Consider the following 55,649-nt stretch of genomic DNA (forward strand, 5'->3'; position numbering starts at 1 on the left):
GGTCAGTTCCAGGGGAAGACGTCCCGTCGCGCCCGACGCGGAGGAAGCCGCCGACCGAGGTCGGCCGGACACGGGTTGTGCGTCGACGCTTGCCGATCCTGGGCTGGCGTGCAGGGCCATCTCGTCGACCGGAAAGCCATGATCGAGTTGGAGTCGTCGCAGTTCGTCCCCGAAGTCGGCGGCGGTAGCCGGGCGCTGATCCGGGGTTCGGGACATTGCCCGTGCGATCACCGCGGACACGTCGTCGGGGATCCCGTGCTCACGCAGATCGGGCACCTCGTGCGTCGTGATGCGCAGGAACTGCGCGACGACCTGCTCACCGCTGCGACGTTCGAACGCGGCATGGCCGGTGAGAGCACTGAACAGGGTGGCACCGAGTCCGTAGACGTCGGCGGGAGGAGTCGGTGCGTCACCTCCGAGCACCTCCGGCGCGGTGTAGGCCGGCGAACCCGGCACGGTCCCGGTGGCGGTCTCGAAGCCGCCGCTGACGTGCGCGATGCCGAAATCGGTCAACGCCGGTTCTCCGTAGTCGGTGAGCAGGATGTTCGCGGGTTTCACGTCGCGATGCAGGATGCCGAGCCGGTGCGCCGACTCCACCGCGCCCGCGATCTTCACCCCGAGGCGCAGCGCTTTCTCCACTGACAGCGGACCGCGGCGGCGGATCCGCACGTCGAGCGAACCCAGCGAGTGGTAGGGCATCACGATGTACGGAAGTCCGCTGTCGGTGGCACCGACCTGAAGGACGCCCACGATGTTCGGGTGCCCGGTGAGCCGCCCCATCGCCCGCTGCTCCCGGAAGAACCGTGCCCGATTCTCCTCGTCGAGTTCGACGGTCAGTACCTTCACCGCCACTGTGCGATCGAGCGCTGCCTGTGTGCAGCGGTAGACCACGCCGAACCCGCCGCGCCCGATCTCATGGGCGTCATCGAAACCGGCCTCGCTCAGCTCCGACGCCACGGCGGGGACGACGTACCGCTGCGTGTCACGCGGATCTCCTTCACCCATCGAACGGTCTACTCACTCCGTCGGCTCGTGGTTCCTGCGCACTGGTCCCGACGGCACGACCAGCGCAAAAACAACCGTGAACTCGCCTCTCGATAGCGTGCACTCAAGGATATAGCCGCACAACCTGCGTACGGCAGCGTGCGAGGCTCCCCGATTCTTCCGAAGGAGGCCGCCCCGATCGGCGATCCGACCGGATAGCGCCCGACCCACAACTGGCCGTTTTGCGAATAGTGATGTACAGCAATATGTTCCGCGAGTTGAGTTCGAGCCTGTCCGGGTTCGTGCTGCATCGTGTCAACCCCGACTGAAACCAGACGGTTCTCCTCAGCTCACAGTCCGTCGACAACCGACTCGACAACGGTGGCACACATCTCTGGCCGCCCACCCGATTTCGCGAGCACGCTGAGACCGATCACCGTGGCGAGCAGTTGACGAGCTGCACCGTCGGCAGACTTGCCCCCGTCGAACTCCCCGGACTCCTGCCCCTGCACGATTGCGTGCCGGAAGATCGTTTCGATCCCGGTGAACAACTCGTCCGCGATGCGGTTCACCTCGTCGTCGACGGTACCGAGCTCTGCCGCAGCATTGACCATGACGCAACCTCGCCGGTGCTCGCCGACCCCGGCGAGGACAGCCATCGCCATCGCGAGGCGGGGCCGTGACGGGCCGGGCGCGGCGAAGAGATCGGTGAGGTACTCGAGTCGCATCTCGCTGTATCGCCGAAGCGCTCGCAGGAACAAGGCGTGCTTGCTCCCGAACGTGTTGTACAGGCTTCCTTTGCCGATCCCCATCTCGCCGGCGAGTTCCTGGGGGGTTGTCGCGGCGTATCCCTGGAGCCAGAACAGGTCCATCGCCTTGTCGACGGCCACGTCCGCCCTGAAGCCCATCGGCCTACCCACCGGAGTAGGGTAACCCACGATCATTCTTGACTTCAAGGTCAATAACTTGGTCGAATCACACCACCCGCAGATCTCCGCCCAGCCAGGAAGGCATTTCATTGTCTGCTCACACACAGAGCGTTACCGGGTCACGCGCACGCTCCCATCTCCCGCTGAACACCCTCGCGATCCCCTTGGGCCTCGCCGGACTGGCCCAGGCCTGGTCGGTCGCCACGACCGCGCTCGGCACCCCGTTCGCGCTTGCCCAGGCGTTCTGGCTGATCGCAGCGCTGGCCTGGATCTCGACAGCCACAGCGCACGTGCATCGCGCCAGGCGCGCCACCCACGGGATCTCGCAACAGTTCACTCATTTCGCCCACGGTCCGCTTGCGGCGTTACTTCCGATCTCCGCGATGCTGCTGGGAGCGAATCTGCACCGCACCATTCCACTTGCCGGAACAGTGCTGACCCTGTTCGCCATCATGGCCGCAGCCGGATTCGGCGCGTGGATGATGAGCTTCTGGATGAGCGGAGAGATGGCGCTCGAATCCGTGCACGGTGGCTACTACCTGCCCATCAGCGCAGCCGGTCTCGTGGGGGCGCTCGCCGCAGCCCAATCCGGTCTCGACTGGCTCGCTGCCGGATGCTTCGCGGTCGGCCTGTTCTTCTGGGTGGTGATCACCATGTTCCTCTTTCTCAGGCTCGCACTGCGCCCCACGATGCCAGCACCCCTGGTCCCGACGCTCGCAATCATGATCGCTCCGCCCGCAGTCGGCGCCGCAGCATGGCTGACCATCTCGGACGGGCATCCCGACGTCCTCTTCGAGGCGCTCACAGCAATCACGGCATTCATGGTCATGGTCCAGGTGCCCCTACTGACGCGCTACCGTGCCCTGCCGTTCTCGCACGGTTTCTGGTCATTCACCTTCCCCGTCGCGAGTGTCGTTGCTCTCACCATCACCTGGCTTCACCTCCTACAGCCGCTTGCCTGGCGAGCCATCACAATCGGACTGCTCGGCGCAGTGACGATCCTCGTGCTGCTGATTGCGACGAAATCCATCCTGGCTGTCCGCACAACCTCACGTCACTCCATGCAACGACGTCTCGACGCTTGACAGGCTTCGAACCAGATCACTATCGTTCGGTTCCATATATTGCATCGCGTTCATTATCATGAACCACTCGATACGCTGAACACTCGCCGCGAAGGACGAAAATTGATTCTCCTGGGGTACCGCGATCACAACGTCCACGAATTGCTGTGCCACGAGATCGCCGCACGAGCGGGGTACTACGACCGTCTGGGCATCGACGTGAAAGCCGTCGCCGGACCGGACCACCCCGAGGCGGCGCTATCCGCTGGGCTCGGCGGCTCGCTGATCGAAACACTGCGCGGACAACGCCGATGGAAAGTCGCACTCGTCCACACCCTTCACCCGCTGTTCTGGGTCTGGACAAAGATGCGGAAGCAGTCGGCAGGGCCAACCGTCCTGGCCGGCCATCCCGAAGGATCGATCGTCTGTGCACTCACCCAGAGGGTGATCAATACCCACTGGACACGAGACGAAGGCCCGACGCTCCTGCACTTCCCTGCAGGAAGCGCCGGCGATCATCAACGATTGGAGGCACTGAGATCCGGAGCAGCCGACGCCGCCGTCCTGGGCTCCACCTTCGCCCCCACCGCCCTGTCACGGCACGGGCTCACCGATTCGTTGTTCTTCGGCACCGCCCTGAAGTTCCCCACCGCAGGCATCGCAGTGGACGTGGAAAGAATCAGCCTCGACCACCCGTCGATACAGAAGATCGTTGCCGCACACACGGCAGCAATCACCCATATCAAGAGCCGAGACCCCGTCGCACTCGACGCCGTCGCATCACTGCTACACGACAGCACCCGCACAGACGCACAGCTCCTCCTGACGAACTACCTGTCGCCCCAGTACGGCCCCGACCCACACGATGTCCACACCACCGGCGCGGATGCGCTCGAATGGTTGACGGGCGCACTTCGCACCGGCGGACACACCAGCACAGACTTCTACGAGGCGGTCCGGTGACGCCATCTCGACGCGAACAACTGGTCATATACGCACGGCCCGGCACCCACGGCACAACCGTCATCGCACGCAGACACGAATTGACCATCGACGAAGCCCCCCGCTACGGCGGCCACGACTCCGGCGCCAACCCGGTCGAACATCTCCTCGCCGGCATCGCCGCCGCCTCGCTGGTAGTACTCCGACTACTCGGCGAGGACGCGATAGCCGAGTCAGCCGCACTCACCGTGTCCGCCAGATTGAACGTCGACCGCGTCATGGGAACCGACGACAGCGCCACCATCGAACTGATCGATCTCGACTGGGAAGTCGCGAACACCACACACGCCGAACGCTTACGCGCCGCACTCCCCCACCTCGCGAATCGCCGACCCGGACAAGCACTCATCGATGCCGCCTCCGCACACACCGAAAAGGTGTCCATCCGCGAATCCGCGCCTGCGGACGAGTAGCTGCAACCCTGAGGCAGCTACACGTAGCGCCCTCCGACGGCTTGGCCGAACACTCACCAGATGTCCGGTTGAAATAGTTGGAGATTAACACTTTTCGTCGCCGCCGGATCCTGCCAGGACACTGCCAGGTTCGTGCCAGCGGAGAGCCAGGATGCGGGCCTGCACTGGAGGTGCGCCCCATACGGGATCGCCGGCTCTCCGCTCGCAGGAGGCTGCGGGTGAAGGGATCGACCATGACCGAACAGTGCACACCGATTCGTCACACTCGACAGTTCTTGACGAAGATCGATGTCACTTGGGCGAGGGCCCGATGAGACCTGCACTCCAACATGATTCGCTCGACAGTCTCGCCACAGCGGTGGCAAGCGGAAACAAGACTGCAGTGGTCAGGCTGTCCGCGGCTGTGCGGCCGATGGTGGTACGACGGTGCCGCGCCGAGCTTGTTCCCGGAGTCGCGGACATGGTCGCAGAGGTTGCGTGCACGTCGGTCCTGAGGGCACTCCCGGACCGCACCGAGCCGGGCGAGCCGTTCCTGCACTTCCTGTACACGACGACCACGCACCTGATTGCACGGATTCCCATTGCGGACCGCCACGGTCCGGCATCCACACGCCTTGCTGCACTACCTGCACCCGAACGTGACGTTCTGACCCTGCGGTTGATCGTCGGACTCGACACCGAAGACACTGCGACCTCACTCGGTCGCACACCCGGTGAAGTACTTCACGACCAGCACCGGGCACTGCAGACATTGCGCGGGTCCCTCGCCGGGCAGCGGGCAGGATCGCTCGCCCCAGAAGGAGAAACCGTACGTTCCCAGCGGGAGTCCGTAGACACTGTTCGGCGTCAGATCCGGTGGTGCACCACGCCGTGATGGCCGCCTCCATGGATGATGACCGCGACGGCGACGAGGGCGTAGAGGATTCCGAACAGGATCAGGAGGGCGCCGAAGATCCACAGCGACAGTTGACCGAGTCTGCGGACCCGGTCCGACGCGTCCTGCGCGCGCCCTCGACGTCGCCGCTTGCCCACAGCGGATACACGTTGAACGCGTGAGTGAATGCGGAGAAGGCCAGCGGCCAGAAGAACAGTAGGGACGCCACTGCCCATCCGGCGTTGGCGGCCGGCCGTGGAAGTGACCTGGCCGGCGCATCCGGAGTGCTGGTGGCGTTGGTGGGTGGTGTCGGGTCCGAGGGAATCGGATCGGTGGCGGAGGACGACATTGCAGCGCTCCTGGGAATGATTCGATGCCGGAAATTCACACGCCACCGACCGATCCGGGGGAACAATCATTCAGTGAGTCCCCTGAGACGGATCGGCCGAGCGCTCCTCGCGTTCGCGCTGGTTGTCGTCATCGGAACGGTCGGCTACGTCATCCTCGGCTTCGGGCTTCTGGACGCGCTCTATCAGACCGTCACCACGATCACGACCGTGGGATTCCGCGAAGTACACGCGCTCACCGGCGTCGGACAGATGTTCACCATAATCCTGATCCTGGCGGGGGTCGGCACCGCGCTCTACATGTTCGGCGTCCTCCTCGAGGCGCTCATCGAAGGCCATCTGCGCCACCTCATGGAAAGACGGCGAATGGATCGACGCATCAGCCGGATGACCGGCCACATCATCATCTGCGGGTGGGGGCGGGTGGGCACTGCGAGCGCGCAGTACCTCACCTCCCTCGGCCGTGAGATCGTCGTCATCGACCGCGATCCGGAGCGACTCCGGGAAGTTGCGCATCCCACCGTCATCGGAGACGTCACCGACGACCGCACCCTCGAAGCCGCCGGTATCGAGCACGCGCACGCGTTGATCTCCGCACTCGACACCGATGCCGACAATGTCTACGTCACGCTGTCGAGCCGGGCGCTACGTCCTGATCTCGTCATCATCGCCCGCGCCCGTAACGAGGGGTCGATGTCCAAACTGGTGCGCGCAGGGGCGAACAGGGTGGTCAACCCGCAGCTGATCGGCGGCCGCAGGATGGGATCGTTTGCACTGCAACCTCACGTGGCCGAGTTCTTCGACGTGGTGATGCACGACGAGAGTCTGGACTACCGGATGGAGGAGATCACGGTCGCGCCCACATCACGCTGGGTGGGGTGCACACTCGCGCAGATGCGACTCCAGGAGACGAGTGGTGCGTTGCTTCTCGCCCTGCGTGTTACTTCTGGACAGTTCGTCGCGAATCCCGCACCCACTCTGACCCTCGAGTCCGGAACGATCCTGATAGCTCTCGGCACACCTGACGAACTCGAGGCGGTACGGCACCATGTCAACCAGTAATGCCCCGAACTGAGCGGCGTGCCGACAACACTTTTGCCAAATATTGACCGATTGCTTGGCATTCCTTTGCGATTGGTGAAGCACATCGCGCAGACGACCGATGAGTTTCGCTCCGGCGCGTGGTCAACCTATTCAAGAGATCTTCCAGAGGAAGGATGACCATGGGCGAGATGACCAAGCCCGACATCATCGACGTGGCGACGATCGGCGTACCCGTGACTGACCAGGACCGAGCGATCGCGTTCTACGTTCACCAGCTGGGCTTCGAGAAACGCCTGGATGTGCCCCTCGAGCAACTCGGCGGCCGGTGGATCGTCGTCGCACCGCCCGGCGCCACGACGACGATCGCACTCATCCCCGCGAGCGATGCCATCCCCGCGGGTGTCGAGACCGGCATCCGTCTGACGACGCGTGATGCCGCCGCCCTCCAGACGGAATTGGGTGCGCGCGGTGTCGATGTCGGTGAACTACTCCTCTGGGACGGCGTCCCACCGATGTTCACCTTCCGCGATCAGGACGGCAACGGCTTCGAGGCCGTCGAATAGGCATCCACCCGGCCATCGCACTGGAAGGACACAACAATGCCGCACACTTCGTCTGCCCGCACACCGTCTGCCGGCACACCGGGCCCGTTGGACAGATCGTTCACCGCCACGTTGATCCAAGGCTCCCAGAAGGGGGCTTGGACGTACGTGGTGATGCCGGACTCCGCCGCCTACTTCGGAACCCGCGGCCTGGTCAAGATCCGCGGAACGATCGACGGCCACCCGTTCCGAAGTTCGTTCATGGCCCTCGGCGACGGCACCCACAAGCTTGCCGTCAAGGCCGACACCCGCAAGGCCATCGGAAAGGGCCCCGGTGACACCGTCACCATCCACCTCACCGAACGCATCGAATGACCCGTCCAATCCGTTCTTCCACCCCGGTCCTGCGGTCCGTCGTAGCGTGGGACTGTCACCGACCTTCCAGCCACTGACGCGAGGACCGAAGATGATCGATCTCGAACCCGCCACCGACGTGATGGCCGCCCTCGTCGCCGGTGTGAGCGACGAGCAACTCAGCGCACCGACCCCGTGCCCGGAGCTCACCGTCGGCGATCTTCTCGACCACGTCGACGGACTGTCGGTGGCATTCGCCGCTGCTGCAACGAAGGCACCGCTGGACGGGGGCAGCCAGCCTCCGTCCGCCGACGCCGCCCGCCTGGGCACCGACTGGCGAATACGAATCCCGCACCGACTGGCAGAGTTGGCCGGTGCCTGGCGTGAGGACACGGCATGGCATGGGATGACCCAGGCCGGTGGGCTCGACATGCCCGCAGATGTCGCAGGCGTCGTCGCCGTCGACGAGATCGTCGTGCACGGCTGGGACCTCGCCGTCGCCACCGGACAGAACTTCAGTTGCGCGCCGGAACTGCTCACGGCCGCGTACGAGTTCGTGAAAGCGTCCGCCGACGAGAACCCCCACGGCACACCGGGCCTGTTCGGACCGCCGGTGGCGGTTCCGGAGTCCGCGCCACTGGTCGAGCGACTGATCGGCCTGAGCGGCCGCGATCCCCGATGGGTTCCGACCGCGGGATAACTACTGCACCAACATGTCCCCGAATGAATGGCGTATTCCCCGCGCTGCTCCGGCCACGACAGTCAGGTCCTGAGTTCACGTGGACGAGCGAACACATCCACCAGGGCACCGTTGCGCCACACCGTGATCTCGATCTGCCGGTCGATCGCGTCCTCGACCATCAACCGCTGAACCGCGGTCGTCGTCACGATCGGCTCGCCGTCGAGTTCGACCATGATGTCGCCCCGCTGCAGTCCCGCCTCGGCGGCCGGGCTGCCCCGGGAGATGCCGGCCACCTGCAACCCGGTCTTCGACCCGATCCGCGCCCGCAGCTTCGGAGGCAACGGGACCTGCATCCCCGCGATCCCCAACCAGGCCCGACGCACCCGCCCGGTCGATATCAACGCGGCGATGATCTGCCTGGTCGTCGAGTTGATCGGTACCGCCAGACCCACCCCGATCCCGGCGACAGCGGTGTTCACCCCAACCAGCCGACCCGCGCTGTCGGCCAACGCGCCACCGCTGTTCCCCGGATTCAGCGCTGCATCGGTCTGGATCACCTCATCGATCACCCGTCCCGACTCCGTCGGCAACGAACGCCCCAACGCAGACACGATGCCCGCCGTCACGCTGCCCGCCAGACCGAGCGGAGTCCCCAGCGCAACGACCAGCTGTCCCACCCGCAGCAACGCGGCATCACCGAGTTCCACCGGAGTCGGAACATCGCCTCGGGCGCGCAGGACGGCCAGATCGGACAACGGGTCGCGCCCCACCACGTCGGTGCGAACCGTGGTCCCATCCGTGAACGCCGCCTCCGCCTCACTCGCACCGGCAACAACGTGCGCACTCGTCAACAGGAGCCGGTCCTCGGTGATCACCGTCGCACTTCCCGATCCGCTCCCCCGCGACGTGCGCACAACGAGGCTGGCCACGCTCGGCAACACGGCATCGGCGACCGAAATCACCGTCCTCGAGTACCCGTCCAACTCATCCAGCTCACCCATACCCACTACAGCGCCGACCGACCACCATCTATGCCGCTGTTCGCTCCCAGCTGACGATCCGCCGGTGTCGGCCCGAAACGCTCCGCACGTTTCGTCCACGAGGGCTAACATCCCCGATCGTGACAACACTGCGCGGCGTGCCGATGACATTTTTGCGTATTAATTACCAATTACTGCGTATCCCTTTGCAATTGGTGGAGCACATCGCGATCACGCAACTCGATGAGCAGGCACCGACGCGCCTCGCCTACGAGCGATTGCTGATTCAGTGTGATCGAGCAGCCGCCTACCTTCTGGGCGACGAGAACGCCGACGGCCGTGCGGCGGAACTGCACCGACATACGGCCGCCGTCCGGGTCGAAATCGCCCGTCGACAACAGCGCGTGGATGCCACGAACGCGACGCTCCTCGATCTCCAGCGTGCACGATTTCACCAGCGCCGCCAAGCCCGAAGAGGCACCGACCCGGCATGAACGTCCTCGAGTGACGGGGACAGGCTGACCGCTGCTTTACCGGTGCCCGAAAGGCAAGGTGGGGCGTTGAGCCTGTTCAGCCGCAAGCAGAGGTCGATCCGTGGCATTGTAAATACGGGCTGCTATCCAACCGTGAGTGTGGCGATGTTCGGCGCCGGCTCTACTCGGCTGGGCGACGTCCCGAAGTTCGTTGCAGAAGGCATGATCCGCAATCACTCGACGGGAGTTCAGCACATGGCAACGCACACCCACCTCGGGCACATCTTCCACATCGCCGGCGCGCCGAAAGTGACCGAAGCCGCGGCCGCACTGGTATCGATCCCCGACGGCGCCCTCGTGCTCGACGACAGCGGGCGAATCGCGTTCTGCGGTGACCGAACCGAGATCCCGTCGGAATACGAGTCCGGCACTGTGCACGACCACCGGCCCGGTTTCCTGCTGCCGGGGTTCGTCGACACCCACATCCACTTCCCACAGACCTACGCCGGCGATTCGTACGGCGGCGGCCAGCTGCTGGAGTGGCTGACCCTCTGCATGTTCCCGTCGGAGACGAAGTTCGCCGACCCGGAGTTCGCGCAGCAGGCCGCCGTCGAGTTCACCAACCGGCGCATCGCGGCGGGCACCACGGCCGCCATGGTGTTCGGGTCGGCGTTCCCGCATGCACAGGACGCGTTGTTCACGGAGACGAAGAAGGCCGGTCTGCGGATCGTCAGCGGTCGTGGAATTCAGACCGTCGGTGGCGAGACCGCTGAGCCGCTGATGACGTCCGAAGAAGACGCCATCCGGCTCACCCGCGAAGAGATCGAGAAATGGCACGGCGCCGACACCGGCGATGTCGACACCGCATTGCTGCACGTCGCGATCATTCCGCGGTTCTCGTTGTCGGTGACGCCCGAGACTCTGAAGAACCTCGGGGAACTCTACGAGGAGGTGCGGGACCGCGGGGTCTACGTGCACTCCCACCTCAACGAGAACAATCGCCCTGGCACCGGCGAGGTCGACTCCACCAAACAGACCTATCAGGTGAACTCCTACCTGGACACCTACGACGGGAAGTTCCTGCCCGGCTCGGAAGTCGGCGGCAAGAGCCTGCTGGGCCGACGCACCATCCTCGCGCACTGCGTGCACTGTCAGGATGTCGAGCTCGAACGGATGGCCGAGACCGGTACGTCCGTCTCGCACTGCCCGATCTCGCAGCTGTTCCTGGGATCCGGAACGATGCCGTGGAAGCGCACCGTCGCCTCGGGCGTCAACATCTCGGTGGGAACCGATTTCGGCGGCGGCGACGAGTGGTTGATCCCACGAGTGCTCGGCGACGCGTTCAAGGTGCACATCACCGAATCCGGTGACGACGGGGTGTCGATGCATCCAGCCGAGATGCTGTTCGTCGGTACCCTCGGCGGCGCCAGGGCCCTCGACATGGAGAACCGGTTCGGCAATTTCGACGTCGGTAAGGAAGCCGACTTCGTCGTCGTCGATCCGTCCGGCACGCCGGCGCTTGCCGGACTGCTGCCCAACGCCGTTCGTGCCGCCGATCCCGACCTGGCGCGCGATCAGACTCTGTTCGCGCTGCTGATGGGGATACGCGATACGTCGATTGCCGAGGTTTACGTCGCGGGTCGCCGAGCCGAGGCGTCCTAGACGACGGCCACGGCGGTCCGGCACAGGTCTTCGAGACCTGTTGCCCGGCGCCGTGGCCGACTCGCAAACAACTGCGCGTCAGCCCTGGGGGTTCACCGACGAATGATGGTTGGCGATGAGCCAATTTCCATTTTCATACCGATAGACCCACGTTACCCGGGCCTCCACGTCCTGACCGTTGGCATTGATGACCCAGCGGCCCACGTTGTATGCGAGGTTGCACTCCGAATACTTGAAGCTTTCCTCCATCCGGCTCGTGGGATTCGTCTTGATCAGGTTGACGAAATACTCCGTTATCTCCTCCGGAGTGTCGGCGATCGGTACCGAAAGAGTCGGCAGCAGAACGGCGTCCGACCGGTACAGAGCGGCTACCTTGCTCGCGTCCCCGGATTGCAGCGCATCATCCCATTTCGTAAAGAGCGCATCCAGCTCGCTGTCGGTCGCGCGGACGCAATTGTCGTCATCTGCCGCGGAATTGGCAGACGAACACGAGACCGCGGAAACTGCCAACGCGATAATCGCAAAACCCAAGCCGAACGGTTTGGCATTCATACCAACCTCCGCTGAGAAAGGTGCGTAAGGGACTGGCCCCACGAGCCAATAAAGCGTAACCCCGGGACCATGCGTTCCGGACTGAATCTCTCGGGAAGGCGAGGAGCAGGCCGATCACCTGGAATTGCGTGCATGACAGCGTATTACCGAATCCGCCGTGTACCGGCCTCGTTCACACACCCTGACAGGACTGGGATTTGTCATCACCCCAGTTCACAGCCCCGGCATACACCCCACGATCCGGTAACCCGGCCCGTATTCTCTTAGTCTGGAAGTGACAAATGCGCAGGAGGTCTCCCCCGTGGGTGGACGAGAAGTGCGCTGGGGAAACCCGGATATCAAGGAGCGAAACCATGCCGATGGCACCGTTCGACCCCATTACCGCGATCTACACTCCCGCACACGCCTGGATGTACGAGACCATCGTGGCACCGGCGGTCTACCACTCGCGCCACGTCATCGACGAGCATTTTCTGCCGCATCTCCCACCGAACTCCCACGTTCTGGACGTCGGATCGGGCGGAGCATTGTTCACGAAGTACATCGCTGACCAGCGTCCCGACGTGCACATCATCGGTCTCGATCTTTCGCAGCCCCAGATCAAGCGCGCGATCAAACGTATGCGTAACTACGGTGACCGTGTCCGCTTCGAAGTGGGCGACGCCACGGAACTCGACTTCGCAGACCAGACCTTCGACGGCGTGATCAGCTATGGCTCCATCAAACACTGGTCGTCGCGTGAGGCGGGACTCGCCGAGTGTATGCGCGTCCTCAAGCCGGGTGGCCCGCTGCTGATCACCGACGCGGACCGAAGCACGAGTTTCGAGGACGCCGAGAAGTTCGTCGAGAACTACAAGGTGCCGCGCTGCCTCGGAAGCATCAACCTCGCGATCTTCCACACCTGGATCGCCGGTCGCTCCATCGATCTCTCGGAGGCGCGGGATCTCGCGAGCCGACTCGATCTCGTCGACGAGAACGTGTCCCGCATTGCCGAGATGCCGCTCGTCATGATCTCTGGACGGCGGCCTGCGTGAACGGGGATCGTCCATTTGCGATCATCGACGTGGCGAACTCGAGGACCTCGACTGGCACGTCGTCGATCGAAGGTCAGCGCACGTCGATCCAGGCGCTCGATGCGATCGATGCCGTGATGGCGTCGAGGGTTTCGGCCGCGGCCACGGCGTCGGCGATCGTTGCGCCCTGGGGCTTTCCGTTGACGATCGAGGTGATGAAGTTGTTGCCCTCGATCACCTTGAGGTCGTCGTAGCTCATCGATGACGCGGAACCCGGCTGGAAGCGGGCGTACGCTCCGGCATCGGGGCCCACCCACACCGTCGTGATCGACTGGTCCTGGTATTTGCTCCCGAGGCTCGTGCCGAGTTCGTTCATCCGGCGGAAGTCCCAGTACACGGCGCCCTTGGTGCCGTGGATCTCGAATCCGTAATTGTTCTGCTCGCCGACGGCCACGCGGCTGGCGTCCAGCGTTACCCGCCCGCCCGAGGACAGGCGGACCAGTGCGCTGACGAAGTCGTCGTTCTCCACCGCGCCGTACTTACCGCCGGTGGCGCGGGCATGTCCGCTGGTGGCACCCGTCGGGATGGCACGCTGCGGGATGAAGATGGCCGTGTCGGCGACCACGGCGTCGATGTCTCCGAGCAGGTATCGGACCAGGTCGACGCCGTGCGAGGCAAGATCGCCGAGAACTCCCGACCCACCGCGTGCGTTCTCGTAACGCCAGCTCAGCGCACCGTCGGGATGCGCGGCGTAGTCGCTGAGGAACCGGAACCGCGAATGTGTGATGGTGCCCAGTTCGCCCGACGCGATGAGATCCCGCGCCATCGCGACGGCGGGTGCGTGGCGGTAGTTGAAACCGACGGTTGACTGGACGCCGGCCTTCTCGACTGCAGCAGCAACGGCTTTGGCGTCGTCGGACGACAGGCCGACCGGCTTCTCGATCCAGATGTGCTTTCCCGCCTCGGCCATCGCGACGCCGATCTCGCGGTGCAGGAAGTTGGGTGCGGTGATGCTGACCGCATCGATGTTCTCGTCGGCGGCGATGTCGCGCCAGTTCGTCAGCGCTGCGCCGAATCCGAACTGGGCCGCGGCTTCCTCGGCGCGTCCGGGTACCTCGTCGGCGACAGCGGCAAGCCGGATGGACGGCACTTCGGGGAAGTGCTGACGCTGACGCAGATACGCGTTCGTGTGCACTCGGCCCATCCAGCCGAATCCGGCGACCGATACTGCGATTTCGGTGGGGTTGACGTTGGTCAAGATCGACTCCGGAACTGATCGGCGCGGCAGGTGTCTTCACGACAGTGCTGCGCGCCGAGTGAGAAGTCAACCATTTGTGCTGACAAAGTATCTCTCGAGGTGATTTTGATGGCTTTCTGGTCCTTTCGGCTTCTCGACTCCCGGGCGTCGACGAGGTCGGGGAACGTGTCGGCGCCGTCGTGCCGATGCCGATCTACGTCTGGAACGACGCGAACGGGCATCGCTGTCGGGACGCCGTCTCCAGCCGTTCAGTGTCGACCCTCGAGCGGCAAGGGAGTGTGGGTAGGCAGCACGGACGTCTGTGCCGTCATCACAGATGAATCGTCCGGTTCACTGTGGATCGATCCTGCGTGCGACGACGATGCCGGGATCCATTGCCGTCGAGTGAGCGGTCGGCACGAACCGGCTTCGCCCTTGCGACATCGTCAAATGCCCTGCCGTCGGCGGAGGGTAGTGCGAGCCCAGGATCGTGGTACCGGCATCGGCATGCTCGGCGAGCAGCCGCCGCCTCGTTGCAGTCGACTGAACCGCATCGACGTCCGAGTCCTGCGCCCAGCCGGGCTCAGCCCACTGCACAGGATGCGAGGCACAATCACCGGTGATGAGTGCTCGCTGACCTTGCGAGCCGATGTGCACCGACACGTGGCCCCTCGTATGGCCCGGAGTCGACTCCAGCCACACGCTTTCACAGACGCGGTGGTCCAGCGGAACCGGATCGACCACGCCCGCCTCGATGAGGGTGTGCATCGACTCCCGCGAACACAGAGTGGGAATCTCGGCAGCGCGTTGCTCCTTCCAGGCGGCGAGCGCCGGTTCGGCGAACAGGTACCGCGCATTGGGGAAGGTCGGGATGACACTGCCTCCGTCCCGCATCGTGTTCCAGCCGACGTGATCGAAGTGCAGGTGCGTGCACACAACGACATCGACCGACTCACGTTCGAAGCCGACGGCGGCCAGACTATCGAGGAACTCCCGACCCGGCACAGCCATCGATGCCCACGCTTCCGGCGGCTCCCGCCCCGTGCAGGTGTCCACGACGATCCTCTTGCCGTCCGCTTCCACGAGGAACGATTGCACAGCCACGAGTAAGTTGCCTGACTCGTCCATGAAGTCGGGGTAGAGCCAGTCTCGGTGCCGTTCCAACTCCTGTGCACTGGGCACGGCGAGCAGGACATCGGCGGGGAAAGCGAATATCATCTCGACGATCGAGATGACCGCGACCTCACCGAACGTCCACCCTGACGAGTTCATGCCCTACCTTCCGCCTCCCCGTCGCCACCCATTTCGAACACGGGCATTCGTGGAAGACCCTGCCCCGAGCCGTCCCCCGAGGGGGAAGACTCGGGGCGGATTCGCTTGCGACTCTTCCCTCAGACCGCAAGCAACCGCTGGAAGAACTCGCGGTAGCGCTTCAGTGCGAGACGAAGATCCTCGGTGGAGCCCTCTTCGCCGCGGGCCCACTGCTCCTCGAGCCGCGAACGTGCCTCCGAGAAGCCGGTCGTCAGCCGGTCTACGACGTCCGACACGAGGCCGTCGGCCTTCTGGACACACTCTCGGGGATCATCGACGAAGCTCGACTGAACCTCGTCCCAGCGCAAGCGGAGAACCAAAAGCTCGTCCTCAGCGAAAAGAGACTGTCCAGCAGACGATTCGGCTTTCTCGGCCGGCGGTCGAGTCCCCTCAGCGGCAGGGACGGGGAGCTCGTCCGAGGGCCTCGTCGGCTCGGTCGAACCGGCGGTCTCGGTCGTACCCGTGGTCCCGGTCGAACCCGTGGTCCCGGTCGAACCCGTGGTCCCGGTCGAACCCGTGGTCCCGGTCGGTTCCAGCGTCGGGCTGGTGTTCTCGGGTTGCTGGTCCTGGGTTGTCATGCGCGCGTCTCCTTCGGCTTGTCTGTGTTCTCATCCGTCTCGAGCAATTTCTCGAAGAGCGCGCGGTAATGCACGAACGCCTCGCGCTGGTCCTCCGTGCCGACGTCGCCCCGCTCCTGCGACAGAAAGATGCTGTGCGCCGTCCGGTAGTTCTCGACAACCTTCGGGTGGTCTACCGAGATGTCAGCCGCCCGCTGATCGAAGTCGTCGATCGGGTAGCCGCGCTCACGCATCACGTGGATCACGAGCCGGTCCGCAGCGCCGACGGCGCTCGACGGATTGTCGACGAACTCGATCTGCACCGTCCGCCAGGAATCGGCAAACTTCGCCTGCGCTTCGGGCGACAACGGGACGATGTCGAGCTTCTCCCGCTTTCGTTCGCGCGCGGCGAGCTCGTCCTCCGCGGCGCTTTGTTCGCCGACCTGTCCGACCGTCCGGTCGTACTCGGGACCGAACCGTCCCTTCAGCCGTTCGGTCCTCTTTCGACTGCTCACCGAGCGGGCAACGATGACCGCCAGCACGGCGATCACCACGACCGCCGCGATCAAGATCCATCCCCAAACAGGCATCCTTCAGACCTCCTCGTCCCTCGATGGGATACCCCGATTGGCTCCTGCGGAAAACGGCAATTGCGCCGACGAGGACAGCGGAGGCACATTCGGTGGTACGCCCGGCTAACGTCCGCAACTCGCAGCCGTATATACCGCGTATGAATCCTTCAGTGAAGCGAGCCGCCGGCATGCTCGTCGCCGTTGCGGCCGCGCTCCTCGCGTTCGCGACACCCGCGCAGGCAGACTCCCCCGCCCCCGTCTACTTCCGCGTGGGCAACGTCCACTGCTCGATCGCACCCGACGACAGCGTGGGATGTGACCTGCCGCAACCGGTACCGATGGACTTCCCGATCCTCGGCGAGTTCGGGCTGCCGTGGCTGGGACCCGTCCAACACGTCGCTATCGATGTTCCCTGGCTCCCGGCACACCCCACCTATCCGTTCGGCACCCCGTTCACCCGGCCCGGTGGCAACCCCGACATCGCCGAGGTCGCCACCAGCCAGACCATGTACCAGAAGACGATCACCCGCGGGGGAACCACCTGCCTCGCAGGTTTCATGGGCGACGTCACCTGCACCACGAAGGGGCACAGCTTCGTCGTCACCGTGTACGGAATCCACGCCCACTGATCTCCCGTACCACCTGATGCGAGACGCACCTACCCCGCCCAGTCGACCCGGTCGGCCAGCGCGTGCAGAGAACGTTTCCTGCTCTCGTTCGATTCTGCGACCCAGGCGATGCGTCCGTAGACGTACTCACGGAAATGCGGTCTGCCGTCACGATTCTGCGATTCGGGCCCGAAGCGTACGCAATTGAAGAGCAGCGCTTTCAGGTCGTCGAAGTCGGCTCGCGCCGCCTGCGGGCGAGTGTTCACCACCAACCCGGCCAGGTGCTGGCGTCGGTGCGCGCGCATGACCCGGGTCTTCGCCGGGTGCACGGAGAAGCCTTCGTCCGCCACGATCCGGCCGGCGAAGTGGATCAGTCGATCCACCGCGAGATCCGAGCCGGAGAACGCGAGGTCGTCGGCATACCTGGTGTACCCGGCGTGATGGGCCCGTGCGAGTCAACCTGCGATCGAGCCTGCGGGCGACGAGATTGGCCAGCGCCGGCGAGGTCGGGGCTCCCTGCGGTAGGTGCGCACCACGGAGCCGACTCGCCGCGTCGAAGGGAATCTGCGCGAGAACATCTGGTGGGGTGGACGTCGTGCAGAGGCCGGCGAGCACGCGTGCCGGGGCCGGATAGCCGAGGGCATCGAAAACCGCCCTCACCCTGGTCTGCGAGATCGAGGGAAAGAAAGCGCGGAGGTCGATACGCAGCACGCATTCGTGGCCCGCATGCGGTGCGGCGAAGGTGTGGACGCTGCGACCGCGGACGAATCCGTGCGCTGCGGCATGCGGCGGGACGCCGTCGAGTACAGACCGCAGGATCCGGCGCTGCACCTCTCGAATCCGTTCCTTCGGCGCTTCGAGGAGGCGGTTGTCTGATCGGATCCGGTAACGGTAGTGCTGCAGCGGCGGCGCCTTCGTCCGCAGCCACCCGCCGGGATCTGCGAACCAATCGAGTTCGGCAGGGGTGAGGCCGACCGCCTCGGCGACCGACGAGGTGCGAGACCATCTCGGGACGTCGAACTTCCAGTCATTGCCCGATGCCTCGACGACCGGTTCCGGTTGCTCGATCTGTGGGAGCTCCGACAGCAGCCGGTAGACGCTGTCGACGCCGTCGATCGGTGGTGTGGGCATGAGGTCGTAGAGGCGTGTCGCGAGCCGGCCTGCGTCCGGCGCACCGGTTTCCTCGAAGCGGAGTATGAGGCCGGCCCTGGTCCACGCTCCGGTGGTCGCGACCACGGCGAGTCGGCGAGCGAGGGCCGGCTCCACCGCCCGACGTTCTGTCATGTGTGCGACGGTGCGAGGTGACCGATATCTGTCGTCTGCGGCGCGCCGAAGTACGCGGAGCATGCGGTCGCGCGTCGGACGGTGTCTCCGATGAACACTGTCGACCCAGGGGTTGCCCCTGACGTGGTCGCAGCCGGCGTACCGGCTACACCACTCTCACCTCTGCGCCGCCGCACTCCGTGAGAATGCCACACGCTCTCGGCCGTGCGGGGGCCTATCGGGTTGGATTGTCGAATCGAGCACCGCCTGCTAGTCGGGGCGCGGACTCGATCCGATCAGGGGGCGGCATTCGTCGGCTCGGGGCACAGAGCGACAACGTCGATTTCGACCAGGAAGTCACCGAGTTCCGATCCGACGGTTGTGCGCGCCGGGTACGGGTCCGAGACGAACCTCTGATAGGTCTCGTTGAAACCGTCGAAATCCCGTGCAGGATTCTGCAGGTGGACGGTGGCTTTGACCACGTGCGAGAAGTCCGAACCACACGATTCCAGTACGGCTGCAACGTTACGCATCGCCTGTTCGGTTTGTTCCTCGATGGTTGTGCCGACGAGTTCCCATGTTGTCGGGTGGTGGGGTGTCTGGCCTGCCGTGTACAGGACCCGGTGGGCAATGATCGCTTGCGAGTAGTGCCCGGCGGGGCTGGGTGCGTGTTCTGTGCTGACTCGTTGTCTGGTCACGTTTTCCTTGGTCTGGAGTCGGGTGAGATGGTCAGAGCACCTTCGAGAGGAACGCGCGGGTTCGTTCGTGTTGCGGGTTCCCGAGAACCGAGGACGGTGGGCCTGCCTCGACGACAACGCCCTGGTCCATGAAGACGATCTGGTCGCTGACCTCGCGGGCGAACCCCAGCTCGTGGGTGACTACGACCATGGTCATCCCTGCTTCCGCAAGGGACTTCATCACGTCCAGTACCTCGCCGACGAGTTCCGGGTCGAGCGCCGAGGTCGGTTCGTCGAAGAGCAGCAACTTGGGCTTCATCGCCAGTGCGCGGGCGATCGCGATCCGCTGTTGCTGTCCTCCGGAGAGCTCTCGCGGGTACGAGTGGCCTCGGTTCCCCAGCCCGACACGTTCGAGCAGTACGTGCGCCTCCGCTGTCACCTCGTCGCGGGGCCGGCCGAGAACATGAATCGGGGCTTCGACGATGTTCTCGAGAACCGTCATATGCGGAAACAGGTTGAAGCGCTGAAACACCATCCCGGCATTCAGGCGAGACTTTGCCGTCTGCCGTGGCTTCATTTCGTGTAGCCGGCCGTTGCGTTCGGAGTAACCGATCAATTCTCGGTCCACGTACAGGCGACCTGCGTCGACCTTCTCGAGATGATTGATGCATCGCAGGAAGGTTGTCTTCCCGGACCCGGACGGACCGATGAGGCAGGTGACCGAGCCGCGCTCGACACTGAGGTCGATGCCCTTGAGGATCTCGGTGGCGCCGAACTTCTTCCGGACCCCCTGCGCTTTCACCATGACGGTGTTCATTTCGTCCTTCTCAGTGCAAGTCGACGACGGGTGGGTGCTACGGACGCGGTGAAGCCCCGCGCGTAGTGGTTCTCGAGTTTGTCCTGGAAGAAACTCAGGATGGTGGTCATCAGGAGATACCACAGGCTCGCAACGATGAGCAGCGGAATCGTCTGGTAGTTCAACGAATAGATGATCTGCGTGGAGTACAGCAGATCGGAGATCGCGAGAACGCTGACGAGGGTTGTTCCCTTCAGCATCGAGATCACCTGGTTTCCCGTCGGCGGAAGCACCACACGCATCGCCTGGGGCAGAATGATCCGACGCATCAGCTGAGTTCTGTTCATTCCCAACGCCTGAGCCGCGTCGTACTGGCCGTTGTCCACCGATCCGATGCCGCCGCGGATGATCTCCGCCATGTACGCCGCTTCGTTCAGAGACAGTCCGAGGAGAGCGGCCCCGAGTGGCGTGATCAGTGTGTTGACGGAACCAGCCATGAATTCTGGTCCACCGAACGGGATTCCGATCGAGATCGTGGGGTACAGGGCGGCGATGTTGTACCAGAAGATCAGTTGAACGAGCAGGGGCGTTCCCCGGAAGAACCAGAGATAGCCCCGGCTGATCGAATTGACGATCGGGTTCTCCGACAGTCGCATCACCGCGAGTAGCGTACCGAGCGATATTCCCGCGGTCATCGACACTATCGTCAAGACGATCGTCAGAACTACACCGCGAAGTATCTCCGGCGCGAAGAGATAGGACGACACCACGCCCCAATGGAACCGGTCGTTCGTTGCCACGTTCCAGGTCACCGCCACTGCGACGACGAGCAGGAGAAGACCGAACGTCTGCCGCACAGGATGTTTGAGTGGCACGACCGAGATGGATGTTTCCGGTGACGTCGATACTGCCGACGCAGGAGGGAAGGCGTCTCGCGAAGCCAAGTGCTGCATTGTGGGTCTCCTTATTGCGCCGCGTTGACGCGAGCATCGGTGATCATCGCGGACTCCAGGCCGTATTTTCGGAGCACTTCCCCGTACGCGTCGCTGGAGACGACACAGTCGAGTGCAGCGGAAACGGCGTCGACGAGTGCGGGCTCCTTGGACACGCCTACCGCAACGGGGGTGTATTCGAATGTGTCCGATACCTCGACGGCGGGATTGTGCGCCGTGGCGTACTCGAGGATCGGAGAGTCCGCCAGGACGGCATCTTGCCGGCCACTGGTCAGCGCAGAGACCGCCTGACGCGTGTCCTGGAACTGGCCGATCCGGATCGGCGGCTTGCCGGCGGCAGCGCAGTCTCGGTTGTAGGCCGGAATATTGACAGTGAGTTGATACGAACCCGTGAGAACGCCGACTCTCCGACCGCAGAGGGTGTCCTTCGTGATGGGCTCCCCGCCCTTGGCGACGACGATGGCATTTCCCACCTGCATGTAGTCGACGAAGTCCATCACCGCCATCCGCTTGGTGGTGGGCGTCATCGAGGACACCGTCATGTCGTAGCGTCCGGCAGCGATCCCGGGAATGATGGAGTCGAAATTGACGACTTTGATGTCGACGTCGAGGTTCAGGGCCTTGCCGATGAGTCTCGCCACATCGGGGTTCGTTCCCGTCATGTACCGGGTGCCCTCCGAATAGAACTGGGTGGGTGGTTCATTGGCCGGGATCGCTACCCGCAATGTGTGCCGTGATGCCACGGAGTCGGGCAGTAACGCGACGGCCGCTTCGTCCATGCCGAGCGACGGCGAGCTGTCGCCCCCCGCGGGAGCGGAGGCCGGCGGGTCCGCAAATTCTTCGAGTCGACCGCACCCCATCGTGGAGAAGACGAGCGCAGCGAGTGCGCCTGCGCACACGAGTCGACGAGAGTGTCGTCCGGGAACGTTTCGTGCGTGGTGTCCGGTCATGACGAGGACTTCTGCTTCGGCGCGGCCGACTGCGATTCCGCGTGCGCCGTCGCTGGGCGGGCGAGGGCAGCGTGACGGTTGCGAACTAAGGCCGGCCCGTTGTCCTGCAGTTCTTTGATGCTCGAGACCCCCAGCAGCATCATCGTCCGGGTCATTTCCTCCGCGAAGATCCGCAGCACGTGCGCGACACCCTCCTCCCCCGCCGCCGCGAGCCCGTAGAGATACGGACGGCCGATCGCGCAGGCATTCGCCCCCAGCGCCAGAGCCTTGATCACGTCCGAGCCGCGGCGGATGCCGCCGTCGACGATGATCTCGACCCGCCCGTTCACTCGCTCGACGATCTCGGGCAGGACGTCCAGCGGGGAGGCCATGTGATCGAGTTGCCGGCCGCCGTGGTTGCTGACCTGGATGGCATCGATGCCGATGTCAGCGGCGATCGCCGCGTCGTCGGCGCTGACACAACCCTTGAGGACGATCGGTCCGCTCCATCGGGAACGTAGGTCGCACAGGGTGTCCCAGTCGGTGGGCTCGTAGGAACCGGACAGAAGAGTTCGCCACATATCCGGTGTGCTCGCCATCGGCCCATCCGGGACGGTCCCGTCGAGATTGGGGAAGGCTATCGCGTCGTTACGCAGAAACCCCCACGCCCACCTGGGATGAAGGGCCCCTTCGATCACCGTCCGCGGCTTCAGGGACGGGGGTGCTGTGAACCCGCTGCGGTAGTCACGTTCGCGATGACCGATCGCCCGGCAATCGACATTCACGAGCAGAGCCTCGTATCCCGCGTTCGCTGTCCTGTCGAGCAGTGCCTGCAGCATGCCCTTGTCCGCCATCGGTTCGATGTTGAACCAGCGACGGAGCCCCGGAGTGTGGGCGCTGACGAGTTCCATCGGCGTGGTGCTCAGGTGCGCCAAGCCATACGGGACATTTGCGGCCGAAGCAGCGCGCGCTGCGCCGAGTTCGCCCTCCGGGTGAAAGAGTCGTGTTCCTCCGGTGGGAGACAGCATCAACGGCATGGCCACCGGCTTGCCCAGGAGAGAAGACGCCAGGTCGAGGTTCTCGACCGCGCCCCACCGTGGCACGAAGGACCAGTCGTCGAACGAGGAAAGGTTGCGACGGACCGACGCTTCATCTTCCCCACCGCCCTCGATGTAGTCGAAGATGCTCAGCGGGAGGCGTGAGGCGGCCATCTTTCGCACGTCCTCGATGCTGTGGCATCGCCGCGCAAGCCGTTGCGAGACGGACCGCGCAGGGCCCTCGACATTGACCAGCGACCTGATATCTCTGAGCTTCATGGGGACTCCTCGAAGTGTTGCCGGCACCCAAGTGCCTGGTGATGGACCAATAGTGATCCACGCCTCACCCGGTAGATATGGAATAATTTCTAACCTTGGATATATCGCTTGTAGAATCTTCTAATGGAGCCACCGGAGGAGTTGCTGGGCCACGGCGACGCGTCACCCGAACCGATCACGCTGTCGGCCTGGGCCGATCTCGTGCAGGAAGATCTGCTGCACGCGAATCCGACAGCGGAGAACCTCCGCCGCCCCGTCGCCGACGTTCAGCTGTACGACGCACTCGACGATCACATGGACGTCAGGAATGCCATCGTTCTTGCGATGGGCGTGGCCTGCGGTTCCGCCGGATTCGAGCGAGTGCTGGTCCATGCCGCCGACGGCGATGCCGCCGCCGTGATCGTCAAAGCACGAGGGACGTCGATCGAGGACCTGCGGGCCGCGTCCAATCGTCACGACGTTCCCGTACTCGTCGTCGGAGACGAAGTGGACTGGACGCGGCTGATCGCGATGGCACGAACAGCGGTAGCGGGTGCTGCAGTCGACTCGGTATCGGGCGTGCGCCTGGGCGATCTGTTCGCCTTCGCCAACGCGGTGGCGTCGATCGCCAACGGCGCCACGAGCATCGTCGACCCCTCGGGCCGCATCCTCGGATACTCCACCGTGCCCGGCCAGCCGATCGACGACCTGCGCCGGGAGACGACTCTGACACTGCAGGAGCTGACACCCCCAGCCCTCGACGCCGATTTCAAGGTGGTCTACTCCTCCACCACCGCATTGTTCGTGCGGTCGCCCAGCGGAATCGCGGACCGGCTGGCACTGGCGGTCCGGGCGGGCGGGGAACTGCTCGGATCGATCTGGATCATCGATCCCGGGGGTGAACGCCGCCAGCCGGCTCTCGATGCGCTCGACAGGTTGGCGCCGCTGGCCGGCCTCCACATGCTTCATGCCCGGTCCGCATCCGACTTCACCGAGCGCCGCAACGCTGATCTGATGCGGACGTTGATGGACGATCCGACCCAAGCTTCGTTCGCCGCTGCGCAACTCGGACTCGAGTTCACCCGCGGATTCGCAGTGGCGGCGTTCGTCCTTGCCCACCCGAACGGCGGCAGCCTCGACGCCATGCGCGAGCAACATCGGCTACTTCAACTGGTGACGGTGACGTGCAACGTCCAATTCCGCAGTGCATACAGCGCGTTGATCGACTCGGTCGTGTACACCCTCCTGCCCTGCCCGGGCGGTTCTCCGCGCGCCGCCCACCGTCGGGTAATTCGTGACATCGGTGCCTCCGCGACGACGATCAGTGCGCATCCCGTTGTAGCCGCTGTCGGCGGTATCGCCGAGCAGATCAGCGAGCTACCGCGGTCCCGCACCGAAGCCGTGCGTACGTTGCGGTACCTCATGCGCCGACAGTCGGTCACGGGCGGGACTCCGACTGGCCAACCCCCATTGGCCGCAGTGTTCGAAGACTATAGGACTGAACTGAACATCCTGGAGATCGGGAAGTACATAGCCGAGCAACATCTCGACGAGTTCGACGTCATAGACGCGATTCGCACCTACGACGCCGCCCATCACACCGACTTTCTCGTCACGCTGCGTGCATACTTCGATTCGAACGCGAACGTGGCCAAGGCAGCGGAACGAATGCATGTCCACGGCAACACTATTCGCTACAGGATCGCGCGCCTCACCGAGGAGTTCCACGTCGACTTCGAAGACCCGACGACGCGCCTGTGGCTGTGGCTCCGACTCGTTTCGACAGACCTCAGTCGACCGTAACTCGCCGACGAGACCGGACGTTCGGTGCCGCGGCGGCGAGCGCTGCCGCGAGGACGATGCCCGAAGCGACGAGCAAGGCCAGGTGGTAGCCATCGGAAAGCAGTGGGGTGACGATGAGCGGGCCCGCGATCTGACCGAGGCTGTATCCGGTCGTCAAGATCGCGACCGCGCGGGGGAATTGGAGGTGAGCGCCGATCGTCAGCGACATCTGACTGATGCCGAGGAATGTTCCCCCGAACAGGAAGGCGGAGATCAGGGCGGGCCCGATGCCGCCTGCCATCGCGGGCAGCGCGATGCCGGCGGCCTGGACGATGAGGGCGATTACCAGCAGGGTCGGGCGGGACCATCTTCGGCTGAGCAATGCCCAGAGTGGACCGGACGGTAGCGCCGCCAGCCCGACGAGTACCCACGCGCTGCTACCGGCGATGCTACCTGCGGTCTGGGTGATCGCTGCGACGAGGAAGGTGCCGGCGATGATGTATCCGACGCCCTCGAGGGAATAGCTGACGAAGATCGCGCTGAACCGGCGATTTCCTTGCTTGTCCGACTTTCTGCGTCCTCGCACGGGCGTAGTCGGAGTGTGTTCCGGTGTGAGTGTCCACGCCGCGAGGGTGCAGATCAACGTCAGGACCGCGGCCGCCCACCATACCGAGCCCCACGTGCTCATCGACCGCAGGACGAGGACGACGAGCCCGGACAGGGCGATGCCTGCTCCGATTCCGCCGAACGCCCACCCTGACAACTGCGCCGCGTGCCTACTCAGATGGGCGTGCATCGCGCTGACCGCGATGACGAAGACCATTGCACTCGAGATGCCGGCAACACATCGCAGTACGCCCCAGACGGTTTCGTTCGATGTCACGGGCATCAGCGCCAGCGTGGCGGTCAGAACGAGCAGCGAGAGACGCATGACTGCTGCCGAGCGCACCAAGGCGGGTAGGACGATTCCGGCCAGTGCTCCGATGAGATATCCGAGATAGTTGGCCGTCGCCAGAGCGGCGCCCGCCGACGGCGTCAATCCTGCGTGGGCCTCCATCAAGGGGAGAACAGGGGTGTACACGAATCGTCCGATTCCCATGCTCGCCGCCAGCGCTGCCCCCACCTGGCCGACCGTGACCCACGGCGATGTCGGCATTCGGAACCTGACCAACTCGTCGGCGCTACCTACTGCGTTCATGTGTTCTCTTTCAGGGATGTTCGGTCGGCAGGCGCGCGGGCCGCCCTAGCGAGCCACGGATGTCAGGGAGGCCGGGCGGCCGGAATCGTGGGTGTGGAACAGGAAGCGCGACAAGGCAGTGGTCATCGTGGAGTCCTTGCGGCGGATGAACAGCGTCTCCGCGCGCGAGTCGGCCGGCGCGAGGTGATGCACCTTCAAGGCCGACGCCATCGGCGACGACGTCACCACACTCAGTGGCAGCAGGGTCACGCCCATTCCCGCGGCCGCGCACCCGAGGATGCCGTCGAGAGTTCCGAACTCGAGGACCTCCGGGCTCGGCACTCCGCGCTGCTCGAAGAGCCGCTCGAGGCGGGCCCGGTAGGCGCAGCCGGCCCGGAGGACGAGAACCTTGCGCCGCCGGCCGTCGGCGAGCACGGAGTCCAGATCCGCCACGCGAACGCCGCTCACCAGCACGAGTTGCTCGATGAACACCTGCTCGGAGACCAGGTCCGGATGCCGCACCGGCCCGCAGACGAACGCACCGTCGAGTCGATGCTCGATCACCTCGGTGGTCAGCGCGTCGGTGGTGTCGGTCGCCAAGGTGAAGTCGACTCGGGGGCACTCTTCGCTGAAGGCAGCCAGCACCCCGGGGAGCCGCAATCCCGCGGTGGTCTCCATGGAACCGATCGCCAGTCGTCCCCCCGGGTCGTGATCGTCGCTGACGACCTGTGTCACTTCCCGTACGAGTTGCGTGATGTGTTCGGCATAGGGCAGCAGACGTTCGCCGGAGTTCGTCAGGGTCACCCCACGGGCATGACGGCGAAACAGTTCGACTCCGAGTTCGTCTTCGAGCGCGCGGATTCGTGAGCTGATGTTCGACTGAACCGTCAGAAGTTCCTTCGATGCCCGAGAAATTCCCCCGGAGCGGGCCACGGCCAGGAAGAAGGTCAGATCGCCGATGTCCATGAGAATTACCGTGTTTCACTCCACAGGTTCCGAACGATCTCCCCTGCAGGGGCCGAACGAGCACTGCGATAGCCGATGCCGGCCCACAGGGCGAGGCCGTGCGGGTCGCCGGCGGCGCCTGCTGCGGCTCGCAGCCCACTGGTCAGCAGGTGTACCTGTGGGTATGCCGGTGCGGCGTGATCATCGAAGTCGGCGATGAAGTCATTGACCAGGCCGCGCGCGGGACGACCGGAGAACGCGCGAGTAACGACTGTCTCGGTGAAGCGGGCGTCGTGCAACGCGGCGCGGTGAGCGGGTTTGGTCCCAGCCTCGTCGGCGTCGAGGAGAGCGGTACCGATCTGGACGGCGGTGGCGCCGGCCTCGAGTGTTGCCGCGACGTGTGCCCCGGTCGCGATCCCTCCCGCCGCAATGACGGGAAGGTCGATTGCCGACCGGGCCGCCTCGACCAATTCCCTCGTCGAACGTGGGTCCGGCTCGGCATCGGGGTCGAGTGTCGCTCGATGCCCGCCCGCGTCGACTCCTTGCAGACAGATCGCATCGACGCCCAGCTGCGCGGCCGAGAATGCCTCGTCGATGTCGGAGACCGTGGCGATCACGGCACTGCCTGCGTCGTGTAGCCGATCGACGACATCTCGCGGCGGAAGGCCGAAGGTGAACGACACCACGGGAACGGCAAGCTCGACCGCGAGATCGACCTTGCCATCGAACGCGTCGTCGTCGAAGTCGACGACGTCGGGCAGCGTCACGTGCCGGCGTTCGGCGACCGGCTGCAACCGCTCCCGGTACGCCTCCACCGCGGCACGGTCGGCCAGGGGGCGGCCGGGGACGAAAAGATTGAGTCCGAACGGCGCGCTCGTCAGCGCGCGGACCGCGTCGACCTCACGCCGAACCGCCTCGACGGTCTTGTAGCCGGCCGCGAGGAAGCCGAGACCCCCGGCGGACGAGACCGCGGCAACGAGTTCCGGTGTGCTCGGCCCTCCGGCCATCGGTGCCCCGACGATGGGAATTCGGAAGCCGTCCTCGAGATCGAACACCAGGATCCTTTCGGTCGATGTGTGCGTGACGGACACGGTTCACGTCCGCTTCACGCTTCCCTTCCTGATCCTGCACCGCTGCATTGCGGAGCGGAAATGCCTATTCGGCTGGATCTATGCTTGGGAGTTATGTCCATCGAACTGCGGCATCTGCGGGCGGCCGTTGCGATCGCCGAGGCGGGCTCGTTCACTGCCGCCGCGAACGCGCTCCACATCACCCAGCCTGCGCTCACCCGAACGGTGCAGCAACTGGAGACCTCGCTCGGCGTTCGATTGTTCGACCGGACCTCGCGTGCGCTCACACTCACCGAGGACGGTGCCGGATTCGTCGAGAAGGTCCGCGTCATTCTCGGTGATCTCGATTCGGCGGTTGCGCTGTACACCAACCGATCCCTTGCCCTCGGCTTCAGTTGGCTGCTGCCCGATCCGTGGGCGCAGCAGGTGATCGACGAGGTCGAGAGGAACTCCCGCGCCACCGTCGTACCGCGTCGCTGCGACGACCCCATCGCCGCACTGAACAACGGCAGCGTAGACGCCGCCGTCGTTCGCCGTGATGTTCCCGGCGACGAGTTCGTGCAGCATCCGCTGTTCGAGGAGCAGCGGATCGCGGCGGTATCGACGGCGTCGCCTCTCGCGACCCGCAAATCGATCGACTGGGCCGAGTTCGGAACACTCCCCCTCGTCATCAACACCCTCAGCGGCACCACATCCGAAGATCTGTGGCCGAACCACGACGGTCCGGTGGTGACGTGCTCGAACTTCGACGAGTGGCTCGAGTTGGTCGCCGCCGATCGCGGTGTCGGCACGGTTCCCGAAGTTGCCCGCAGGCGGGTAACCCATCGCAATGTCCAGTTCATCCCGCTGGTCGGTGCGCCGCCCGCGGTCGTGCGGTTCGTCTACCGCCGCAACCGGGTGACGCCGCTGCTGCGGGTGCTGCGGGACGCCGCGATCCGGCACTCTCCGCCACCCGGCGACGCCACCATTCGTCAGCACGGCTGACCGTCGGTGTGCACGCGAAGCTGGGCTACCTCCAGCTCCAGTTCTGCATTGCGGGACCGCAGGAGTTCCATTTCTTCGTGTAGACCTTTGCGGGCCAACGTGAGTGACTCCCGCATTCTGGCCTCGCCGTACTTCGGGGGAATGTTCTTCGTGCAGTTCCGGTCGAGCGCCTCGACGTGGACGACGAACGCGCGGTCACATCCGGCCTTGACCACCCCGTCAGGTGTGGTGAGGAGCCGTCCGATGAGATCCGGATCGTCGGCACGCTCGACGACCTCGGTTCGTCCGTAGACTTTGACTCTGGTGCGGGTGGGGTAGTCGATGAAGAAGAGAGCCACTCGGTCGTTCTCGTCGAGGTTGCCGACCGTGACGAACTGCTGATTTCCCGAGTAGTCCGCCAGCGCAATCGTCGTCGGGTCCGGCACGTGCACGAAGCCGGGCGGGCCGCCGCGGTGTTGGATATAGGGCCACCCCGAGGGTGTCACGGTCGCGATGAAGAACGAATCGGTGGCTCGGATCAGTGCAGTGACCCGGGTGTCCAGTTCGTCGGGCAGGCCCGGGTCGTCCTCCTGCGCCCGCATGCGCCCGTACCAGTTGATGCTTCCCGTTGCCTTCTGCCGCTCGGCCACCGGAGCAGTGAACGCGATCGCGCCGTACCGGGTCGGGTATCTCATGACGAGTACTCGGAATCGATGTGCTTCCACGCCCGCCGGACTATCGGGCTGTCCACTCCCCGACGCAACGTCAGCACGAACACCACTGCGGTGACCGCGGTTACCGCGATGGGGTAGATCAGCCCGGCGAGGACGTTCCCGGTCGCGGAGTTGAGCGAGAGCGCCACCAGAGGGGTGAAGCCACCGAACACGCCGGTCCCGATGTGGTACGCCAGCGACAGTCCGGTGTAACGGATCTGTGGTGGGAACAATTCGGACAGGAATGCCGCGGTGGGCCCGTAGACCATGGTGACGAAGATGACCTGAATCGTCAGCGGCACGATCATCTGGATGTGGTGGCCCTCGACCGCGGCGTCCCGGATCCACTGGAACAGCGGGAGGTAGCCGACTGCCGAAAGTACCAATCCGCACATGATGATCCGAGTCCGTCCATATTTGTCGGACATCTTGCCGAAGACGACGAAGAACGGTGTCGCGATGACCAGGGCGATTCCGACCGAGAGATTCGCGGTGAGGAAGTCGATCTTCAAGATCGTCTGCAGGAAGTACAGCGTGTAGAACTGGCTGGTGTACCAGGCAACTCCCAGCCCCGCCGTGACTCCGAAGAGCACGACGAGCAGTAACGCGAAGGCCGGCTTGTTCGCCACCGCGTCCCTGATCGGTGAACGCGAGAGGTTTCCGCTCCGTCGCATCTCCTCGAACACCGGCGATTCGTGCATCTTCATGCGGATCTTCAGCGAGAACAGCACCAGGACCGCGGACAGAAGGAACGGAATCCGCCAGCCCCACACAGTGAATGCCTCCTCGCCCAACCCCACCCGGCAGAGCACGATGACGCCGATCGACAGGAGCAGACCCCCGGTCGCGGTGGTCTGGAGAACACTGGTGAGGGCTCCGCGTTTCTTCGCCGGCGAATTCTCCGCGATGTAGACGACTGCACCCCCGTACTCTCCGCCGATCGCGAGACCCTGCAGCAGCCGCAACGTCACCAGCAGTATCGGCGCCAGAATTCCGATGTGGTCATAGGTAGGCATCAGTCCGAGCATCGTGGTGGCGCCGCCCATGATGAGCAGGGTCGTCATGAAGGTCTTCTTACGTCCGACCCGGTCGCCCATTCTGCCGAACACCATGGCGCCGATGGGGCGTACGACGAAACCCGTCCCGAAGGCGGCAATCGTGACGAGAAGTGCTGCGGTTCCGTTTCCTTCGGGAAAGAACATTCCGGAGAACACGACTGCGAGACTGCCGTAGATGTAGAAGTCGTACCATTCGATCAACGTTCCGACGCTCGACGCGGTGATGATCTTGCGAAGGCTGCTCTTCGCTACACCGCTCGTGAGAGCGGGTGGTGACACGGACTGGCTGGTCATGGGGAATCCTTCTGGGGACGCACGGGGTGGGGGTTTGCGAGGTCGCACCGAAGGGCGCTAGGAGCCGATCGCCGCCAGATTGTGGGAAGTGCGGCCCAGGATGGCGCCGGCGGTGTCGACCATGTCATCGATGATCGACGCGACGGTGTCGACACGATCGATCTGTCCGACGACCTCACCGACGATCAGATTCGCGACGTCGTAGTCGTCGGCGTTCACTGCCGCCCGGAATTGCTCCTGCTTCTCCGGAAGCACGTCCCGGAGGCCGGACTCGTCGCCGTGCCATCGGCGGATGAAGTCGTTGTGCAGGACTCGGCCCGTGTAACGACTCGGCCAGGGCTTCTCACGCACGATGTCGAAGGCGCTCTGTCTGATCGTGTCGTCCCCACTGGCCTGTACAGCGCGTTGCTGGGCCGCACGGGGAATCGCCGCCTCCTCGGCCGCCCAGAATCTGGTCCCGACGAGGGCACCGTCCGCTCCGAGCGCGAGCGCGGCCGCCAGGCCTCGGCCGTCGCCGATTCCACCGGCCGCCAGCAGCATCACATCCGGTGCCTCCCGCCGGAGGAAATCGGCGATCTCCGGTACCAGGGTGAACGTCGATCGGGTTCCCGTTCCGTGGCCGCCCGCCTCCCCTCCCTGAGCAGCGACGACGCTCGCACCCACCTCCATCGCGCGGCGCGCTTGTTCGAGATCGTGCACCTGGCAGATCAGCGGGATTCCCGCGGCACGAATCGCAGGCGCGTGCGGTGCCGGGTCGCTGAAGGAGAGGAAGATAGCCGCCGGCCGGTAGCCGATCGCCGTCTCGAGGAGGTGCGGCTGCCGCGCCATGGACCACGTGATGAAGCCACAACCGATAGCGTCGGTCGTCACGCGGTCGAACTGATTGTGCAACCAGGACTCGTCGCCGTATCCGCCGCCGATCAGTCCCAATCCCCCTGCCTCGGCCACGGCAGAAGCCAATCTCCAATCGGAGACGTAATCCATCGGTGCAAGGACGATGGGGTGTTCGATTCCGAATTTCTCGGTGAAGCGATTCTGCAAGCTCATGCTGGGCTCCTCCACAAATTTCCGACGTGTCGCAGTGTTTCCCACGTGCTCCACGTCACACCGGATTGCTTTGCGCCAACGCTAGAACCCGGCCGAACAGGGGTCCAACAGTTTGTACCGAAACCTGCTTTCTCCAGGACAGAACGCTCACGCAACCAGACAGACTCGTGAAACTCACTGTGCTGCAATGAACTAGCCCAATGGGCTTACGCCCGGCGCGGTGACGCCTCACGCCACGTGTGCGTCGCGCAGGTTCGCGGCCTCCTCGAGGAGCCCGGGGTCTGCGGTCCGTTTGTGAACTGCGCCGATCTCGGCGAGGATCGCAGCCCGGACCTGTTCGAGGGTGACGGCCGGGTTCATGTCCGCGAGGGACGCCGCCGTGCTCGGGTCGAACGCCAACTCCAGCGCGGCATTGACGTCAGCGAGCACTGCCCGCACGGGGGCCGAATCGGACACCACCAGTTCGAAGCCGAAGAGCCAGGCCCCGGCAATTATTCGCTGCGCGGTTCCGGCCAGCTTGACGCGGCCTGCGCCGTTCACGGTCCAATCACCTGGGCAGTACTCACCGGGTACCGGACCTATCCGGGCGTCGACACCGAGATCCCTCAACACGGCGACGATTCTCGGGGTGATGCGCTCGAAACGCGGGCGGGCGCCGACGATGCCCTCGGTGTCCCGGGAGTACATCTCCACGACGAGCGTCTGCTCGTGGTAGGCCGCGGCACGACCACCGGCGCCTCGGACGACCGGCGTGAATCCGTGTCGGCGCGCCACCGCTGCGGCGCCCGGAAACTGCGGCCGAACGGCGTCCAACCGCCCGAACGACAACGTACGTGCAGGACTGTAGATGCGGACCAGCGCAGGGGCATTCGGCTCTCGCCCGGTGCGACGCAGGAGTGCCGACGCGAACGCCGCATCCAACACGGGATCGTCCGGAAAATGCGTAGTCAGCAACTGCTCGATCGTCATACCCTGTCCCATCACTCCGCTCAGGACACCACACGGCGTCGCTGGGCGTCATCTCCGCACCCGAACACACCCCAACAGTGTCGCCGAGGCGGAAGTAGTCCACCACAGCGATCGGTTTCGCGGATATCCCCGCGGCCGCTCTCTCTGGAGCCCTACCCTGGACACGCCGAAATGCACTCCCCTGGATGCCCGCGCACCGTGTGCGGGGCCAGCGCGCCGAGAGGTCGTCACGATGCTCCTCAGATCGAGTGTGGTCGTCTTGTCCTGTGCCGTAGCCGCGGTGCTGTCTGCGTCCCCCGCCCAGGCCACGCCGTCGTCGGGTGTGACCGCGCAGGTTCTGTTCGAGACGACGGTTCCGGCGGTCGCCGGCAGCTCAGGGGGCACCGACCTGACGCTGCGGCGCATCGAGATCGCCCCGGGCGGCACGACGGGATGGCATTACCACGACGGCCCGGTGTACGCGTTCGTGGAATCCGGGGTGCTGTCCCGCACGCTGCAGGACTGCACGAAGGCGGTGACGACTGCCGGTCAGGCGATCACCGAGGATCACGGTAGCGATCACGTCCACGAGGGCTCGAATCTGGGGACCGAACCACTGGTGCTGCTCGCGTTCTACACGGAACCGGAGGGCAAGCCGTTGTCGGAGGACGCACCGGCGCCCGCGTGCTGATGCGTCACCCGGCCGACCTTCTCATCGGATGACGGAGTCGATCCACTCGACCGCTCCCGCGACGTCGTCGACAGTTGCGGTCGCCGGCGGCGGCGGTGGCCGGCGGATCATCACCACCGGTACACCGAGTTCCCGTGCGGCGTCGAGTTTCGCGTCGGTCTGCGCGCCACCGCTGTTCTTGGTAACCAGGATGTCGACGCGGTGCTCGCGCATCAGTGCGGTCTCGTCCGCGACCGTGTACGGCCCGCGAGCGAGGAGCAACGTCGACTGGGGCGGCATCGCCACTTCGGGCGGATCGATTGCGCGAACCAGAAACCACAGCGCGCGCAGGCCGGCGAATGCGTCCACACCCTGCCTGCCGATCGTGAGGAAGACTCGCGTTCCCAGGCCGGGCAGCCGTTCGGCCGCGGCGGCGAGGTCCGCGGCACCCACCCAGTTGTCGCCGGGCCGCGGGGACCATTCGGGACGTCGCAGCACGACGAGCGGTACCCCGCAACGGTCGGCGGCGTCTGCGGCGTTGCTCGTGATCTGTGCCGCGAACGGGTGCGTGGCGTCCACGATCGCGTCGACGCGCTGCTCGCGCAGCCAGTCGGCGAGACCGTCCACTCCCCCGAATCCGCCGACCCGCACGTCGCCCACCGGCATCCGCGGATCGCGGACCCGGCCGGCGAGCGAGGACACCGTCTCGACACCTGGGATCTCGGCAAGCGCGGCGGCGAGAGATCGGGCCTCCCCGGTGCCGCCGAGGATCAGGATCCGAGCCACGATCAGTGGGTGCTGCGCTCGCGGGTGGCGGAATACAGATAGCTGTCCGGGAAACCCTCGGCGGCAAGCACTTTCCCGACGATCACCACGGCAGTCTTGGTGACGCCGGCCGCCTTCACCTGATCGGCAATCGTGGCCAGGGTGCCGCGCAGCACGATCTCGTCGGGGCGCGACGCGAACGCGACCACCGCGGCGGGACAGTCGCGGCCGTAGTTCTCAGTGAGTTCGTCGACGATCTGATCGATCCGGTGCGCGCCCAGGTGCACCACCATCGTCGCGCCGCTGCGGCCCAGGGATCGTAGGTCCTCGCCCTCCGGCATCGCGGTGGACAGCGTGGACACGCGAGTCAGCACGATCGACTGCGAGACGCCGGGGACGGTCAGCTCCCGCCCCAACGACGCCGCCGCGGCGGTGAACGCGGGCACCCCGGGCACCACGGTGTACGCGACACCGGCAGCCTCGAGCCGCCGCACCTGCTCGGCGACGGCGCTGAAGATCGACGGGTCACCCGAATGCAGGCGGGCGACGTCCTGACCGGCGGCGTCGGCCTCGATCAGCAGGGCGACGATCTCGTCGAGACTCAGGCGTGCCGTGTCGATCACCCGCGCACCCGCGGGGCATTCCTGGAGGAGTTCCTGCGGGACGAGGCTGCCCGCGTACAGGCAGACGGGGCTCGCCGCGATGATCCGCTGCGCGCGCACCGTAACGAGGTCGGCCGCGCCGGGACCCGCTCCGATGAAGTACACCGTCATACCACATCACCTTTCGACTGCTTCGTCACCGACCACTGCGCCACCGGCAGTTGCGGCCGCCACGCGGTGAACCCACCGAGCGGGTCACCCCGATACACCTGAAACTTGCGGAGCTGCCCGCCGCACTTCGAGAACCACTGCAGCAGTAGCGCTTCCGATTCCGCGGTCACCGCGTTGGCCACCATTCGACCACCCACCCGGAGCCTCGACCAGCACTCGTCGAGCAGGCCGTCCTGGGTGACGCCGCCGCCGACGAAGATCGCGTCCGGCGCGGCCAGCGCGGGCGGTACGTCCTCGAACGCGGCGGGTGCATCACCGAATACGGCGAGGGACGGCACCCCCAGCCCGGCGGCGTTCGCCTCGATCTGGTCGACCCGTGCCGCGCTGCGTTCGAAAGAGACTGCCCGGCAACGCGGGTGGGTGCGCATCCACTCGATCGCGATGGTGCCGGATCCGCCTCCCACGTCCCACAGCAAGTCCCCCGCGGCGGGGGCGAGGGCACACAGCGTCAGCGCGCGGACCTCGTGTTTGGTCATCTGCCCGTCGCCGGTGAACGCGGCGTCGGGCAGTCCGGGCATCCTCGTCAGCCGAGGGGTGCCGGGGTCGGCCCGGCAGTCGATCGCGATCACGTTCAGCCGGGCCCCCGGATCGTGCGACCATCCCGACGCGGTTCCGTCGAGCCTCGACTCTTCGGGTCCGCCCAGTTCGCCGAGCACGCTGAGCCTCGATGGTCCGAACCCGCGCTCGGTCAGCAGTTCGGCGACGGCGCCGGGAGTGCGCTCGTCCCTGCTCAGCACCAGCAGTCGCATCCGATCGCCGAGTGCCGGCAGGAGTGTGCCGACCGGCCGATTCACGAGACTGACCACTGGTGTCTCGTGCGCCGCCCAGCCCAGGCGGGCGCAGGCCAGGGTGGCCGAGGACGGATGCGGGATCACCCGCACCCGTTCCGCGCCGAGCAGGTCGACGAGCGTGACACCGATTCCGTGGAACATCGGGTCGCCGCTGGCCAGGACGCACACCCGCCGGCCGTGGTGCTGTTCGAAGAGGCCGGGCAGAGCGGGCACCAGCGGCGACGGCCAGGTCACCCGCTGCGCCGGCGATTCGGGAATCAGGTCGAGTTGACGCGTGGAACCCATGAGGACGTCGGCGCCGTCGATCTCGCGTCGCGCGGACGGTGACAGACCGTCCCACCCGTCGGCACCGATCCCGACGACGACGATCGGGTCGGTCATCGCGGCATCCGGCGCCATACCGCCTGCGGCAGCAACCTCATGACGAAGAACACGGGGCGCAACCGGCCCGGCACCCAGACTCTGCTCGCACCGCGGTGCAGGCCGCGCACGACCGCGTCCGCGACCTGTGCCGGTGTACTCGACATCGGCGCCGGCGACATGCCCTCGGTCATCCGGCCGATCACGAAACCGGACCGGATCAGCAGGAGTGAGACACCGCTGCCGTGAAGGGCGTCGCCGAGACCGGAGGCGAACCCGTCGAGTCCGGCCTTCGCGGACCCGTAGACGTAGTTGGCGCGGCGCACGCGGACACCCGCGACGGACGAGAACACCACGATCCGTCCCGACCCCTGCTCGCGGAGCAGGGTGGCGAGATGCGTGAGCACGCTGACCTGCGCGACGTAGTCGGTGTGGACCACGGCGACGGCGTGCCGTGCGTCCCGCTCGGCGCGCGCCTGGTCGCCGAGAATGCCGAACGCCAGGACCGCGACAGACAGCGGGCCGTGCGTGTCGGCAACCGACCGCAGCAGCTTCTCGTGGCTGTCGAGGTCGTCGGCGTCGAATTCCACGCAGTCCACCGCGGCCGCGCCGGCGTCGAGCAGCGCCTGCCGTTCGGCGGCGAGGTCGGTGCTGCGGCGAGCGGCGAGGACGATCGTGCGGCCGGGCGCGAGCCGGGAGGCGATCTCGAGGCCGATCTCGCTACGACCGCCGAGGAGGAGTACCACCCCGTCGTCGCCGGGCTTGCCACTGTTCTTCTTCGATCCCAGGCTCACCCGTCCAGTGTCCTGGATTACCGTCGGAGCATGGACCGCACCCCCTCCACCCCGATCCGCCTGACCGACGCGGCGCTCACCTTCCTCGGCGAATACCACCTCGGGACGCTGACGACGCTCCGCAAGAACGGCACCCCGCACGTCGTCGCCGTCGGCTTCACCTGGGATCAGGAGCACGGGCTGGCGCGGGTCATCACCAACGGCTCCTCGCAGAAGGCACTCAACGCCGAACGCGGAGGGTACGGCGCGCTGAGCCAGGTGGACGGTCCCCGCTGGATGACCCTCGAAGGCCCCGCCCGGGTCCTCACCGACCCCGAGTCCGTCGCCGACGCCGTGGCCCGCTACGCGGCCAGGTACCGCCAGCCCCGGGTGAACCCGACGCGGGTGGTCGTGGAGATCGCCGTCAGCCGCGTACTCGGCTCGGCTGCGCTCCGTCACCACTGAACCGCAGCTTCCACGGGACCAGCGCGGACTCGAGCTGCACCGCGAGGCTCATCTTGGACACGCCGTCGGTGCGCTCCTCGAACCGGATCGGGACCTCGGCGATGGTCATGCCGCGCTGCACCGTCCGGTAGTTCATCTCGACCTGGAACGCGTAGCCGTTGCTCTGCACCCCGTCCACGTCGATGGCCCGCAGCGTGTCCGCATGCCAGGCCTTGAACCCGGCGGTGGCGTCCTTGACGCGCAGCCGCAGGATCGCGTTGACGTAGAAGTTCGCCCACGCCGACAGCGCCTTGCGATGCCAGGGCCAGTCGCTGGCGACCGCGCCGCCGGCCACGTAGCGGGAGCCGAGCACGACGGCCGCATCCGTTGTCGCGAGGGTCTCCACCATCCGCGGGATGGCCTCGGTGGGGTGCGACAGGTCGGCGTCCATCTGGATCACGATGTCGGCGCCCTCGGCCAGCGCCCGGGTCATCCCGGCGACGTAGGCCCGCCCGAGGCCGTCCTTGACGGTCCGGTGCAGCACTCCGACCGGGATCGGACCGCTCTGCGCGAGCGTGTCGGCGACCTCACCGGTGCCGTCCGGCGAGTTGTCGTCGACGACCAGCACGTGCAGGTTCGGAATCTCCAACGCCGCGAGAAGCTCGACGATCTTGGGCAGGTTGTCGCGTTCGTTGTAGGTCGGTACAACGACGGTTACCTTCGGGGCGACGCTCTCCATGACACCTTCGCGTGATCTGTGGTCCCGACGCGCCGCAGACGGGCAACGGCGAGTGCGGTCGTGAACAAATGGAAGATGTTACTACCCGCGCCGCACCGTCCCCGCACGCTCCCGGTCCTCAGCCGGGGAGAACCGTCAATCCGTGGGGCCTCGTGTTGACCGGCTCACAGCCGTCGGCGGTCACGATGACGATGTCCTCGATCCTGGCACCCCACTCCCCGCGGAAGTAGATTCCGGGCTCCACGCTGAACGCCATCCCCTCGGCCAGCTCGATCCCGTTACCCGACACGATGTAGGGCTCCTCGTGCACCGACAGCCCGATTCCGTGCCCGGTCCGGTGCACGAACACCTCGGCCAGACCCCGCGCCGCCAGCAGGTCCCGGGCGGCGGCGTCGACCGCTTCGGCGGTGACGCCGGGACGCACGAGGTCGACGGCCGCCGCCTGCGCCTCCTCGAGGACCGCGAACTTGGCGGCCACAGCCGGATCGGGTTCACCCATGCTGTACGTGCGGGTGGAGTCGGAGTTGTAGCCGGGTTCGACGGGTCCGCCGATGTCGATGACCACCACGTCCCCGGATTCGATGGCCCGCTCGGACACCTCGTGGTGCGGGTCCGCGCCGTGCGGTCCCGAGCCGACGATGACGAACGCCGCCTCGGTGTGCCCCTCCTCCAGGATCGCGGCGGTGATGTCGGCCGCCACCCGGGATTCGGTGCGGCCGACCTTCAGGAACTCCCCCATCCGGGCGTGAACCCGGTCGATGGCCTGACCGGCGCGGCGCAACGCGTCGATCTCTGCGTCGTCCTTGACCATCCGCAGCTCCCGCAGCACCCCCGTGGCCAGGACCGGCAGCGCACCGAGCGCCTCCGACAGCGGGATCAGGTGCAACGCAGGCATCGCATCCGTGACGGCGGTCCGGGCAGGTGACGGCAGCAGCGCCGACACCAACGCGTACGGGTCGACCCCGTCCACCCAGTCGCGGATGGTCAGACCCAGTTCGGACACGGCTGATTCGGTGAGCGAGGCCAGTTCGAGCCGCGGCACGACCACGGACGCGGTCTCACCGTTCGCCGGAATCACCAGGCAGGTGAGCCGTTCGAACGACTCCGCACGCGAACCCAGCAGATACCGCAGGTCGGGTCCGGGGGTGATGAGGAGGCCGTCGAGCCCGGCATCGCGGGCGAGGGCGCCGGCGCGAGCGATTCGGTCGGCATAGATGGTGGTCGGGAAGCGTGAAGTCGATGCGCCGAGGGAACTCATGGCTTCAGGCTAAACCGGTTTGGCAGGATGAGGGTCATGACAGGGCCTCTGCTTCTCCTCGACGGTGCCAGCCTGTGGTTTCGCGCGTACTACGCGCTACCCGACTCGATCACTTCACCCGACGGTCGTTCCGTCAACGCGGTACGCGGATTCACCGACATGGTGGCCGCACTGATCACCAAGCATCAGCCGTCCCGGCTCGCGGTGTGCCTCGACCTGGACTGGCGTCCCGCGTTCCGCGTCGAAGCGGTGCCCACCTACAAGGCGCACCGGGTCGCCGAGGACACCGGCGGGGCGGAGGAAGAGGTGCCCGACACCCTGTCGCCGCAGGTCCCGATGATCCTGGATGTCTTGGCCGCCACCGGAATCGCCACCGCCGGCGCCGAGGGCCTCGAAGCCGACGACGTTCTCGGCACCCTCGCCGCCACCGAGACCAGGGACGCCACCATCGTCGTCACCGGCGACCGCGACCTCCTGCAGGTCGTCACCGACGACCCGGTACCGGTGCGAGTGCTGTACGTGGTGCGCGGTCTCGCGAAGGCCGAACTGCTCGGGCCGGAAGAGGTGGCAGCCAAGTACGGGGTGCCGGCCGACCGGGCCGGTGAGGCCTACGCGGAACTCGCGCTGCTGCGCGGCGACTCGTCCGACGGCCTGCCGGGAGTGAAGGGAATCGGCGAGAAGACGGCGTCGAGCCTGATCATGCAGTACGGGTCGCTGGCCGCTCTGCGGGCCGCCGCGGTCGATCCCGAATCCGACATGGCGAAGGGTGCGCGCGCGAAGTTCGCCGCCGCCGCGGAATATCTCGACGCGGCGCTGCCCGTGGTGCGGGTGGTCCGTGACGCGGACGTCGAACTGTCCCGCGAAGACACGCTGCCCGCCGAACCGGTCGATGCGGACCGGCTCGGCGGGCTGGCGGAGGAACTCGGAATCGAGAATTCCGTGGGACGTCTCACGGCGGCGATGAAAAAGGTGGCCGCCGCACGGGTTCCGTGACGGCCGGGTGGGCCGAGGGCGTGTCTAACTGGGGCGGCTCACCTCGTAGGTGCCCTTGTCGTCGGTGAATGTCAGAGTGACCTGCTTCTTCTCCCCGTCGACGGTGAGACTGCAGGTGAAGCTGTTGCCCTTCTTCACTTCCTGATCAGCCGGGCACGTCACACCGGAGACGTTCTCGGCACCGTACGAATCGGTGACGATGCGCTCGACACCGTCCTCTGCCGCCTTCTGATCGAGCGTGTCGGTGCCGAATACGGTGAACGCGAGCACCAGGGCGATGCCCACGATCACCAGCAGCGCGACCACACCGCCGATGATCAACGGCAGCTTCGACTTCCCGGACGACGGCGGCTGCCCCCACTGCTGCTGACCGGGAGCCGGCCCCCACTGCTGCGGCTGACCCGGTTGCTGGCCCCACTGCGGCTGACCGGGCTGCGGCTGCTGCCCCCACTGCCCGGGACCCGGCTGTCCGAGCTGACCGGGTTGCGGTTGCTGGCCCCACTGCGGCTGACCGGGCTGCTGAGGGTGCTGCCCCCACTGCGGCTGACCGGGCTGCTGCGGCTGACCCGGGCCCGGCTGCCCCCACGGCTGGGCGGGCGGCTGCTGACCGTACTGCGGCGCCCCGTACTGGCCGCCGGTCTGGTCAGGGTTACCCTGGCCCGGTTGCTGTCCCTGGGCCCATTGCCCGTTCGGGTCGTTCGGTCCGTAAGGGCCGCTCATCGTCGCCTCCCGCTCACGTGTCAAGTTTTGTACCTACCGTAACGCCCCACCCCCGGAATCGGGCCCTCGGAGGGCGTGCGAATCCAACCACACGGCGTCGGGTCACGCAGCATCCACGGCGACGACACCGCGACGGATCGCCGCCACTGCACGACCGGCGGCCTTGCCGACCTCCGGATCGGGCGATGTCGACCGGACCTGTTCGAGCAGGTCGATCACCTGCCGGCACCACCGGACGAAGTCGCCGGCAGACAGGGCCCGCCCCTGATCCCCCGCCGCGATCAGCGCCTCGACCAGCGAATTGTCGCTCGCCCAATGGTAGATCGCCGCAGCGAATCCGAGATCCGGCTCACGGGTGGGCGGCAACTTGTGCCGGATCTCGTCCGCTCGCAGTTCCCGCCACACCCGGACGGTCTCGTCGAGGGCGTGCCGCAGCGCTCCGGGGCCGCCGCTCTCGACGGTGTCCCCCTCACGGCGCGATTCGAAGATGACCGAGGAGACGACGGCGGCGAGTTCCGCGGGCCCGAGCCCCTTCCACACCCCCTGCCGGAGGCACTCGGCGACCAAGAGGTCGCTCTCGCAATAGATTCGGCTCAACCGCGTGCCGTGCTCGGTGGCGTCGGGGTGCTCGCCCGCCGAGATGTAGTCACGCTCGGCGAGCAGCGACAGGATGCGGTCGAACGTGCGCGCCAGCGAGTTCGTCGTGGCAGCCACCTTCTGCCGCATCGTCTCGGTCTCGCGGGCCAACCGGTTGTAGCGCTCCCCTATCCGGCTCAGTTGCTCACGGTCGGGCCAACTGTGGCAGGGATGCTGCCGGATGGCGCGGCGCAACCGTGCGATCTCGGCGTCGTCGCCCGCCGCGCCGGCCTTCTTCCGCTTCCGGCGCCCCGGCGCGACGATTCCGGTGCTGCGCAACGCCGATGCCAGATCGCGTCGCACCCGGGCGGTGTGGTGATCGAAGCGTCGCGGCAACCGCATCGATCCCAAAGACCGTGCGGGCTCGGGGAAGTCGCCGGCCGACACCCGGCCCGCCCACTTCGCCTCGGTGAGGATCAACGGTTTCGGGTCCGTCGGGTCCCGGTCCGGTTCGAGCACCACGGCCAGTCCGGAGTGCCGTCCCACGGGGATCGCGATCACGTCGCCGCGCCGCAACGCGACGAGCGACGCCACGGCGGCGTCCCGTCGCTCGGTGCGGCCGGCCCGTTCGAGCGACCGTTCCCGGCTGCTCAGTTCCTCGCGCAGTCGCGCGTATTCGAAGTACTCCCCGTCCTCCCCGCCCAGCCGTTCGCGGAGCGTGGTGAGTGCGTCCTCGTTGCGTTCGATGCCGCGGGTCAGGCCGACGACGGAACGGTCGGCCTGGAACTGGGCGAACGACCTCTCGAGCAGGGCCCGGGATTCGGCCGCACCCATCCGGTCGATCAGGTTGATGGTCATGTTGTAGCCGGGACGGAACGAGCTGCGCAGCGGGAACGTGCGGGTCGAGGCGAGGCCGGCGACGTCCACCGGCTCCACCCCGGGCTGCCACAGGACGACAGCGTGCCCCTCGATGTCGATGCCGCGGCGCCCGGCGCGACCGGTGAGCTGTGTGTACTCCCCCGGTGTGAGTTCGGCGTGGGCCTCACCGTTGTATTTCACGAGGCGCTCGAGGACGACCGTGCGGGCCGGCATGTTGATGCCGAGCGCCAGCGTCTCGGTGGCGAACACGGCCCGGACCAGTCCCTTGACGAACAACTCCTCGACGGTCTGCCGGAACGCCGGCAGCATCCCCGCGTGGTGCGCGGCGAGGCCTCGCTCGAGCGCCTTGCGCCATTCCCAGTACCCGAGGACCTCCAGGTCGGCCTTCGGCAACTCCGCGGTGTGCTCGTCGATGATCGTCCGGATCTCGGCGACCTGCTCCGGCGTCGTCAGATCGAGGCGGGACCGCAGGCACTGTGCCAGGGCGGCATCACACCCGGCACGGCTGAAGATGAACGTGATCGCCGGGAGCAGCCCCTCGTCGTCGAGGCGGGAGATCACCTCCGGTCGGGGCAACGGCCGGAAGTCGCTGGAGTACCCGCGGCCGCCCCCCCTGCGCCCCCGGCCCCGGGACTCCCACGAGTCGGCCCGCTCGAGGGCCTGCCGCTGCTTGACGTACCGCACCAGATCCTGGTCCACCACCAGGTCCTTGCGGGCGTCCCCGCTCAGCGCCCTCGTGTCGAAGAGATCGAACAACCGGCGTCCGACCATGATGTGCTGCCACAGCGGGATCGGGCGGTTCTCGTCGACCACCACGGTGGTGTCGCCGCGCACCGTCTCCATCCACGCACCGAACTCCTCGGCGTTGCTGACGGTCGCCGACAGGCTGACGAGGCGGACGTCCTCGGAGAGGTGCAGGATCACCTCTTCCCACACGGCGCCACGGAACCGGTCGGCCAGGAAGTGCACCTCGTCCATGACGACGTGGGACAGGCCGCGCAGCGCCGGGGAGTCTGCGTACAGCATGTTCCGCAGCACCTCGGTGGTCATGACGACCACCGGGGCGTCCGAGTTGATGCTCGAATCGCCGGTCAGCAGGCCGACGGTGTCCCTGCCGTATCGCCGCACCAGCTCCGCGTACTTCTGATTGCTCAGCGCCTTGATCGGGGTGGTGTAGAAGCACTTACGGCCGGCGCCGAGCGCCAGGTGCACGGCGAATTCGCCGACCACGGTCTTTCCCGCGCCGGTCGGGGCGCAGACGAGGACGCCGTGGCCGCCCTCGAGCGCGCGGCAGGCGTTGATCTGGAAGGGGTCGAGCACGAAGCCGAGCTGCGCCGAGAACACGTCGAGTTCGGTGCCGCCGGTCGTCTCACCTGTTGTCACTGCCACCCCGTCAGATTGTCACAGGGTGTCGGAGAAGTCCTGACCCGGTGTGTTGCTTCCGGTCGTGCTCGCGTCGTCGTTCTTGTTCGCTGCGCCGGACTTGCCGGACTTGCGGGACCGCCGGAACCGGCCGGCCGGCTCGGGGACCGGTGTGGCGGCGACGTCGAACGCCTCGTTCAGGTCCGACGGCGCCGCGATGGTCGAGGCCTCGTCGTCGTCGAGTGCACCCCACTCCTGCTCGGTGCGACGCGCTTTGCGGCGGTCGTTGAGGCGGGCGATCTGCACGGCGACTTCGAACAGCAGGGTCAGCGCGAACGCGAGGGCGAGCATCGAGAACGGGTCCTGCCCGGGGGTGGCGATCGCGGCGAACACGAACAGAGCGAAGATCAGGCCGCGGCGCCACGCCTTGAGCTTCGCGTAGGGCAGGATGCCGACGAAGTTCAGGGCGACGATGAGCAGCGGGATCTCGAAGCTGACACCGAAGATGATCAGCAGGTTGATGATGAACCCGAAGTATTCGGCGCCGCCGAGCGCGGTGATCTGGACGTTGTCACCGATCGTCAGCAGGAAGTGCAGGGCCTTCGCGACCACCACGTAGGCGAGGACTGCGCCCGCGATGAACAGCATCGCGCCGGACACCACGAAACCGATCGCGTAGCGACGTTCCTTCGCGTACAGGCCGGGTGTGATGAACGCCCACAGTTGGTACAGCCAGATCGGACAGGCGAGGACGATGCCCGCCGTCAACGCAACTTTGAACCGGAGCATGAACTGCTCGAACGGTCCGGTCGCGAGGAGGCGGCACGACCCGTCGCTCGTCAGGTCGGCGCGGCTCGACGCCGGCAGCGAGCAGTACGGTCCCTGCAGGAGCTCACCGAGGCTCTCGATCCCGAGAATCTGGTGGGAGTACCAGTAGAAGCCCACCGCGGTGGTGACCAGGATGGCCAGCACCGACAGGAGCAGTCGCGTCCGCAGCTCGTAGAGGTGATCGACCAACGACATCGTGCCGTCGGGATTGGTCCTCCGCTTGCTGGTGCGCGGATCGAACGGAATTCGCACTGTTGTTCGCCCTAGTCTTGGTCAGCAGGCAACCGGGGTGAAGATTCACCCCGGTTGTCAGGCGGCTCGGGCTAAGCCGACTTCGGCTCGGTGTGGTGCGGCTGCACCGGCGCCGGCGGGGTGACCGGTGCGGTCGTGGTGTCTGCCACGGGCAGCTCGGCGGGCGCGCTCTGCTGCGCGGGGGGCGCCGGCGTGCTGTTGTCGTTCTGCATCTCCTTGACCTCGCTCTTGAAGATGCGGAGCGAGCGGCCGAGTCCACGAGCCGCATCGGGCAGCTTCTTGGAACCGAACAGGATGATGACGACCAGCGCGACGATGGCCCAGTGCCAGGGGCTCATGGCTCCCATGATGAAACCTCCAAAAGATCAGGTGACCCCGATGCTACCGGACATACACGGCACCAGCCCGGTCGAAACTGGCTAGCTGCGCTGCCGTTTGCCTGCCTGTTTCCTGGGTGCCCGCTGTGAGCGCAGATCGGCGAGCAGGGCGTCCCCGGACCAGTGCCGGTTCCCACCCGCCTCGGCCTCGCGGATCAGCTCGACCAGTCGCGCATTCACCGGGGCGTCCGCACCCGACGCCGCGGCCAGCCGCACGATCTCGCCGCTGATCCAGTCCACCTCGGTGCGCCTGCCCGCTTCGAGGTCGTCCCACATCGACGACCGCGCGTGCGGGTCGATGGCCAGCATCCGGCTGCCCGCCACCCCGAACACCCCGTCCGGGACGGTCAGCAACCGGGGAATCCACTGCGGCGGCAGCGGTGTGAGCTTGGCGACAGCGATGCCACGGGCGGTCAGGAGATCCAGCGCCTCCCGCTGCGCCAGCGCGAGAGCGCACCGGAACGCTCGCTGCGACAGCTCCTCGCGGAGCGGCAGACCGGACAGGGCGTTGACCGCGTTGTTCAGGTTGAGCAGCAACTTCGCCCACTGCACCGAGCGGAAGTCCTCGTGAGCGTGCAGCGGCAGCCCGGCGTCGTCGAACACCGGCGCGTATGCGCGTACCACCGGATGCTGCTCGATCTCGAGGTCGCCCTCGGAGCCCTGATGGAAATGTCCGCCGGCGCGGTGCACGACGTTGAACGGCACCATCGCCGCCAGGACGACGTGCTCCGCCAGCAGCGCACGCAGGGTGTCCGCATTGCCCAGCCCATTCTGCGCACTCACCACCACCGTGTCGGGGCCGATCACCGTCGCCAGTGCGGCACCCGCCTCCGGTGTCGCCGCCGACTTCACCGAGACGAGAACGAGATCGGCGGTGGCCGCCGACTCCGGTCCGGTGGCGAACGCGATGTCGGCGGAACCGACCGGGATGTCCGCGCCGTGCAGGTCCGTCAGACGCAACCCGTGTGCGCGGATCTCGGTCCCGATCCGCTCCCGGCCGATCAGCGTGACCTCGGCGCCCGCCGCGGCGAGCCGGCCCCCGATATAGCAACCGATGCTGCCCGCGCCGAACACGCTGACCCGCAACGGACGCATGGCGCTCATGCCTCGACGGCGTCGTAGGCCGACAGCGCCTCCACCGCCCGGCGGCGCACCTCGTCCACCAGCTCAGCCGGTCCGAGCACCGTGATTCCGGAACCGAACCCGAGGACCAGCCTCGCCATCCACTCGAGGGCCCCGTAGCTCATGCTCGCCTCGACCGAGCCGTCGGGGGCGACCGTGCGGACATCCATCGGGTAGTAGTCGAGCACCCACACGCAGTCGGCGGCGATGCGCAACCGTGCCTGCGGCAGCGACGCGTCTCCGCTGAACAATTCGAGATTGGAATCCCGCACGAGGGCCTGGGCGGGTGGCGTCGACGGCTCGTCCAGTTCGGTGGCGGCGTCGATCCGGTCGAGCCGGAACAGCCGCACTCCCTCCGCCTGACGGCACCACGCCTGCAGATAGCTGTGATTGTCGACCAGCACGATCCGCACCGGGTCCACGGTCCGCTCGGTGACCCGGTCCCGGGACGCCGAGTAGTACGTCAGGTGCAGTGCGCGGCGGCGATGGAGTGCGGACCGCACCGCGGCGGCGATCGGATCTTCCGCCACGTCCTCCACCGCATCCCGCTCCGACGTCGGCGTCACCGTCGCGCGGGCCGCCGCGGTGCCCGCGGCGTCCTCGATCTTGGCGATCGCGCTGTGCGCCGCCGACGGATCGACCATGCCCGGCATCTCCACCAGCGAACGCAGGGCAATCAGCAGGGCGGTGGCCTCCGTCGACGTCAACCGCAGCGGGCGGTCGATGCCCGCCGAGAACGTCACCTCGATGCTCTCCTCGGAGAACGAGAGGTCGATGAGGTCGCCCGGGCCGTAGCCGGGCAGCCCGCACACCCACAGCTGGTTGAGGTCCGACATCAGCTGGGTGGTGGTGACACCCAGTTCGGCGGCGGCCTCGGCCGCGCTCATCCCCGGGTTCGCGATGAAGTACGGCACCAGGTTGAGGAGCCGGGACAATCTCGACGACAGCCTGTTGCTCACGACGTCCCCCCTTCCGCGGCGTCCTTCAGTTTCGTCAGCACATCGTGGCGTAGTTCGGCCGGATCGAGGACCAGGGCATCCGCCCCGTGGCCGGCGACCAGCCGCGCGATCCAGTCCCGGGAGCGGACCGGGATCGCGAGTACGGTGCCGCTGCGCTCGTTGACCCGCCTCTCCCCCGTCGCCGTCCCCAGTCGGCGCAGTTCCTGGGCTCGGCCCTCGGCTACCCACACGGTGGCGGTCCCGGTGACCTCGCCCGAACCGGTAACCCGGTCGACGATCTCCCGCAGATCCACACCTGCCGGTTTGTGCACGGCTCCCGACGGTCCGAACTCCCGCACGTCGTCGCCGATTCGCGACAACCGGAACGTCCGGACGGCCCCCCGGTCGACGTCGTGACCGACGAGGTACCAGCGACCGTGCGCGGTGACGACACCCCATGGTTCCACGGTCCGCTCGGTGTACGGCTCGTTGAGGGCGCCGCGGTGCGGGAAATGCACGGCGCGGCCGGCGTCGACCGCCGCGAGGAGCTTCCCGAGCGCCGGTTCGGAGCCGCGGGTGCGGGCGGGGACGGCGGTGATCGGGGTGGCCGCCGAGTCGGGATCCACCTGCACACCCGCGGCCCGCAGCTTGAGCAGTGCCCCCTGGGCGGCGGACGTCAACTCCGGCGACTCCCACAACTGGACCGCGACCGCGACCGCCGCCGACTCCTCCTGGCTGAGGTCGATGTCGGGGAGCTCGTACGCATTGCGGTTGATGCGGTAGCCCTCGACGGTCGAGAAGCGCGACGCCTGCCCCGTCTCGAGCGGAACACCGAGATCCCGAAGCTCGTTCTTGTCGCGTTCGAACATGCGGCTGAACGCCTCGTCGCTGGCGGAGTCGGCGTACCCGGCAACGCTCTCGCGAATCTTCTCGGCGGTGAGGAACTGTCTGGTGGACAACAAACAGATCACCAGGTTCATCAAGCGCTCGATCTTGGAAGTCGGCACGCCCGGAAGCCTAGTGGGTGAGACCGTTCCGGACCCCCGCAGCGCCGCTACATCGAGGCAATCAGGCGCTCCACCCGCTCGTCGACCGACCGGAACGGGTCCTTGCACAGCACGGTCCGCTGGGCCTGGTCGTTGAGCTTGAGATGCACCCAGTCGACCGTGAAGTCGCGTCCGGCCTCCTGCGCGGCGGTGATGAACTCGCCGCGTAGCTTCGCCCGGGTGGTCTGCGGCGGGGTGTCCACCGCCGCCTCGATCGTCTCGTCCTCGGTGATCCGCTTCACGAGACCCTTGCGCTGCAGCACGTCGAACACGCCGCGACCTCGTTTGATGTCGTGGTATGCCAGATCGAGCTGCGCGATCTTCGGGTCGGCGAGCTCGAAGCCGTGCCGGTCCTGATAGCGCTGGAACAGTTTGCGCTTGATCACCCAGTCGATCTCCGTGTCGACCTTCGCGAAGTCCTGGGTCTCGACGGCGTCGAGCATCCGGCCCCACAGGTCCACCACCTGCGTGACCTGGGGATCGGGGTCGCGGTTCTGCAGGTGTTCGACCGCCCGCGCGTGGTACTCCCGCTGGATGTCGAGGGCGCTGGCCTGACGGCCGCCGGCCAGCCGCACCGGACGGCGTCCGGTCACGTCGTGGCTGACCTCGCGGATGGCGCGGATCGGGTTGTCGAGCGCGAAGTCGCGGAACGACACCCCGGCCTCGATCATCTCCAGGACGAGCGCCGCCGTGCCGACCTTCAGCATGGTGGTGGATTCGGACATGTTCGAATCGCCGACGATCACGTGCAGGCGGCGGTACTTCTCCGCGTCCGCGTGCGGCTCGTCGCGGGTGTTGATGATGGGCCGCGACCGCGTGGTCGCCGAAGACACTCCTTCCCAGATGTGCTCGGCGCGCTGTGACAGGCAGAACGTGGCCGCCTTCGGCGTCTGCAGGACCTTGCCGGCGCCACAGATCAGCTGCCGCGTCACCAGGAACGGGAGAAGCACGTCCGAGATCCGGGAGAACTCGCCCGCCCGGGCCACGAGGAAGTTCTCGTGACAGCCGTAGGAATTGCCGGCCGAGTCGGTGTTGTTCTTGAACAGGTAGATGTCGCCGCCGATGCCTTCCTCGGCGAGCCGCTGTTCGGCGTCGATCAGCAACTCCTCGAGAACCCGCTCACCGGCCCGGTCGTGGTTGACCAACTGGATGAGGTTGTCGCACTCGGCCGTCGCGTATTCGGGGTGCGAGCCGACGTCCAGATACAGGCGGGCACCGTTCCGGAGGAACACGTTGGAGCTCCGGCCCCACGACACCACCCGCCGGAACAGGTAGCGCGCAACCTCGTCCGGGCTCAGTCGCCTGTGACCATGGAAGGTGCAGGTCACACCGAACTCTGTCTCAATTCCCATGATTCGTCGCTGCACACCTCGAGAGTACAACCGATCACCCGGCGGAGCGTTAAAACGGTCAGGCGACACCCCGCGCATACGCTGAGGTGGTGAACCCACATCTACGCCGCATCCACCGGGCCGACGAGATCGTGTTCGACCGCAGCGCGAATCTGAACCCGTCCGAGGCCGACCGGGTGATGCGCTTCCTCAGCCGGGCCGCCAATAAAGGGGTTCTGTGGTGGTGTGTGGCGGCCGTGCTCGGACTGGTCGGTGGGCGCGCCCGCCGGGGTGGTGTGCGGGGCCTGCTGTCGCTCGCGTTCGCGAGCGGTCTCGCCAACGGCATCCTCAAACCGCTGTTCCCGCGGCGGCGACCACCCGCGCGCGTGTGGGCGAACGTGCTGCGCGGGGTGGCGATCCCCCGGTCCTCGTCCTTCCCGTCGGGGCATGCCGCGTCGGCGGCGGCGTTCACCACCGGCGTCGCCCTGGAATCGCCCGCGGCAGCTGCCGTCGTGGCGCCCCTCGCCGCCGCGGTCGCGTACTCCCGTGTGCACAACGGGGTGCACTGGCCGTCGGACGTGCTCGCCGGACTGGCGCTCGGTGGGGCCGTCGCGTCGGGGACCCGCCGGTGGTGGGCGGTGCGCTCGGAGGAGCCGGCGGAGCTGGGTTCCTCTGTCGACGCGCCGGCACTGCCCGGGGGTGAGGACCTGTTGGTGCTGGTCAACCCGGAATCGGGGCCGGACAGCGTGGACCCCCGCGAGGAGATCGCGACAGCCCTCCCCAAGGCCGATGTGCGCGCCCTGGACACGGAGAAGGATTTCGCCGAGCAACTCGACGCCTGGGTGACCGACACCAGTCCACGCGCCCTCGGGGTGTGCGGTGGTGACGGGACCGTTGTCGCCGTCGCCGCTGCCGCGGCGCGTCACCGGTTGCCGCTGGCGGTGTTCCCCGGCGGAACGCTCAATCACTTCGCCCGGGACGCCGGCGTCACCGACATCTCGGACACGGTGAACGCCGTCGAGACCGGCCATGCGGTTCTCGTCGACCAGGCCGTCGTCCACACCGATGTGTCGGAGTCGGCGCCGTTCCTCAACACCGCAAGTCTCGGTGGATACCCCGACGCGGTCCGGCTGCGGGAGAAATGGCAACCCCGGTACGGCAAGTGGCCCGCGGCAAGCGCGGCGATGATCCGGATTCTCTCCGCGGCAACCCCGCTCGCCGTCACACTCGACGGTCGGCCCGTGAAGGTCTGGATGCTGTTCGTGGGGAACGGTCGGTATTCGCCGGGCGATCAGGTCCCGATGTCGCGTCCCGCCATCACCGGTGGGCTGCTCGACGTCCGGTACGTGCGGGCCGACCGCCGAGCGTCCCGGCCACGACTACTGTTCGCGGCCGCGACCGGGACACTCGGGAGCAGCCGGGTGTACGTGCGATCACTCGTGCCCCGGCTCACCGTCCGCGTGGACGGCGCGCCGGTTGCGCTGGCCACCGACGGCGAAGTGGTTGCCGACGCCCGTCGCTTCGACTTCCGGACGGTGCCCGAGGCGATCGCGGTGTACCGGCCTCAGTCCTGAGGGTCGGCCGGCTTCGTCTCGGTGTCCGGCTTCGCCTCCGAAGCGGGCTCCGAGGCGGCCGCAGGCGCTGCGGGGATCAGCTGTTCGAGCGCGGGTCCGGTGATCCGCCGGAACGTACGGCGAGGCCGGGACTGGTCGAGCACGGCCACTTCGAGGCTGGCCACATCGACGTTCCGCTTCTCGCCTTCCCCGGCACCTCCCTGACGCAGCGCGTTGACCGCGATACCGACCGCCGCCTCGAGATCGAGGTCGGCACGGTACGACTCGCGCATGGCGGTCGCGATCGGCTCGGTCGTGCCACCCATCACGACGAAATGCTGTTCGTCGACGATGGATCCGTCGTAGGTGATGCGGTACAGCTGGGGAGGCTTCGGGCTGCCCACGCGCCCGACCTCGGCGACACAGATCTCCACCTCGTACGGCTTGGGTTGTTCGGTGAAGATCGTGCCGAGGGTCTGGGCGTACGCGTTGGCCAGTGATCGGCCCGTCACGTCACGTCGGTCGTAGGAATAGCCGCGCATGTCGGCGTGGACGATCCCGGCGCGCCGCAGGTTCTCGAACTCGTTGTACTTGCCGACGGCCGCGAAGCCGAGCCGGTCGTAGAGTTCGCTCACCTTGTGCAGCGCGGTGGAGGGATTCTCGGCCACGAACAGCACGCCGTCGTGGAACGTGAGCACCACGACGCTGCGTCCCCGGGCAATTCCTTTACGCGCCAACTCCGAGCGGTCCCGCATGATCTGCTCGGCGGAGGCGTAATACGGCATGGTCATCGCGCGGACCCCCCTTCTTCGGTGCGCTCGGCGACGATCCGCCGAGCCAACTCGGACGTCGTCTCCTCGGACACGTGTACGGCCCCGGCCTGGGTGATCGTGACCGCGGTCGGATAGATGCCCCGGGTCAGGTCGGGGCCACCGGTGGCCGAATCGTCGTCTGCCGCGTCGTACAGCGATTCGATGGCCGCCCGCAGGGCGGTCTCCTCGTCGCTGTCCGGTGAATAGATCTTCTTCAGTGCCGACTTCGCGAACAACGATCCCGAACCGACCGCGTGGTATCCGGCGCGTTCCTCGTACCGGCCGCCGACGACGTCGTACGAGACGATGCGGCCCGCGCGGGCCTCTTCGTCCGCGTCGAGGTCGTATCCGACGAGCAACGGAACCACCGCGAGGCCCTGCATCGCCGCTCCGAGGTTGCCCCGCACCATCGACGCCAGCCGGTTGGCCTTGCCGTCGAACGTCAGCTGAACGCCCTCGATCTTCTCGTAGTGCTCGAGTTCGACGGCGAACAGGCGAACCAGTTCGATCGCGATGCCCGCGGTGCCCGCGATCCCGGCCGCCGAATACTCGTCGGTGACGTACACCTTCTCGACGTCCCGGCTCGCGATCAGGTTGCCCTGGGTCGCGCGCCGGTCGCCGGCGAGCAGAACGCCACCCTTGTAGGTAAGCGCCACGATCGTCGTTCCGTGCGGTGCGAGATCACCGCTGTCCATCCCGTCACCGCCCCGTGTCGAGTGCGAACGATGGCCGATCCGATTCTCCGGCAGCAATTCTGGTGCGTGACCACGCAGATACTCGGTGAACGAGCTCAGATTCGAACCGAAACTGAGCCTCGTGTCACCATCGCCTGTCCGCAATGCCGGTCGATCCGCCGTCACTGGCCGCCCTTCTGGACATAGGCCCGGACGAAGTCCTCGGCGTTCTCCTCGAGCACGTCGTCGATCTCGTCGAGCAGGTCGTCGGTGTCTTCGGCCAGCTTTTCGCGACGTTCCTGACCAGCGGCACCGTCACCACCGGGGGTGTCGTCGTCGTCGCCGCCACCAGTTCGTTTGGTCTGCTCTTGCGCCATCGCAGCCGACCTCCTTGTGTGAAGGGAGCTCTTCTTCCGAGCGTCCTGTCGTGCCAAGCAGTCTGACTACATCATCCGCTCGGACCTTCACCCTACCGAGCGTCGACGCCGCACGTGTGCCGACGCGACGGCGAGTTCCGGCGCAGATCCGTCCCGAACCGGTCGATCGGTCAGTTCGTGAGCTCGTCGACTAGTTCTTTCGCCGTCTCCACCGACTCCAGCAGCTCCCCCACGTGCGCCTTGCTGCCCCGCAGGGGCTCCAGCGTGGGGATGCGGACCAGGGAGTCGCCGCCGAGATCGAAGATCACCGAATCCCAGCTCGCGGCCGCGATGTCGGCGCCGAACTTGCGCAGGCACTCGCCTCGGAAGTAGGCGCGGGTATCGGTGGGCGGAGTGTCGACCGCGTCCAGCACCTGCTGCTCCGAGACGAGGCGTTCCATGGACCCGCGAGCCACGAGCCGGTTGTACAGACCCTTGTCGAGGCGGACGTCCGAGTACTGCAGGTCGACGAGATGCAGTCGCGGCGCGGACCAGTTGAGGCCCTCCCGGTTCCGGAAACCCTCGAGCAGACGCAGCTTGGCCGGCCAGTCCAGCAGGTGAGCGCATTCCATCGGGTCACGCTCGAGCAGGTCGAGAACCATCGCCCACTTCTCCAGCAGATCGGCCACGCGCGGGTCGTCGTTGCCCTCGGCGGACATGAACTTGTCGACTCGGTCCAGGTAGATCCGCTGCAACGCAAGCCCGGTGAGTTCCCGGCCGTCGGCCAGCGCGACCGTGGCGCGCAGCGTCGGGTCGTGGCTGATGTGGTGGACGGCCGTCACCGGGCGCGCCAGTTGCAGATCGGTGAGGTCGACACCCGCCTCGATGAGATCGAGGACCAGCGCCGTGGTCCCGACCTTCAGGTAGGTCGACATCTCGGCGAGGTTCGCGTCGCCGATGATGACGTGGAGACGCCGGTACTTGTCGGCGTCGGCGTGGGGTTCGTCGCGGGTGTTGATGATGCCGCGCTTGAGCGTGGTCTCCAGCCCGACCTCGACCTCGATGTAGTCGGCACGCTGGGACAGCTGGAAGCCGGCCTCGTCGCCGGACTGGCCGATGCCGACGCGACCCGACCCGCAGATGACCTGGCGGGACGCGAAGAACGGCGTCAGGCCGTTGATCACCGCGGAGAACGGCGTGGCCCGGGACATCAGGTAGTTCTCGTGGGTGCCGTACGACGCACCCTTGCCGTCGACGTTGTTCTTGTACAACTGCAGTCGCGGGGCACCGGGGACGCTCGATGCGTGCCGGGCGGCGGCCTCCATCACGCGTTCACCGGCCTTGTCCCAGATGACGGCGTCCAGGGGGTCGGTGACCTCCGGGGCCGAGTACTCGGGGTGCGCGTGGTCGACGTAGAGCCGGGCGCCGTTGGTGAGGATCATGTTAGCCGCGCCGACCTCGTCGGCATCGATCACCGGCGCCGGGCCGCTCAGCCGGCCGAGGTCGAAACCGCGGGCATCGCGCAGCGGGGATTCCACCTCGTAATCCCATCGGGTGCGCTTGGCACGCGGCACCCCCGCGGCTGCCGCGTAGGCCAGCACCGCCTGGGTGGACGTCAAGATCGGATTGGCCGAAGGCTCGCTGGGTGAGGAGATTCCGTACTCGACTTCGACACCGATGATCCGCTGCATGCTGCCGAGCCTATGCGATCACTCACCACACCCGGCGGCACACTCCTGCCGCGCGAGCCGTTCGCGCCGCACGGTCAGGTCGGCGAGCACTCCAGGTACTGGTCCGCCCCGATCGCCCGGAGCACCGTGCGGACCCCGGTGGGAGCCCAGGCGTGGGTGCTGTCGGTGACGATCGTCGGGTCGGTCAGGGTGACGCTGCGTCGGCGCGTCTCGATGGTGCATCCGCCCGCCGCCACCACGTTGCGCACCCAGTCGCTCTGCGCTCCGTACGTCAGCGCGAACCGGTAGCGGCCGTCCACGACGAACACGTTGACGGGTGTGCGATACGCCTTGCCCGACTTCCGGCCCCGGTGCTCGACCATGGCGAAACCGGGCAGGATCGTCGCGACGTGGCGG

At 66.5% G+C, this 55,649-nt stretch carries 60 protein-coding genes and 1 pseudogene (1 of these 61 running past the window's edge); 19 read left to right on the plus strand and 42 right to left on the minus strand.

What is annotated here, in order from left to right:
- Both RJ1_RS20055 and RJ1_RS20060 read right to left on the minus strand, forming a co-directional pair.
- A partial coding sequence (locus RJ1_RS20055) for a serine/threonine-protein kinase (protein ID WP_143169558.1) occupies nt 1-1,005 on the minus strand: 1,005 nt, incomplete at its 3' end.
- Between the two features lie 329 nt (nt 1,006-1,334).
- Nucleotides 1,335-1,904 (minus strand): TetR/AcrR family transcriptional regulator, encoded by a 570-nt coding sequence (locus tag RJ1_RS20060; RefSeq protein ID WP_073363113.1) that lies wholly within the window; start codon nt 1,902-1,904, stop codon nt 1,335-1,337.
- Nucleotides 1,905-2,002: 98 nt separating this feature from the next.
- On the opposite strand from RJ1_RS20060, the gene RJ1_RS20065 reads away from it, so the two are divergent.
- The 4 genes from RJ1_RS20065 to RJ1_RS20080 all read left to right on the plus strand — a co-directional run bounded on the left by RJ1_RS20065 (nt 2,003) and on the right by RJ1_RS20080 (nt 5,266).
- Entirely contained in the window at nt 2,003-2,998 is a 996-nt protein-coding gene (locus tag RJ1_RS20065) for an SLAC1 family transporter (protein ID WP_073363116.1), read from the plus strand.
- A gap of 102 nt (nt 2,999-3,100) precedes the next feature.
- A complete protein-coding gene (locus RJ1_RS20070; protein ID WP_073363119.1) occupies nt 3,101-3,940 on the plus strand; it encodes a substrate-binding domain-containing protein in 840 nt (279 codons plus the stop codon).
- Complete coding sequence (locus tag RJ1_RS20075) at nt 3,937-4,392, plus strand: OsmC family protein (RefSeq protein ID WP_073363122.1); 456 nt, start codon at nt 3,937-3,939, stop codon at nt 4,390-4,392. The genes RJ1_RS20070 and RJ1_RS20075 overlap by 4 nt, the downstream gene beginning before the upstream one ends.
- A 460-nt stretch (nt 4,393-4,852) precedes the next feature.
- Nucleotides 4,853-5,266, plus strand: coding sequence for a sigma factor-like helix-turn-helix DNA-binding protein (locus tag RJ1_RS20080; RefSeq protein ID WP_073363124.1), 414 nt, complete (start codon nt 4,853-4,855; stop codon nt 5,264-5,266).
- On the opposite strand, the gene RJ1_RS49320 is transcribed toward RJ1_RS20080, so the two are convergent.
- Together RJ1_RS49320 and RJ1_RS49325 are read right to left on the minus strand one after the other, a co-directional pair.
- On the minus strand, nt 5,239-5,424 hold the full coding sequence (locus RJ1_RS49320) for a hypothetical protein (protein WP_378381662.1): 186 nt from the start codon (nt 5,422-5,424) through the stop codon (nt 5,239-5,241). The two genes, RJ1_RS20080 and RJ1_RS49320, sit on opposite strands and share 28 nt — an antisense overlap.
- A gap of 23 nt (nt 5,425-5,447) precedes the next feature.
- Nucleotides 5,448-5,615: pseudogene (locus RJ1_RS49325) on the minus strand (CD225/dispanin family protein); the annotation flags it as partial.
- A gap of 16 nt (nt 5,616-5,631) precedes the next feature.
- Between RJ1_RS49325 and RJ1_RS20090 the strand changes: the two are divergent.
- The 4 genes from RJ1_RS20090 (at nt 5,632) to RJ1_RS20105 (ending at nt 8,253) form a co-directional block, all read left to right on the plus strand.
- Nucleotides 5,632-6,675 (plus strand): potassium channel family protein, encoded by a 1,044-nt coding sequence (locus RJ1_RS20090; protein WP_073363127.1) that lies wholly within the window; start codon nt 5,632-5,634, stop codon nt 6,673-6,675.
- A 170-nt stretch (nt 6,676-6,845) separates the two neighbouring features.
- Entirely contained in the window at nt 6,846-7,220 is a 375-nt protein-coding gene (locus RJ1_RS20095; RefSeq protein ID WP_143048875.1) for a VOC family protein, read from the plus strand.
- Between the two features lie 36 nt (nt 7,221-7,256).
- Nucleotides 7,257-7,574, plus strand: a complete 318-nt coding sequence (locus RJ1_RS20100; RefSeq protein ID WP_073363130.1) for a DUF1905 domain-containing protein — start codon at nt 7,257-7,259, stop codon at nt 7,572-7,574.
- Nucleotides 7,575-7,665: 91 nt separating this feature from the next.
- Nucleotides 7,666-8,253, plus strand: coding sequence for a TIGR03086 family metal-binding protein (locus tag RJ1_RS20105; protein WP_073363132.1), 588 nt, complete (start codon nt 7,666-7,668; stop codon nt 8,251-8,253).
- A 62-nt stretch (nt 8,254-8,315) separates the two neighbouring features.
- Here the strand turns inward: RJ1_RS20105 and RJ1_RS20110 are convergent, their stop codons facing one another.
- Nucleotides 8,316-9,236, minus strand: coding sequence for a S1C family serine protease (locus tag RJ1_RS20110; RefSeq protein WP_073363135.1), 921 nt, complete (start codon nt 9,234-9,236; stop codon nt 8,316-8,318).
- Between the two features lie 143 nt (nt 9,237-9,379).
- Here RJ1_RS20110 and RJ1_RS20115 point away from each other — a divergent pair, with 143 nt between their 5' ends.
- Nucleotides 9,380-9,709: a hypothetical protein gene (locus tag RJ1_RS20115; protein WP_073363137.1), complete on the plus strand. Its 330-nt coding sequence runs from the start codon at nt 9,380-9,382 to the stop codon at nt 9,707-9,709.
- Nucleotides 9,710-9,943: 234 nt separating this feature from the next.
- Nucleotides 9,944-11,350, plus strand: a complete 1,407-nt coding sequence (locus tag RJ1_RS20120) for a guanine deaminase (RefSeq protein WP_073363354.1) — start codon at nt 9,944-9,946, stop codon at nt 11,348-11,350.
- A 78-nt stretch (nt 11,351-11,428) separates the two neighbouring features.
- Here the strand turns inward: RJ1_RS20120 and RJ1_RS20125 are convergent, their stop codons facing one another.
- The gene (locus tag RJ1_RS20125) at nt 11,429-11,902 is read right to left on the minus strand and encodes a DUF4440 domain-containing protein (protein ID WP_073363140.1); all 474 of its coding nucleotides are present in this window, start codon (nt 11,900-11,902) and stop codon (nt 11,429-11,431) included.
- A gap of 353 nt (nt 11,903-12,255) precedes the next feature.
- Between RJ1_RS20125 and RJ1_RS20130 the strand changes: the two genes are divergently transcribed.
- On the plus strand, nt 12,256-12,936 hold the full coding sequence (locus RJ1_RS20130) for a class I SAM-dependent methyltransferase (protein ID WP_073363143.1): 681 nt from the start codon (nt 12,256-12,258) through the stop codon (nt 12,934-12,936).
- A gap of 73 nt (nt 12,937-13,009) precedes the next feature.
- Here the strand turns inward: RJ1_RS20130 and RJ1_RS20135 are convergent, their stop codons facing one another.
- The 4 genes from RJ1_RS20135 to RJ1_RS20150 form a co-directional block, all read right to left on the minus strand.
- On the minus strand, nt 13,010-14,173 hold the full coding sequence (locus tag RJ1_RS20135; protein ID WP_073363146.1) for a Gfo/Idh/MocA family protein: 1,164 nt from the start codon (nt 14,171-14,173) through the stop codon (nt 13,010-13,012).
- Nucleotides 14,174-14,503: 330 nt separating this feature from the next.
- Entirely contained in the window at nt 14,504-15,424 is a 921-nt protein-coding gene (locus RJ1_RS20140) for an MBL fold metallo-hydrolase (RefSeq protein ID WP_073363148.1), read from the minus strand.
- A gap of 119 nt (nt 15,425-15,543) precedes the next feature.
- Nucleotides 15,544-16,041 (minus strand): hypothetical protein, encoded by a 498-nt coding sequence (locus RJ1_RS20145; protein WP_073363150.1) that lies wholly within the window; start codon nt 16,039-16,041, stop codon nt 15,544-15,546.
- Nucleotides 16,038-16,610 carry a hypothetical protein gene (locus RJ1_RS20150; RefSeq protein WP_073363154.1) on the minus strand — a complete coding sequence of 191 codons (573 nt, stop codon included), beginning with the start codon at nt 16,608-16,610 and terminating at the stop codon, nt 16,038-16,040. Before RJ1_RS20150 ends, RJ1_RS20145 begins: the two co-directional genes overlap by 4 nt.
- A gap of 140 nt (nt 16,611-16,750) precedes the next feature.
- On the opposite strand from RJ1_RS20150, the gene RJ1_RS20155 reads away from it, so the two are divergent.
- Nucleotides 16,751-17,221, plus strand: coding sequence for a hypothetical protein (locus tag RJ1_RS20155; RefSeq protein WP_240319724.1), 471 nt, complete (start codon nt 16,751-16,753; stop codon nt 17,219-17,221).
- Nucleotides 17,222-17,250: 29 nt separating this feature from the next.
- Here the strand turns inward: RJ1_RS20155 and RJ1_RS47810 are convergent, their stop codons facing one another.
- On the minus strand, nt 17,251-17,583 hold the full coding sequence (locus tag RJ1_RS47810; protein ID WP_240320046.1) for an RNA-dependent RNA polymerase family protein: 333 nt from the start codon (nt 17,581-17,583) through the stop codon (nt 17,251-17,253).
- Nucleotides 17,584-17,944: 361 nt separating this feature from the next.
- On the opposite strand from RJ1_RS47810, the gene RJ1_RS49485 reads away from it, so the two are divergent.
- The gene (locus RJ1_RS49485) at nt 17,945-18,076 is read left to right on the plus strand and encodes a hypothetical protein (protein WP_465270208.1); all 132 of its coding nucleotides are present in this window, start codon (nt 17,945-17,947) and stop codon (nt 18,074-18,076) included.
- Nucleotides 18,077-18,759: 683 nt separating this feature from the next.
- On the opposite strand, the gene RJ1_RS20165 is transcribed toward RJ1_RS49485, so the two are convergent.
- From RJ1_RS20165 to RJ1_RS20185, 5 genes are all read right to left on the minus strand, one after another.
- Complete coding sequence (locus RJ1_RS20165) at nt 18,760-19,161, minus strand: RidA family protein (protein WP_073363159.1); 402 nt, start codon at nt 19,159-19,161, stop codon at nt 18,760-18,762.
- 31 nt (nt 19,162-19,192) lie between these two features.
- Complete coding sequence (locus tag RJ1_RS20170; protein ID WP_073363161.1) at nt 19,193-19,957, minus strand: amino acid ABC transporter ATP-binding protein; 765 nt, start codon at nt 19,955-19,957, stop codon at nt 19,193-19,195.
- On the minus strand, nt 19,954-20,811 hold the full coding sequence (locus RJ1_RS20175) for an amino acid ABC transporter permease (protein WP_240319725.1): 858 nt from the start codon (nt 20,809-20,811) through the stop codon (nt 19,954-19,956). Before RJ1_RS20175 ends, RJ1_RS20170 begins: the two co-directional genes overlap by 4 nt.
- 89 nt (nt 20,812-20,900) lie before the next feature.
- The gene (locus tag RJ1_RS20180; protein ID WP_240319726.1) at nt 20,901-21,788 is read right to left on the minus strand and encodes a transporter substrate-binding domain-containing protein; all 888 of its coding nucleotides are present in this window, start codon (nt 21,786-21,788) and stop codon (nt 20,901-20,903) included.
- A gap of 47 nt (nt 21,789-21,835) precedes the next feature.
- A complete protein-coding gene (locus RJ1_RS20185; protein ID WP_240319727.1) occupies nt 21,836-23,134 on the minus strand; it encodes an alpha-hydroxy acid oxidase in 1,299 nt (432 codons plus the stop codon).
- A 123-nt stretch (nt 23,135-23,257) separates the two neighbouring features.
- Here RJ1_RS20185 and RJ1_RS20190 point away from each other — a divergent pair, with 123 nt between their 5' ends.
- Nucleotides 23,258-24,916: a PucR family transcriptional regulator gene (locus tag RJ1_RS20190; RefSeq protein ID WP_073363172.1), complete on the plus strand. Its 1,659-nt coding sequence runs from the start codon at nt 23,258-23,260 to the stop codon at nt 24,914-24,916.
- Here RJ1_RS20190 and RJ1_RS20195 read toward each other — a convergent pair.
- The 3 genes from RJ1_RS20195 to RJ1_RS20205 are packed head-to-tail and all read right to left on the minus strand — an operon-like array spanning nt 24,903 to nt 28,072.
- A complete protein-coding gene (locus RJ1_RS20195) occupies nt 24,903-26,093 on the minus strand; it encodes a YbfB/YjiJ family MFS transporter (protein WP_073363174.1) in 1,191 nt (396 codons plus the stop codon). The genes RJ1_RS20190 and RJ1_RS20195 overlap by 14 nt on opposite strands.
- A 45-nt stretch (nt 26,094-26,138) precedes the next feature.
- A complete protein-coding gene (locus RJ1_RS20200) occupies nt 26,139-27,038 on the minus strand; it encodes a LysR substrate-binding domain-containing protein (RefSeq protein WP_073363176.1) in 900 nt (299 codons plus the stop codon).
- Between the two features lie 5 nt (nt 27,039-27,043).
- The gene (locus RJ1_RS20205) at nt 27,044-28,072 is read right to left on the minus strand and encodes an NAD(P)H-dependent flavin oxidoreductase (protein WP_073363356.1); all 1,029 of its coding nucleotides are present in this window, start codon (nt 28,070-28,072) and stop codon (nt 27,044-27,046) included.
- 129 nt (nt 28,073-28,201) lie between these two features.
- On the opposite strand from RJ1_RS20205, the gene RJ1_RS20210 reads away from it, so the two are divergent.
- The gene (locus RJ1_RS20210; RefSeq protein ID WP_073363178.1) at nt 28,202-29,071 is read left to right on the plus strand and encodes a LysR family transcriptional regulator; all 870 of its coding nucleotides are present in this window, start codon (nt 28,202-28,204) and stop codon (nt 29,069-29,071) included.
- Here the strand turns inward: RJ1_RS20210 and RJ1_RS20215 are convergent.
- The 4 genes from RJ1_RS20215 to RJ1_RS20230 all read right to left on the minus strand — a co-directional run bounded on the left by RJ1_RS20215 (nt 29,059) and on the right by RJ1_RS20230 (nt 33,131).
- The gene (locus RJ1_RS20215) at nt 29,059-29,745 is read right to left on the minus strand and encodes a pyridoxamine 5'-phosphate oxidase family protein (protein WP_073363181.1); all 687 of its coding nucleotides are present in this window, start codon (nt 29,743-29,745) and stop codon (nt 29,059-29,061) included. The two genes, RJ1_RS20210 and RJ1_RS20215, sit on opposite strands and share 13 nt — an antisense overlap.
- Entirely contained in the window at nt 29,742-31,115 is a 1,374-nt protein-coding gene (locus tag RJ1_RS20220) for an MFS transporter (protein WP_073363184.1), read from the minus strand. Before RJ1_RS20220 ends, RJ1_RS20215 begins: the two co-directional genes overlap by 4 nt.
- Before the next feature lie 57 nt (nt 31,116-31,172).
- Nucleotides 31,173-32,162: an NAD(P)H-dependent flavin oxidoreductase gene (locus RJ1_RS20225; RefSeq protein ID WP_073363187.1), complete on the minus strand. Its 990-nt coding sequence runs from the start codon at nt 32,160-32,162 to the stop codon at nt 31,173-31,175.
- A 228-nt stretch (nt 32,163-32,390) separates the two neighbouring features.
- Nucleotides 32,391-33,131 carry a lipoate--protein ligase family protein gene (locus RJ1_RS20230; protein ID WP_073363190.1) on the minus strand — a complete coding sequence of 247 codons (741 nt, stop codon included), beginning with the start codon at nt 33,129-33,131 and terminating at the stop codon, nt 32,391-32,393.
- Nucleotides 33,132-33,363: 232 nt separating this feature from the next.
- On the opposite strand from RJ1_RS20230, the gene RJ1_RS20235 reads away from it, so the two are divergent.
- Nucleotides 33,364-33,801 (plus strand): cupin domain-containing protein, encoded by a 438-nt coding sequence (locus tag RJ1_RS20235; RefSeq protein WP_073363193.1) that lies wholly within the window; start codon nt 33,364-33,366, stop codon nt 33,799-33,801.
- Nucleotides 33,802-33,822: 21 nt separating this feature from the next.
- Here the strand turns inward: RJ1_RS20235 and RJ1_RS20240 are convergent, their stop codons facing one another.
- Genes RJ1_RS20240 through dprE2 form a run of 4 tightly spaced genes read right to left on the minus strand, consistent with a single transcriptional unit; the run spans nt 33,823 to nt 37,323 of the window.
- Complete coding sequence (locus RJ1_RS20240; RefSeq protein ID WP_073363195.1) at nt 33,823-34,566, minus strand: cobalt-precorrin-6A reductase; 744 nt, start codon at nt 34,564-34,566, stop codon at nt 33,823-33,825.
- A gap of 2 nt (nt 34,567-34,568) precedes the next feature.
- Entirely contained in the window at nt 34,569-35,318 is a 750-nt protein-coding gene (gene cobM / locus RJ1_RS20245; RefSeq protein WP_073363198.1) for a precorrin-4 C(11)-methyltransferase, read from the minus strand.
- Nucleotides 35,315-36,550 carry a precorrin-6y C5,15-methyltransferase (decarboxylating) subunit CbiE gene (cbiE, locus tag RJ1_RS20250; RefSeq protein WP_073363359.1) on the minus strand — a complete coding sequence of 412 codons (1,236 nt, stop codon included), beginning with the start codon at nt 36,548-36,550 and terminating at the stop codon, nt 35,315-35,317. Before cbiE ends, cobM begins: the two co-directional genes overlap by 4 nt.
- Nucleotides 36,547-37,323, minus strand: a complete 777-nt coding sequence (dprE2, locus tag RJ1_RS20255; protein ID WP_073363201.1) for a decaprenylphospho-beta-D-erythro-pentofuranosid-2-ulose 2-reductase — start codon at nt 37,321-37,323, stop codon at nt 36,547-36,549. The genes cbiE and dprE2 overlap by 4 nt, the downstream gene beginning before the upstream one ends.
- A gap of 30 nt (nt 37,324-37,353) precedes the next feature.
- Between dprE2 and RJ1_RS20260 the strand changes: the two genes are divergently transcribed.
- Nucleotides 37,354-37,767 (plus strand): TIGR03618 family F420-dependent PPOX class oxidoreductase, encoded by a 414-nt coding sequence (locus RJ1_RS20260; RefSeq protein WP_073363204.1) that lies wholly within the window; start codon nt 37,354-37,356, stop codon nt 37,765-37,767.
- On the opposite strand, the gene RJ1_RS20265 is transcribed toward RJ1_RS20260, so the two are convergent.
- Together RJ1_RS20265 and RJ1_RS20270 are read right to left on the minus strand one after the other, a co-directional pair.
- Nucleotides 37,727-38,485: a polyprenol monophosphomannose synthase gene (locus tag RJ1_RS20265; protein ID WP_073363206.1), complete on the minus strand. Its 759-nt coding sequence runs from the start codon at nt 38,483-38,485 to the stop codon at nt 37,727-37,729. The genes RJ1_RS20260 and RJ1_RS20265 overlap by 41 nt on opposite strands.
- A gap of 118 nt (nt 38,486-38,603) precedes the next feature.
- Nucleotides 38,604-39,743 (minus strand): M24 family metallopeptidase, encoded by a 1,140-nt coding sequence (locus RJ1_RS20270; protein WP_073363209.1) that lies wholly within the window; start codon nt 39,741-39,743, stop codon nt 38,604-38,606.
- Between the two features lie 36 nt (nt 39,744-39,779).
- Here RJ1_RS20270 and RJ1_RS20275 point away from each other — a divergent pair, with 36 nt between their 5' ends.
- Nucleotides 39,780-40,736, plus strand: a complete 957-nt coding sequence (locus RJ1_RS20275) for a 5'-3' exonuclease (protein ID WP_073363211.1) — start codon at nt 39,780-39,782, stop codon at nt 40,734-40,736.
- Nucleotides 40,737-40,760: 24 nt separating this feature from the next.
- Here the strand turns inward: RJ1_RS20275 and RJ1_RS20280 are convergent, their stop codons facing one another.
- From RJ1_RS20280 to pafA, 8 genes are all read right to left on the minus strand, one after another.
- On the minus strand, nt 40,761-41,456 hold the full coding sequence (locus tag RJ1_RS20280; RefSeq protein WP_073363214.1) for a DUF4333 domain-containing protein: 696 nt from the start codon (nt 41,454-41,456) through the stop codon (nt 40,761-40,763).
- Between the two features lie 102 nt (nt 41,457-41,558).
- Nucleotides 41,559-44,294 (minus strand): DEAD/DEAH box helicase, encoded by a 2,736-nt coding sequence (locus RJ1_RS20285; protein ID WP_073363361.1) that lies wholly within the window; start codon nt 44,292-44,294, stop codon nt 41,559-41,561.
- A gap of 18 nt (nt 44,295-44,312) precedes the next feature.
- A complete protein-coding gene (gene tatC, locus RJ1_RS20290; RefSeq protein ID WP_073363217.1) occupies nt 44,313-45,353 on the minus strand; it encodes a twin-arginine translocase subunit TatC in 1,041 nt (346 codons plus the stop codon).
- A gap of 71 nt (nt 45,354-45,424) precedes the next feature.
- Nucleotides 45,425-45,700 carry a Sec-independent protein translocase subunit TatA gene (gene tatA / locus RJ1_RS20295; RefSeq protein WP_073363220.1) on the minus strand — a complete coding sequence of 92 codons (276 nt, stop codon included), beginning with the start codon at nt 45,698-45,700 and terminating at the stop codon, nt 45,425-45,427.
- A gap of 72 nt (nt 45,701-45,772) precedes the next feature.
- Nucleotides 45,773-46,834 carry a 2-dehydropantoate 2-reductase gene (locus RJ1_RS20300; protein WP_073363223.1) on the minus strand — a complete coding sequence of 354 codons (1,062 nt, stop codon included), beginning with the start codon at nt 46,832-46,834 and terminating at the stop codon, nt 45,773-45,775.
- Nucleotides 46,831-47,811 carry a helix-turn-helix transcriptional regulator gene (locus RJ1_RS20305; protein ID WP_073363226.1) on the minus strand — a complete coding sequence of 327 codons (981 nt, stop codon included), beginning with the start codon at nt 47,809-47,811 and terminating at the stop codon, nt 46,831-46,833. Before RJ1_RS20305 ends, RJ1_RS20300 begins: the two co-directional genes overlap by 4 nt.
- Complete coding sequence (locus RJ1_RS20310) at nt 47,808-48,797, minus strand: helix-turn-helix transcriptional regulator (protein ID WP_174695002.1); 990 nt, start codon at nt 48,795-48,797, stop codon at nt 47,808-47,810. The genes RJ1_RS20305 and RJ1_RS20310 overlap by 4 nt, the downstream gene beginning before the upstream one ends.
- Before the next feature lie 47 nt (nt 48,798-48,844).
- Nucleotides 48,845-50,203, minus strand: a complete 1,359-nt coding sequence (pafA, locus tag RJ1_RS20315) for a Pup--protein ligase (protein WP_012687833.1) — start codon at nt 50,201-50,203, stop codon at nt 48,845-48,847.
- 71 nt (nt 50,204-50,274) lie between these two features.
- Between pafA and RJ1_RS20320 the strand changes: the two genes are divergently transcribed.
- A complete protein-coding gene (locus tag RJ1_RS20320) occupies nt 50,275-51,741 on the plus strand; it encodes a bifunctional phosphatase PAP2/diacylglycerol kinase family protein (protein WP_073363230.1) in 1,467 nt (488 codons plus the stop codon).
- Here the strand turns inward: RJ1_RS20320 and prcA are convergent.
- The 5 genes from prcA to RJ1_RS20345 form a co-directional block, all read right to left on the minus strand.
- Complete coding sequence (prcA, locus tag RJ1_RS20325; protein WP_073363232.1) at nt 51,732-52,511, minus strand: proteasome subunit alpha; 780 nt, start codon at nt 52,509-52,511, stop codon at nt 51,732-51,734. The two genes, RJ1_RS20320 and prcA, sit on opposite strands and share 10 nt — an antisense overlap.
- Entirely contained in the window at nt 52,508-53,392 is an 885-nt protein-coding gene (prcB, locus tag RJ1_RS20330) for a proteasome subunit beta (RefSeq protein WP_073363235.1), read from the minus strand. Before prcB ends, prcA begins: the two co-directional genes overlap by 4 nt.
- The gene (locus RJ1_RS20335; RefSeq protein WP_073363237.1) at nt 53,389-53,583 is read right to left on the minus strand and encodes a ubiquitin-like protein Pup; all 195 of its coding nucleotides are present in this window, start codon (nt 53,581-53,583) and stop codon (nt 53,389-53,391) included. The genes prcB and RJ1_RS20335 overlap by 4 nt, the downstream gene beginning before the upstream one ends.
- Nucleotides 53,584-53,753: 170 nt before the next feature.
- Nucleotides 53,754-55,253: a depupylase/deamidase Dop gene (gene dop, locus RJ1_RS20340; protein ID WP_073363240.1), complete on the minus strand. Its 1,500-nt coding sequence runs from the start codon at nt 55,251-55,253 to the stop codon at nt 53,754-53,756.
- Nucleotides 55,254-55,327: 74 nt separating this feature from the next.
- On the minus strand, nt 55,328-55,649 hold the 3' portion of the coding sequence (locus RJ1_RS20345; RefSeq protein ID WP_073363242.1) for a nitroreductase family deazaflavin-dependent oxidoreductase. It continues 56 nt past the right edge of the window; the window shows 322 of its 378 coding nt (coding positions 57-378); its start codon lies off the right edge, out of view — the gene reads right to left on this strand; the stop codon is at nt 55,328-55,330.

Origin of the sequence: Rhodococcus jostii NBRC 16295, assembly GCF_001894825.1 — a bacterium.
Taxonomy (GTDB): Bacteria; Actinomycetota; Actinomycetes; order Mycobacteriales; family Mycobacteriaceae; genus Rhodococcus_F; species Rhodococcus_F jostii.

What these genes read in the sequence shown, in the direction of transcription:
- RJ1_RS20080 (WP_073363124.1), top strand. Translation starts at nt 4,853, where the DNA reads ATGGTCGCAGAGGTTGCGTGCACGTCGGTCCTGAGGGCACTCCCGGAC.
- RJ1_RS20090 (WP_073363127.1), top strand. Translation starts at nt 5,632, where the DNA reads ATGATTCGATGCCGGAAATTCACACGCCACCGACCGATCCGGGGGAAC.
- RJ1_RS20095 (WP_143048875.1), top strand. Translation starts at nt 6,846, where the DNA reads ATGACCAAGCCCGACATCATCGACGTGGCGACGATCGGCGTACCCGTG.
- RJ1_RS20100 (WP_073363130.1), top strand. Translation starts at nt 7,257, where the DNA reads ATGCCGCACACTTCGTCTGCCCGCACACCGTCTGCCGGCACACCGGGC.
- RJ1_RS20105 (WP_073363132.1), top strand. Translation starts at nt 7,666, where the DNA reads ATGATCGATCTCGAACCCGCCACCGACGTGATGGCCGCCCTCGTCGCC.
- RJ1_RS20110 (WP_073363135.1), bottom strand. Translation starts at nt 9,236, where the DNA reads ATGGGTGAGCTGGATGAGTTGGACGGGTACTCGAGGACGGTGATTTCG.
- RJ1_RS20115 (WP_073363137.1), top strand. Translation starts at nt 9,380, where the DNA reads ATGACATTTTTGCGTATTAATTACCAATTACTGCGTATCCCTTTGCAA.
- RJ1_RS20120 (WP_073363354.1), top strand. Translation starts at nt 9,944, where the DNA reads ATGGCAACGCACACCCACCTCGGGCACATCTTCCACATCGCCGGCGCG.
- RJ1_RS20125 (WP_073363140.1), bottom strand. Translation starts at nt 11,902, where the DNA reads ATGAATGCCAAACCGTTCGGCTTGGGTTTTGCGATTATCGCGTTGGCA.
- RJ1_RS20130 (WP_073363143.1), top strand. Translation starts at nt 12,256, where the DNA reads ATGCCGATGGCACCGTTCGACCCCATTACCGCGATCTACACTCCCGCA.
- RJ1_RS20140 (WP_073363148.1), bottom strand. Translation starts at nt 15,424, where the DNA reads ATGAACTCGTCAGGGTGGACGTTCGGTGAGGTCGCGGTCATCTCGATC.
- RJ1_RS20145 (WP_073363150.1), bottom strand. Translation starts at nt 16,041, where the DNA reads ATGACAACCCAGGACCAGCAACCCGAGAACACCAGCCCGACGCTGGAA.
- RJ1_RS20150 (WP_073363154.1), bottom strand. Translation starts at nt 16,610, where the DNA reads ATGCCTGTTTGGGGATGGATCTTGATCGCGGCGGTCGTGGTGATCGCC.
- RJ1_RS20155 (WP_240319724.1), top strand. Translation starts at nt 16,751, where the DNA reads ATGAATCCTTCAGTGAAGCGAGCCGCCGGCATGCTCGTCGCCGTTGCG.
- RJ1_RS20170 (WP_073363161.1), bottom strand. Translation starts at nt 19,957, where the DNA reads ATGAACACCGTCATGGTGAAAGCGCAGGGGGTCCGGAAGAAGTTCGGC.
- RJ1_RS20185 (WP_240319727.1), bottom strand. Translation starts at nt 23,134, where the DNA reads ATGAAGCTCAGAGATATCAGGTCGCTGGTCAATGTCGAGGGCCCTGCG.
- RJ1_RS20190 (WP_073363172.1), top strand. Translation starts at nt 23,258, where the DNA reads ATGGAGCCACCGGAGGAGTTGCTGGGCCACGGCGACGCGTCACCCGAA.
- RJ1_RS20195 (WP_073363174.1), bottom strand. Translation starts at nt 26,093, where the DNA reads ATGAACGCAGTAGGTAGCGCCGACGAGTTGGTCAGGTTCCGAATGCCG.
- RJ1_RS20200 (WP_073363176.1), bottom strand. Translation starts at nt 27,038, where the DNA reads ATGGACATCGGCGATCTGACCTTCTTCCTGGCCGTGGCCCGCTCCGGG.
- RJ1_RS20210 (WP_073363178.1), top strand. Translation starts at nt 28,202, where the DNA reads ATGTCCATCGAACTGCGGCATCTGCGGGCGGCCGTTGCGATCGCCGAG.
- RJ1_RS20215 (WP_073363181.1), bottom strand. Translation starts at nt 29,745, where the DNA reads ATGAGATACCCGACCCGGTACGGCGCGATCGCGTTCACTGCTCCGGTG.
- RJ1_RS20220 (WP_073363184.1), bottom strand. Translation starts at nt 31,115, where the DNA reads ATGACCAGCCAGTCCGTGTCACCACCCGCTCTCACGAGCGGTGTAGCG.
- RJ1_RS20225 (WP_073363187.1), bottom strand. Translation starts at nt 32,162, where the DNA reads ATGAGCTTGCAGAATCGCTTCACCGAGAAATTCGGAATCGAACACCCC.
- RJ1_RS20230 (WP_073363190.1), bottom strand. Translation starts at nt 33,131, where the DNA reads ATGACGATCGAGCAGTTGCTGACTACGCATTTTCCGGACGATCCCGTG.
- RJ1_RS20235 (WP_073363193.1), top strand. Translation starts at nt 33,364, where the DNA reads ATGCTCCTCAGATCGAGTGTGGTCGTCTTGTCCTGTGCCGTAGCCGCG.
- cobM (WP_073363198.1), bottom strand. Translation starts at nt 35,318, where the DNA reads ATGACGGTGTACTTCATCGGAGCGGGTCCCGGCGCGGCCGACCTCGTT.
- cbiE (WP_073363359.1), bottom strand. Translation starts at nt 36,550, where the DNA reads ATGACCGACCCGATCGTCGTCGTCGGGATCGGTGCCGACGGGTGGGAC.
- RJ1_RS20260 (WP_073363204.1), top strand. Translation starts at nt 37,354, where the DNA reads ATGGACCGCACCCCCTCCACCCCGATCCGCCTGACCGACGCGGCGCTC.
- RJ1_RS20265 (WP_073363206.1), bottom strand. Translation starts at nt 38,485, where the DNA reads ATGGAGAGCGTCGCCCCGAAGGTAACCGTCGTTGTACCGACCTACAAC.
- RJ1_RS20270 (WP_073363209.1), bottom strand. Translation starts at nt 39,743, where the DNA reads ATGAGTTCCCTCGGCGCATCGACTTCACGCTTCCCGACCACCATCTAT.
- RJ1_RS20275 (WP_073363211.1), top strand. Translation starts at nt 39,780, where the DNA reads ATGACAGGGCCTCTGCTTCTCCTCGACGGTGCCAGCCTGTGGTTTCGC.
- RJ1_RS20280 (WP_073363214.1), bottom strand. Translation starts at nt 41,456, where the DNA reads ATGAGCGGCCCTTACGGACCGAACGACCCGAACGGGCAATGGGCCCAG.
- tatA (WP_073363220.1), bottom strand. Translation starts at nt 45,700, where the DNA reads ATGGGAGCCATGAGCCCCTGGCACTGGGCCATCGTCGCGCTGGTCGTC.
- RJ1_RS20300 (WP_073363223.1), bottom strand. Translation starts at nt 46,834, where the DNA reads ATGAGCGCCATGCGTCCGTTGCGGGTCAGCGTGTTCGGCGCGGGCAGC.
- prcA (WP_073363232.1), bottom strand. Translation starts at nt 52,511, where the DNA reads ATGACCATGCCGTATTACGCCTCCGCCGAGCAGATCATGCGGGACCGC.
- RJ1_RS20335 (WP_073363237.1), bottom strand. Translation starts at nt 53,583, where the DNA reads ATGGCGCAAGAGCAGACCAAACGAACTGGTGGCGGCGACGACGACGAC.
- dop (WP_073363240.1), bottom strand. Translation starts at nt 55,253, where the DNA reads ATGCAGCGGATCATCGGTGTCGAAGTCGAGTACGGAATCTCCTCACCC.